This is a genomic window from Streptomyces sp. NPDC058576, from assembly GCF_042718715.1.
Lineage (GTDB): Bacteria > Actinomycetota > Actinomycetes > Streptomycetales > Streptomycetaceae > Streptomyces.
The window spans coordinates 1-57261 of the sequence record NZ_JBHXPF010000049.1; the positions used below are offsets into that span (position 1 = coordinate 1).

At 72.1% G+C, this 57261-nt stretch carries 50 protein-coding genes and 1 riboswitch; of the genes, 37 read left to right on the forward strand and 13 right to left on the reverse strand.

All coding sequences use genetic code 11. The features are described from left to right. Positions 1 to 67 precede the first annotated feature (67 nt). Complete coding sequence (gene bldD / locus ACFWRV_RS27590) at positions 68 to 568, reverse strand: transcriptional regulator BldD (protein WP_006123181.1); 501 nt, start codon at positions 566 to 568, stop codon at positions 68 to 70. 222 nt (positions 569 to 790) lie between these two features. Between bldD and pyrR the strand changes: the two genes are divergently transcribed. From pyrR to ACFWRV_RS27660, 14 genes are all read left to right on the forward strand, one after another. Further along, positions 791 to 1375 carry a bifunctional pyr operon transcriptional regulator/uracil phosphoribosyltransferase PyrR gene (gene pyrR / locus ACFWRV_RS27595; RefSeq protein WP_384338433.1) on the forward strand — a complete coding sequence of 195 codons (585 nt, stop codon included), beginning with the start codon at positions 791 to 793 and terminating at the stop codon, positions 1373 to 1375. Positions 1376 to 1469: 94 nt separating this feature from the next. Further along, positions 1470 to 2456, forward strand: coding sequence for an aspartate carbamoyltransferase catalytic subunit (locus ACFWRV_RS27600; RefSeq protein WP_384338434.1), 987 nt, complete (start codon positions 1470 to 1472; stop codon positions 2454 to 2456). A 2-nt stretch (positions 2457 to 2458) separates the two neighbouring features. Beyond that, positions 2459 to 3745, forward strand: coding sequence for a dihydroorotase (locus ACFWRV_RS27605; protein WP_384338435.1), 1287 nt, complete (start codon positions 2459 to 2461; stop codon positions 3743 to 3745). Then, positions 3742 to 4353, forward strand: a complete 612-nt coding sequence (locus ACFWRV_RS27610; RefSeq protein ID WP_384338436.1) for a hypothetical protein — start codon at positions 3742 to 3744, stop codon at positions 4351 to 4353. Before ACFWRV_RS27605 ends, ACFWRV_RS27610 begins: the two co-directional genes overlap by 4 nt. Continuing rightward, positions 4350 to 5489 (forward strand): glutamine-hydrolyzing carbamoyl-phosphate synthase small subunit, encoded by a 1140-nt coding sequence (gene carA, locus ACFWRV_RS27615; protein ID WP_384338437.1) that lies wholly within the window; start codon positions 4350 to 4352, stop codon positions 5487 to 5489. The genes ACFWRV_RS27610 and carA overlap by 4 nt, the downstream gene beginning before the upstream one ends. Beyond that, positions 5482 to 8790: a carbamoyl-phosphate synthase large subunit gene (carB, locus tag ACFWRV_RS27620; RefSeq protein WP_384338438.1), complete on the forward strand. Its 3309-nt coding sequence runs from the start codon at positions 5482 to 5484 to the stop codon at positions 8788 to 8790. The genes carA and carB overlap by 8 nt, the downstream gene beginning before the upstream one ends. An 84-nt stretch (positions 8791 to 8874) precedes the next feature. Beyond that, positions 8875 to 9987, forward strand: coding sequence for a quinone-dependent dihydroorotate dehydrogenase (locus ACFWRV_RS27625; RefSeq protein ID WP_384338439.1), 1113 nt, complete (start codon positions 8875 to 8877; stop codon positions 9985 to 9987). Continuing rightward, positions 9984 to 10823, forward strand: coding sequence for an orotidine-5'-phosphate decarboxylase (pyrF, locus tag ACFWRV_RS27630; RefSeq protein ID WP_384338440.1), 840 nt, complete (start codon positions 9984 to 9986; stop codon positions 10821 to 10823). Before ACFWRV_RS27625 ends, pyrF begins: the two co-directional genes overlap by 4 nt. A gap of 246 nt (positions 10824 to 11069) precedes the next feature. Next, a complete protein-coding gene (locus tag ACFWRV_RS27635; protein WP_003970367.1) occupies positions 11070 to 11393 on the forward strand; it encodes an integration host factor in 324 nt (107 codons plus the stop codon). Positions 11394 to 11431: 38 nt separating this feature from the next. Further along, positions 11432 to 12025, forward strand: coding sequence for a guanylate kinase (gmk, locus tag ACFWRV_RS27640; RefSeq protein WP_384338441.1), 594 nt, complete (start codon positions 11432 to 11434; stop codon positions 12023 to 12025). A gap of 60 nt (positions 12026 to 12085) precedes the next feature. Beyond that, positions 12086 to 12358 carry a DNA-directed RNA polymerase subunit omega gene (gene rpoZ / locus ACFWRV_RS27645; protein ID WP_003970369.1) on the forward strand — a complete coding sequence of 91 codons (273 nt, stop codon included), beginning with the start codon at positions 12086 to 12088 and terminating at the stop codon, positions 12356 to 12358. A gap of 149 nt (positions 12359 to 12507) precedes the next feature. After that, complete coding sequence (gene coaBC / locus ACFWRV_RS27650) at positions 12508 to 13752, forward strand: bifunctional phosphopantothenoylcysteine decarboxylase/phosphopantothenate--cysteine ligase CoaBC (protein ID WP_384338442.1); 1245 nt, start codon at positions 12508 to 12510, stop codon at positions 13750 to 13752. 199 nt (positions 13753 to 13951) lie between these two features. Continuing rightward, positions 13952 to 15160: a methionine adenosyltransferase gene (gene metK / locus ACFWRV_RS27655; protein ID WP_384338443.1), complete on the forward strand. Its 1209-nt coding sequence runs from the start codon at positions 13952 to 13954 to the stop codon at positions 15158 to 15160. 113 nt (positions 15161 to 15273) lie between these two features. Further along, positions 15274 to 17418 (forward strand): primosomal protein N', encoded by a 2145-nt coding sequence (locus ACFWRV_RS27660; RefSeq protein WP_384338444.1) that lies wholly within the window; start codon positions 15274 to 15276, stop codon positions 17416 to 17418. Between the two features lie 127 nt (positions 17419 to 17545). On the opposite strand, the gene ACFWRV_RS27665 is transcribed toward ACFWRV_RS27660, so the two are convergent. After that, positions 17546 to 18112: a hypothetical protein gene (locus ACFWRV_RS27665; protein ID WP_384338445.1), complete on the reverse strand. Its 567-nt coding sequence runs from the start codon at positions 18110 to 18112 to the stop codon at positions 17546 to 17548. A gap of 304 nt (positions 18113 to 18416) precedes the next feature. Between ACFWRV_RS27665 and fmt the strand changes: the two genes are divergently transcribed. The 4 genes from fmt to ACFWRV_RS27685 all read left to right on the forward strand — a co-directional run bounded on the left by fmt (position 18417) and on the right by ACFWRV_RS27685 (position 22909). Continuing rightward, positions 18417 to 19349, forward strand: a complete 933-nt coding sequence (gene fmt, locus ACFWRV_RS27670) for a methionyl-tRNA formyltransferase (RefSeq protein WP_384338446.1) — start codon at positions 18417 to 18419, stop codon at positions 19347 to 19349. Positions 19350 to 19514: 165 nt separating this feature from the next. Continuing rightward, the gene (locus tag ACFWRV_RS27675) at positions 19515 to 20948 is read left to right on the forward strand and encodes an RsmB/NOP family class I SAM-dependent RNA methyltransferase (RefSeq protein ID WP_384338447.1); all 1434 of its coding nucleotides are present in this window, start codon (positions 19515 to 19517) and stop codon (positions 20946 to 20948) included. A gap of 148 nt (positions 20949 to 21096) precedes the next feature. Next, positions 21097 to 21780, forward strand: a complete 684-nt coding sequence (gene rpe / locus ACFWRV_RS27680) for a ribulose-phosphate 3-epimerase (RefSeq protein WP_384338448.1) — start codon at positions 21097 to 21099, stop codon at positions 21778 to 21780. Between the two features lie 133 nt (positions 21781 to 21913). Further along, the gene (locus tag ACFWRV_RS27685; RefSeq protein ID WP_383594756.1) at positions 21914 to 22909 is read left to right on the forward strand and encodes a sugar-binding transcriptional regulator; all 996 of its coding nucleotides are present in this window, start codon (positions 21914 to 21916) and stop codon (positions 22907 to 22909) included. Between the two features lie 63 nt (positions 22910 to 22972). Here ACFWRV_RS27685 and ACFWRV_RS27690 read toward each other — a convergent pair whose 3' ends face one another. Beyond that, positions 22973 to 24049: a terpene cyclase gene (locus ACFWRV_RS27690; RefSeq protein ID WP_384338449.1), complete on the reverse strand. Its 1077-nt coding sequence runs from the start codon at positions 24047 to 24049 to the stop codon at positions 22973 to 22975. Between the two features lie 309 nt (positions 24050 to 24358). Here ACFWRV_RS27690 and ACFWRV_RS27695 point away from each other — a divergent pair, with 309 nt between their 5' ends. The 5 genes from ACFWRV_RS27695 to ACFWRV_RS27715 all read left to right on the forward strand — a co-directional run bounded on the left by ACFWRV_RS27695 (position 24359) and on the right by ACFWRV_RS27715 (position 30770). Further along, complete coding sequence (locus ACFWRV_RS27695; protein ID WP_384338450.1) at positions 24359 to 25825, forward strand: GuaB1 family IMP dehydrogenase-related protein; 1467 nt, start codon at positions 24359 to 24361, stop codon at positions 25823 to 25825. A gap of 166 nt (positions 25826 to 25991) precedes the next feature. Further along, entirely contained in the window at positions 25992 to 27449 is a 1458-nt protein-coding gene (locus tag ACFWRV_RS27700; RefSeq protein WP_384338451.1) for an aldehyde dehydrogenase family protein, read from the forward strand. A gap of 130 nt (positions 27450 to 27579) precedes the next feature. Beyond that, positions 27580 to 28038, forward strand: a complete 459-nt coding sequence (locus ACFWRV_RS27705) for an Lrp/AsnC family transcriptional regulator (protein WP_384338452.1) — start codon at positions 27580 to 27582, stop codon at positions 28036 to 28038. A gap of 194 nt (positions 28039 to 28232) precedes the next feature. After that, positions 28233 to 29030, forward strand: a complete 798-nt coding sequence (locus tag ACFWRV_RS27710) for a carbon-nitrogen hydrolase family protein (protein WP_384338453.1) — start codon at positions 28233 to 28235, stop codon at positions 29028 to 29030. Between the two features lie 45 nt (positions 29031 to 29075). Beyond that, the gene (locus ACFWRV_RS27715; RefSeq protein ID WP_384338454.1) at positions 29076 to 30770 is read left to right on the forward strand and encodes a flavin monoamine oxidase family protein; all 1695 of its coding nucleotides are present in this window, start codon (positions 29076 to 29078) and stop codon (positions 30768 to 30770) included. 36 nt (positions 30771 to 30806) lie between these two features. On the opposite strand, the gene ACFWRV_RS27720 is transcribed toward ACFWRV_RS27715, so the two are convergent. The 3 genes from ACFWRV_RS27720 to ACFWRV_RS27730 all read right to left on the reverse strand — a co-directional run bounded on the left by ACFWRV_RS27720 (position 30807) and on the right by ACFWRV_RS27730 (position 34429). Then, positions 30807 to 31517 (reverse strand): DUF5995 family protein, encoded by a 711-nt coding sequence (locus tag ACFWRV_RS27720; RefSeq protein ID WP_384338455.1) that lies wholly within the window; start codon positions 31515 to 31517, stop codon positions 30807 to 30809. Between the two features lie 89 nt (positions 31518 to 31606). Further along, positions 31607 to 32998 carry a uracil-xanthine permease family protein gene (locus ACFWRV_RS27725; protein WP_384338456.1) on the reverse strand — a complete coding sequence of 464 codons (1392 nt, stop codon included), beginning with the start codon at positions 32996 to 32998 and terminating at the stop codon, positions 31607 to 31609. A gap of 201 nt (positions 32999 to 33199) precedes the next feature. Further along, positions 33200 to 34429, reverse strand: a complete 1230-nt coding sequence (locus tag ACFWRV_RS27730; protein WP_384338457.1) for an MFS transporter — start codon at positions 34427 to 34429, stop codon at positions 33200 to 33202. Positions 34430 to 34587: 158 nt separating this feature from the next. Between ACFWRV_RS27730 and ACFWRV_RS27735 the strand changes: the two genes are divergently transcribed. Further along, positions 34588 to 35778, forward strand: coding sequence for an ROK family protein (locus tag ACFWRV_RS27735; RefSeq protein ID WP_384338458.1), 1191 nt, complete (start codon positions 34588 to 34590; stop codon positions 35776 to 35778). A gap of 79 nt (positions 35779 to 35857) precedes the next feature. Here ACFWRV_RS27735 and ACFWRV_RS27740 read toward each other — a convergent pair whose 3' ends face one another. Further along, positions 35858 to 36604 (reverse strand): SDR family oxidoreductase, encoded by a 747-nt coding sequence (locus tag ACFWRV_RS27740; RefSeq protein WP_384338459.1) that lies wholly within the window; start codon positions 36602 to 36604, stop codon positions 35858 to 35860. A 79-nt stretch (positions 36605 to 36683) separates the two neighbouring features. Next, positions 36684 to 39041 (reverse strand): chitinase C-terminal domain-containing protein, encoded by a 2358-nt coding sequence (locus ACFWRV_RS27745; protein WP_384338460.1) that lies wholly within the window; start codon positions 39039 to 39041, stop codon positions 36684 to 36686. 290 nt (positions 39042 to 39331) lie between these two features. Continuing rightward, positions 39332 to 39462: riboswitch (FMN riboswitch) on the forward strand. 173 nt (positions 39463 to 39635) lie between these two features. Between ACFWRV_RS27745 and ribD the strand changes: the two genes are divergently transcribed. From ribD to ACFWRV_RS27795, 10 genes are all read left to right on the forward strand, one after another. Continuing rightward, positions 39636 to 40745, forward strand: a complete 1110-nt coding sequence (gene ribD / locus ACFWRV_RS27750) for a bifunctional diaminohydroxyphosphoribosylaminopyrimidine deaminase/5-amino-6-(5-phosphoribosylamino)uracil reductase RibD (RefSeq protein WP_384338461.1) — start codon at positions 39636 to 39638, stop codon at positions 40743 to 40745. Continuing rightward, positions 40746 to 41354, forward strand: coding sequence for a riboflavin synthase (locus ACFWRV_RS27755; RefSeq protein WP_384338462.1), 609 nt, complete (start codon positions 40746 to 40748; stop codon positions 41352 to 41354). Continuing rightward, the gene (locus ACFWRV_RS27760) at positions 41351 to 41995 is read left to right on the forward strand and encodes a nicotinamide riboside transporter PnuC (RefSeq protein ID WP_384338463.1); all 645 of its coding nucleotides are present in this window, start codon (positions 41351 to 41353) and stop codon (positions 41993 to 41995) included. The genes ACFWRV_RS27755 and ACFWRV_RS27760 overlap by 4 nt, the downstream gene beginning before the upstream one ends. Further along, positions 41992 to 43290 (forward strand): bifunctional 3,4-dihydroxy-2-butanone-4-phosphate synthase/GTP cyclohydrolase II, encoded by a 1299-nt coding sequence (locus ACFWRV_RS27765; protein ID WP_384338464.1) that lies wholly within the window; start codon positions 41992 to 41994, stop codon positions 43288 to 43290. Before ACFWRV_RS27760 ends, ACFWRV_RS27765 begins: the two co-directional genes overlap by 4 nt. A 31-nt stretch (positions 43291 to 43321) precedes the next feature. After that, on the forward strand, positions 43322 to 43807 hold the full coding sequence (gene ribH / locus ACFWRV_RS27770) for a 6,7-dimethyl-8-ribityllumazine synthase (protein WP_007453188.1): 486 nt from the start codon (positions 43322 to 43324) through the stop codon (positions 43805 to 43807). 35 nt (positions 43808 to 43842) lie between these two features. Further along, positions 43843 to 44115 carry a phosphoribosyl-ATP diphosphatase gene (locus ACFWRV_RS27775; RefSeq protein ID WP_015607321.1) on the forward strand — a complete coding sequence of 91 codons (273 nt, stop codon included), beginning with the start codon at positions 43843 to 43845 and terminating at the stop codon, positions 44113 to 44115. Between the two features lie 50 nt (positions 44116 to 44165). After that, positions 44166 to 45014, forward strand: coding sequence for an ATP phosphoribosyltransferase (gene hisG, locus ACFWRV_RS27780; RefSeq protein ID WP_384338465.1), 849 nt, complete (start codon positions 44166 to 44168; stop codon positions 45012 to 45014). A 100-nt stretch (positions 45015 to 45114) separates the two neighbouring features. Continuing rightward, positions 45115 to 45585, forward strand: a complete 471-nt coding sequence (locus ACFWRV_RS27785) for a PH domain-containing protein (RefSeq protein ID WP_384338466.1) — start codon at positions 45115 to 45117, stop codon at positions 45583 to 45585. 191 nt (positions 45586 to 45776) lie between these two features. Further along, positions 45777 to 47135, forward strand: coding sequence for a hemolysin family protein (locus tag ACFWRV_RS27790; RefSeq protein WP_384338467.1), 1359 nt, complete (start codon positions 45777 to 45779; stop codon positions 47133 to 47135). Beyond that, positions 47132 to 48238, forward strand: coding sequence for a hemolysin family protein (locus ACFWRV_RS27795; RefSeq protein ID WP_384338468.1), 1107 nt, complete (start codon positions 47132 to 47134; stop codon positions 48236 to 48238). Before ACFWRV_RS27790 ends, ACFWRV_RS27795 begins: the two co-directional genes overlap by 4 nt. 40 nt (positions 48239 to 48278) lie before the next feature. On the opposite strand, the gene ACFWRV_RS27800 is transcribed toward ACFWRV_RS27795, so the two are convergent. After that, positions 48279 to 50183 carry an AAA family ATPase gene (locus ACFWRV_RS27800; protein WP_384338469.1) on the reverse strand — a complete coding sequence of 635 codons (1905 nt, stop codon included), beginning with the start codon at positions 50181 to 50183 and terminating at the stop codon, positions 48279 to 48281. A 359-nt stretch (positions 50184 to 50542) separates the two neighbouring features. Further along, on the reverse strand, positions 50543 to 51172 hold the full coding sequence (locus ACFWRV_RS27805) for a uridine kinase (RefSeq protein ID WP_384338470.1): 630 nt from the start codon (positions 51170 to 51172) through the stop codon (positions 50543 to 50545). Between the two features lie 199 nt (positions 51173 to 51371). On the opposite strand from ACFWRV_RS27805, the gene ACFWRV_RS27810 reads away from it, so the two are divergent. Together ACFWRV_RS27810 and ACFWRV_RS27815 are read left to right on the forward strand one after the other, a co-directional pair. After that, a complete protein-coding gene (locus ACFWRV_RS27810) occupies positions 51372 to 52754 on the forward strand; it encodes a peptidase C39 family protein (protein ID WP_384338471.1) in 1383 nt (460 codons plus the stop codon). Positions 52755 to 52913: 159 nt separating this feature from the next. Further along, entirely contained in the window at positions 52914 to 53696 is a 783-nt protein-coding gene (locus ACFWRV_RS27815) for an SAM-dependent methyltransferase (RefSeq protein ID WP_384338472.1), read from the forward strand. A 118-nt stretch (positions 53697 to 53814) separates the two neighbouring features. Here ACFWRV_RS27815 and ACFWRV_RS27820 read toward each other — a convergent pair whose 3' ends face one another. From ACFWRV_RS27820 to ACFWRV_RS27830, 3 genes are all read right to left on the reverse strand, one after another. Then, on the reverse strand, positions 53815 to 55257 hold the full coding sequence (locus tag ACFWRV_RS27820; RefSeq protein ID WP_384338473.1) for a PepSY-associated TM helix domain-containing protein: 1443 nt from the start codon (positions 55255 to 55257) through the stop codon (positions 53815 to 53817). Positions 55258 to 55365: 108 nt separating this feature from the next. After that, the gene (locus ACFWRV_RS27825) at positions 55366 to 55869 is read right to left on the reverse strand and encodes a hypothetical protein (protein ID WP_384338476.1); all 504 of its coding nucleotides are present in this window, start codon (positions 55867 to 55869) and stop codon (positions 55366 to 55368) included. Between the two features lie 329 nt (positions 55870 to 56198). After that, positions 56199 to 56798: a DinB family protein gene (locus tag ACFWRV_RS27830; RefSeq protein ID WP_384338474.1), complete on the reverse strand. Its 600-nt coding sequence runs from the start codon at positions 56796 to 56798 to the stop codon at positions 56199 to 56201. Between the two features lie 281 nt (positions 56799 to 57079). Here ACFWRV_RS27830 and ACFWRV_RS27835 point away from each other — a divergent pair, with 281 nt between their 5' ends. Next, a complete protein-coding gene (locus ACFWRV_RS27835; RefSeq protein ID WP_384338475.1) occupies positions 57080 to 57232 on the forward strand; it encodes an SCO1431 family membrane protein in 153 nt (50 codons plus the stop codon). Positions 57233 to 57261 lie beyond the last annotated feature (29 nt).

Here is a 57261-nt window from a genome sequence, read left to right on the forward strand (position 1 = left end):
GGCGGGGACCCGAAGGTTCCCGCCCGCCCGGCGGCACGTTTCTGCAGTGGGGCCCGGCCCCGCTCGCTCAGCTCTCGTCGTGGGAGACCGCACGGCGCGCGTCCGCGTCCAGCACGCCCCAGCTGATGAGCTGTTCCGTGAGCACGGACGGCGACTGGTCATAGATCACGGCGAGCGTGCGCAGGTCGTCCTGGCGGATCGAGAGCACCTTGCCGTTGTAGTCACCGCGCTGGCTCTGGATGGTCGCCGCGTAGCGCTGCAGCGGACCGGCCTTCTCCGGCGGGACGTGGGCGAGGCGCTCCAGGTCCAGGACGAGCTTCGGCGGCGGCTCGGCGGCTCCGCCGGGCGTCGTGCCGGGCAGCAGCTCCTGCACCGGGACCCCGTAGAAATCCGCCAGCTCGGCGAGGCGCTGCACGGTCACGGCGCGGTCGCCGCGCTCGTACGAACCGACCACGACGGCCTTCCAGCGACCCTGGGACTTCTCCTCCACGCCGTGGAGGGAAAGGCCCTGCTGGGTGCGGATGGCACGGAGTTTGGCCCCGAGCTGTTTTGCGTATTCGCTGGACATATGGCTCCCCGGACGCTGGAACAGTGTGCGGCTCCGCCGCGTGGCTGGTAACTCACTGTGAGGTTACGCAGCGTTACTTGGATGCGTCAAGCCGAATGGTCCGGACCGGCACCTCCCGGGGGCGGGGCCGGCGCCGAGCACAAGCCCTGGTAGCGTGGATGACGCAATTTCGACGTCCTTTAACGATCCGTCCCGTGAGGCGGAGAAGGAGGTCCGTTTCTTATGGACGCACAGCACGACGACACCGGCAACGCGGCGCGCCCCGTTCTCGAGGCCCCCGACATCGCCCGTGTTCTGACCCGTATCGCCCACGAGATCGTCGAACGCGCCAAGGGCGCCGACGACGTGGTGCTGCTCGGCATCCCGACCCGGGGCGTCTTCCTCGCCCGTCGGCTCGCCGACAAACTCGAACAGATCACCGGCCGGAAGACGCCGGTCGGATCGCTCGACATCACCATGTACCGCGACGACCTGCGGCTGCGCCCGGCGCGCGCCCTGGCCCGCACCGACATCCCCGGCGAGGGGATCGAGGGCAGCCTGGTCGTCCTGGTCGACGACGTGCTCTTCTCCGGCCGCACGATCCGCGCCGCCCTCGACGCGCTCGGCGACATCGGCCGCCCCCGCGCGGTGCAGCTCGCGGTCCTCGTCGACCGCGGCCACCGGGAACTCCCGATCCGCGCGGACTACGTCGGCAAGAACCTCCCCACGTCGCTGCGGGAGACGGTCAAGGTCCAGCTCGCCGAGGAGGACGGCCGCGACGCCGTGCTGCTGGGCGTCAAGCAGGCCGCCCCCGCGGACCCGCAGTAGCCCGATCCCTCCCGTACGTCCTCCCGGGGCCGTACGGCCGCTCCTGCGCGCCCGCACGCCTGAAACTCCCTCCAGCCACCCGGAGAACCCCCAGATGAAGCGTCACCTCATCTCGGCCGCCGACCTCACCCGCGACGACGCCGTCCTGATCCTCGACACCGCCGAGGAGATGGCCCGGGTCGCGGACCGGCCGATCAAGAAGCTCCCGACCCTCCGCGGCCGTACCGTCGTCAACCTCTTCTTCGAGGACTCGACCCGTACCCGCATCTCCTTCGAGGCGGCCGCCAAGCGGCTGTCCGCCGACGTCATCAACTTCTCCGCCAAGGGCTCCTCCGTCTCCAAGGGCGAGTCCCTGAAGGACACCGCGCTCACCCTGGAGGCGATGGGCGCCGACGCCGTCGTCATCCGGCACGGCGCCTCCGGTGCCCCCTACCGGCTCGCCACCTCCGGCTGGATCGACGGGGCCGTGGTCAACGCCGGCGACGGCACCCACGAGCACCCCACCCAGGCCCTGCTGGACGCCTTCACGATGCGCCGCCGGCTCGTCGGCCCGGACGCCGGGCTCGGCCGCGACCTGGACGGCCGCCGCATCACGATCGTCGGCGACATCCTGCACAGCCGCGTGGCCCGCTCCAACGTCCACCTGCTGACCACGCTCGGCGCGCACGTCACCCTGGTGGCCCCGCCCACCCTCGTCCCCGTGGGCGTCGAGAAGTGGCCCTGCGACGTCAGCTACAGCCTCGACGACGTGCTGGCGAAGTCCGATGCGGTGATGATGCTGCGTGTGCAGCGCGAACGGATGAACGCCGCCTACTTCCCGACCGAGCGTGAATACGCCCGCCGCTACGGCCTGGACGGCGAGCGGATGGCGAAGATGCCCGAACACGCCATCGTCATGCACCCCGGCCCGATGGTCCGCGGCATGGAGATCACCGCCGAGGTCGCCGACTCCGACCGCTGCACGGTCGTCGAGCAGGTCGCCAACGGCGTCTCCATCCGCATGGCCGTGCTCTACCTGCTGCTCGGCGGCTCCGACACCGCGCTGTCCGCCGCCCCCGCCCGTACCGAGGAGAACAAGTAACCATGAGCAAGATCATTGTCCGCGGTGCGCGGATCCTCGGCGGCGAGCCCGGGGACGTCCTGATCGACGGCGAGACCATCGCCGAGGTCGGCACCGGCATCGACGCCGCCGGCGCCACCGTGATCGAGGCCGAAGGCCAGATCCTGCTGCCCGGCCTGGTCGACCTGCACACCCATCTGCGCGAGCCCGGCCGCGAGGACTCCGAGACCGTCCTCACCGGCACCAAGGCCGCGGCCGTCGGCGGCTTCACCGCCGTCCACGCCATGGCCAACACCTTCCCCGTCGCCGACACCGCCGGCGTCGTCGAGCAGGTCTGGCGGCTCGGCAAGGAGTCCGGCTACTGCGACGTCCAGCCCGTCGGCGCCGTCACCGTCGGCCTGGCGGGCAAGCAGCTCGCCGAGCTCGGCGCGATGCACGACTCCGCCGCCGGGGTGAAGGTCTTCTCCGACGACGGCAAGTGCGTCGACGACGCGGTGATCATGCGCCGCGCCCTGGAGTACGTGAAGGCCTTCGACGGCGTCGTCGCCCAGCACGCCCAGGAGCCCCGCCTCACCGAGGGCGCCCAGATGAACGAGGGCATCGTCTCGGCCGAGCTGGGACTCGGCGGCTGGCCCGCCGTCGCCGAGGAGTCGATCATCGCGCGCGACGTGCTCCTCGCCGCCCACGTCGGCTCCCGCGTCCACATCTGCCACCTCTCCACCGCCGGCTCCGTGGAGATCGTCCGCTGGGCCAAGTCCAAGGGCTGGAACGTCACCGCCGAGGTCACCCCGCACCACCTCCTCCTCACCGACGAGCTGGTCCGCACCTACAACCCGGTCTACAAGGTGAACCCGCCGCTGCGCACCGAGGCCGACGTCCTGGCCCTGCGCGAGGCCCTCGCCGACGGCACGATCGACTGCGTCGCCACCGACCACGCCCCGCACCCGCACGAGGACAAGGACTGCGAGTGGGCCGCGGCCGCCATGGGGATGGTGGGCCTGGAGACCGCGCTCTCGGTCGTCCAGCAGACGATGGTGGACACCGGCCTGATGGACTGGGCGGGCGTCGCCGACCGCATGTCCTTCCGCCCGGCGGCCATCGGCCGGCTCGACGGACACGGCCGCCCCGTCTCGGCGGGTGAGCCCGCCAACCTCACTCTGGTCGATCCGGCATACCGTGGAGCCGTGGACCCCGCGGGCTTCGCGTCCCGCAGCCGCAACACCCCCTACGAGGGCCGTGAGCTGCCGGGCCGTGTCACCCACACCTTCCTGCGGGGCCGTGCCACGGTCGTCGACGGGAAGCTCGCGTGACAACTCTTACCCCCCTGTACCAGCTGGCCGCCGAACAGAAGTCGGCGGAAGTGACGGACTGGGCCGCCCGCATCGCCTGGGTGATCGGCCTCTTCGTCTTCGTCGCCCTCGTCTACTGGCTCATGCGCCAGGGCTGGAAGTGGCGCGCCAGCCTCCAGTCCGATCTGCCGGAGCTCCCCGCCACTCCCGAGGGCTTCGCCGACGACGAGACCCTGCTGACGCTCCAGGGGCGCTACCACGCCTCCACCACCGCCGGGCAGTGGCTCGACCGGATCGTCGCGCACGGCCTCGGCACCCGCAGCCGTACCGAGCTCACCCTCACCGCCCGCGGCCTGGACGTCGTACGCCCCGGAGCGGCCGACTTCTTCATCCCGGCCGACGCCCTGCGCGAGGCCCGTCTCGACCAGGCGCTCGCGGGCAAGGTCCTCCCCGAGGGCGGCCTGCTGATCATCACCTGGGAGCACGGCGAGACGATGATCGACTCCGGCTTCCGCTCCGACCGCGCCGCCGAGCACCAGGCCTGGGTCGAAGCCGTCAACCGGCTCGCCGGCGCCCCGGCCGCCGCGGAACTCACCAGCACCACCACTACGGAAGGCACCGCACGATGACCCTCTCCACCCGGGGGGCACAGACCCCCGCCGTACTCGTCCTGGAGGACGGTCGCGCCTTCCGCGGCCGTGCCTACGGGGCCGTGGGGGAGACCTTCGGCGAAGCGGTGTTCTCCACCGGCATGACCGGCTACCAGGAAACGCTGACCGACCCCTCGTACCACCGCCAGGTCGTCGTCATGACGGCCCCGCACGTCGGCAACACCGGCGTCAACGACGAGGACCCCGAGTCCGGCCGCATCTGGGTCTCCGGCTACGTCGTCCGCGACCCCGCCCGCAAGCCCTCCAACTGGCGCTCCCAGCGCTCGCTCGACGAGGAGCTGGCGGCCCAGGGCGTCGTCGGCATCAGCGGCGTCGACACCCGCGCCCTCACCCGCCATCTGCGCGAGCGCGGCGCGATGCGCGTCGGGATCTTCTCCGGCGAGGCCATCCCCGACGAGGGCACCCTCCTCGCCAAGGTCCGCCAGGCCCCCGAGATGACCGGCGCCGACCTCTCCACCGAGGTCGCCACCAAGGAGGCGTACGTCGTCCCCGCGATCGGCACGAAGAAGTTCACCGTCGCCGCGATCGACCTCGGCATCAAGGGCATGACCCCCCACCGGATGGCCGAACGCGGCATCGAGGTGCACGTCCTGCCCGCCACCGCCACCCTGGAGGAGGTGTACGCGGTGAAGCCCGACGGCGTCTTCTTCTCCAACGGCCCCGGGGACCCGTCCACCGCCGACCACCCGGTCGCCCTCATGCGCGGCGTACTGGAGCGCTCCACCCCGCTCTTCGGCATCTGCTTCGGCAACCAGATCCTCGGCCGCGCGCTCGGCTTCGGCACCTACAAGCTGAAGTACGGCCACCGCGGCATCAACCAGCCGGTGCAGGACCGCACCACCGGCAAGGTCGAGGTCACCGCGCACAACCACGGCTTCGCCGTCGACGCCCCGCTGGACCGGGTGTCGGACACGGAGTTCGGCCGCGCCGAGGTCTCCCACGTCTGCCTGAACGACCAGGTGGTCGAGGGCCTCCAGCTCCTGGACCGGCCCGCCTTCAGCGTCCAGTACCACCCCGAGGCGGCCGCGGGCCCGCACGACGCCGCGTACCTCTTCGACCGCTTCGTTTCCCTGATGGAGGGCCAGCGTGCCTAAGCGCTCCGATATCCAGTCCGTCCTGGTCATCGGCTCCGGTCCGATCGTCATCGGCCAGGCCGCCGAGTTCGACTACTCCGGCACCCAGGCCTGCCGCGTTCTCAAGGCCGAGGGCCTGCGCGTCATCCTGGTGAACTCCAACCCGGCGACGATCATGACCGACCCGGAGATCGCCGACGCCACCTACGTCGAGCCGATCACCCCCGAGTTCGTCGAGAAGATCATCGCCAAGGAGCGCCCCGACGCGCTCCTGCCCACCCTCGGCGGCCAGACCGCGCTGAACACCGCGATCTCCATGCACGACAACGGCGTGCTGGAGAAGTACGGCGTCGAGCTCATCGGCGCCAACGTCGAGGCGATCAACAAGGGCGAGGACCGCGACCTCTTCAAGGGCGTCGTCGAGGCCGTCAAGGAGAAGATCGGCTACGGCGAGTCCGCCCGCTCCGTCATCTGCCACACCATGGACGACGTCATCGCCGGCGTCGACACCCTCGGCGGCTACCCCGTCGTCGTGCGCCCCTCCTTCACCATGGGCGGCGCCGGCTCCGGCTTCGCCCACGACGAGGAGGAGCTGCGCCGCATCGCCGGACAGGGCCTCACGCTCTCCCCGACCACCGAGGTGCTCCTGGAGGAGTCCATCCTCGGCTGGAAGGAGTACGAGCTGGAGCTGATGCGCGACCGGAACGACAACGTCGTGGTCGTCTGCTCCATCGAGAACTTCGACCCGATGGGCGTCCACACCGGCGACTCGATCACCGTCGCCCCGGCCATGACGCTCACCGACCGCGAGTACCAGCGGCTGCGCGACGTCGGCATCGCGATCATCCGCGAGGTCGGCGTCGACACCGGCGGCTGCAACATCCAGTTCGCCATCGACCCGGCCGACGGCCGCGTCATCGTCATCGAGATGAACCCGCGCGTCTCCCGCTCCTCGGCGCTCGCCTCCAAGGCCACCGGCTTCCCGATCGCCAAGATCGCGGCCAAGCTGGCCGTCGGCTACACCCTGGACGAGATCCCCAACGACATCACCGAGAAGACGCCGGCCTCCTTCGAGCCGACCCTCGACTACGTCGTCGTCAAGGCCCCGCGCTTCGCCTTCGAGAAGTTCCCCTCCGCCGACTCCACCCTCACCACCACCATGAAGTCGGTGGGCGAGGCCATGGCGATCGGCCGGAACTTCACCGAGGCCCTCCAGAAGGCCCTGCGCTCGCTGGAGAAGAAGGGCTCGCAGTTCGCCTTCACCGGCCCGGTCGGCGACAAGGCCGAGCTGCTCGCGGAAGCGGTCCGCCCCACCGACGGCCGGATCAACACCGTCATGCAGGCCATCCGCGCCGGAGCCACCCAGGAAGAGGTCTTCGACGCCACGAAGATCGACCCGTGGTTCGTCGACCAGCTCTTCCTGATCAAGGAGATCGCGGACGAGCTGGCCTCCGCCGAGCGCCTGGACGCCGACCTGATCGCCGAGGCCAAGCGGCACGGCTTCTCCGACGCCCAGATCGGCGAGATCCGCGGGCTGCGCGAGGACGTCGTCCGCGAGGTCCGGCACGCGCTGGGCATCCGCCCGGTCTACAAGACCGTTGACACGTGTGCCGCCGAGTTCGCCGCGAAGACGCCGTACTTCTACTCCTCTTACGACGAGGAGAGCGAGGTCGCGGCCCGCACCAAGCCGGCCGTGATCATCCTCGGCTCGGGCCCCAACCGCATCGGCCAGGGCATCGAGTTCGACTACTCCTGTGTGCACGCCTCCTTCGCCCTGAGCGACGCGGGCTACGAGACCGTCATGGTCAACTGCAACCCGGAGACCGTCTCCACCGACTACGACACCTCCGACCGGCTCTACTTCGAGCCGCTCACCCTGGAGGACGTCCTGGAGATCGTGCACGCCGAATCGCTGGCGGGCCCGATCGCCGGCGTCATCGTGCAGCTCGGCGGCCAGACCCCGCTCGGCCTCTCCCAGGCGCTCAAGGACAACGGCGTGCCGGTCGTCGGCACCTCCCCGGAGGCCATCCACGCCGCCGAGGACCGCGGCGCCTTCGGCCGGGTCCTCGCCGAGGCCGGACTGCCCGCGCCCAAGCACGGCACCGCCACCACCTTCGGCGAGGCCAAGGCCATCGCCGACGAGATCGGCTACCCCGTCCTGGTCCGGCCGAGTTACGTCCTCGGCGGCCGCGGCATGGAAATCGTGTACGACGAGACGCGCCTCGCCTCGTACATCTCCGAGTCCACCGAGATCAGCCCCACCCGGCCGGTCCTGGTCGACCGCTTCCTCGACGACGCCATCGAGATCGACGTGGACGCCCTCTACGACGGCCACGAGCTCTACCTCGGCGGCGTCATGGAGCACATCGAGGAGGCCGGCATCCACTCCGGCGACTCGGCCTGCGCCCTGCCCCCGATCACCCTCGGCGGCTTCGACATCAAGCGGCTGCGCGCCTCCACCGAGGGCATCGCCAAGGGTGTCGGCGTGCTCGGACTGATCAACATCCAGTTCGCGCTCTCCGGCGACATCCTCTACGTCCTCGAAGCCAACCCGCGCGCCTCCCGCACGGTCCCCTTCACCTCGAAGGCCACCGCCGTCCCGCTCGCCAAGGCCGCCGCCCGCATCTCGCTGGGCGCGACCATCGCCGAGCTGCGCGAGGAGGGCCTGCTGCCGAAGACCGGCGACGGCGGCACCCTGCCGCTGGACGCGCCGATCTCCGTCAAGGAGGCCGTGATGCCGTGGTCGCGCTTCCGCGACATCCACGGCCGGGGCGTCGACACGGTCCTCGGCCCGGAGATGCGCTCCACCGGCGAGGTCATGGGCATCGACTCGGTCTTCGGCACGGCGTACGCCAAGTCGCAGGCCGGGGCGTACGGCCCGCTGCCCACCAAGGGCCGCGCGTTCATCTCGGTCGCCAACCGGGACAAGCGCTCGATGATCTTCCCGGCCCGCGAGCTGGTCGCCCACGGCTTCGAGCTGATGGCCACCTCCGGCACCGCCGAGGTCCTCAAGCGCAACGGCATCAACGCCACCGTCGTGCGCAAGCAGTCCGAGGGCCCCGGCCCGGGCGGCGAGAAGACCATCGTCCAGCACATCCACGACGGCGAGGTCGACCTCATCGTCAACACGCCGTACGGCACCGGCGGCCGGCTCGACGGCTACGACATCCGCACCGCGGCCGTCGCCCGCTCCGTACCGTGCCTGACCACGGTCCAGGCGCTCGCCGCCGCCGTCCAGGGCATCGACGCCCTCAACCACGGCGACGTCGGCGTCCGTTCCCTTCAGGAACACGCGGAACACTTGACCGCGGCCCGCGACTAGCCGCCCGGAGAGGGGGACACCGGAAACGGTGTCCCCCTCTTTGCGAGCCCCGTCGAGCACCCCGAGCACCGAGGACATCTCTCCATGTACAAGCTCTTCTTCCGGCTGGTCTTCACGCGGATGGACCCCGAGCGGGCCCACTACGCCGCCTTCCGCTGGATCCGCCTCGCCGCCCGGATCCCCGTCCTGCGCACCTTCGTCGCCGCCGCCCTCGCCCCGCGCTTCAAGGAGCTGCGCACCGAGGCCCTCGGCCTGCGGATGCACGGCCCCTTCGGCCTCGCCGCCGGCTTCGACAAGAACGCCGTGGCGATCGACGGCATGGCGATGCTCGGCTTCGACCACATCGAGATCGGCACCGTCACCGGCGAACCGCAGCCCGGCAACCCCAAGAAGCGCCTCTTCCGGCTCGTCGCGGACCGTGCGCTGATCAACCGCATGGGCTTCAACAACGAGGGCTCCGCCGCCGTCGCCGCCCGCCTCGCCGCCCGTAACCCGGTCTTCCGCACCACGGTCGGCGTCAACATCGGCAAGACCAAGGTCGTGCCCGAGGCCGAGGCCGCCGCCGACTACGTGAAGTCCACCGAGGCGCTGGCCGCCCACGCCGACTACCTGGTCGTCAACGTCTCCTCGCCCAACACCCCCGGCCTGCGCAACCTCCAGGCCACCGAGTCGCTGCGCCCGCTGCTCACCGCCGTCCGCGAGGCCGCCGACCGCACCGTCACCACCCGGCGCGTCCCGCTGCTCGTCAAGATCGCGCCGGACCTCGCGGACGAGGACGTCGACGCCGTCGCCGACCTCGCCGTGGAGCTGGGCCTGGACGGCATCATCGCCACCAACACCACCATCGCCCGCGAGGGCCTGGGCCTGAAGTCCGGCCCGGAGCTGCTGGGGGAGACCGGCGGACTCTCCGGCGCGCCTCTCAAGGAGCGCTCGCTGGAGGTCCTGAGCCGCCTGTACGCCCGCGTGGGGGACCGGATCACCCTGGCGGGCGTCGGGGGCGTCGAGAACGCCGAGGACGCCTGGCAGCGCATCCTCGCCGGCGCCACCCTCGTCCAGGGCTACAGCGCCTTCGTCTACGAAGGTCCTTTCTACGCCCGCGCGATCCACAAGGGTCTCGCCGCCCGGCTCGCCACCTCCCCGTACGCCACCCTCGCCGAGGCCGTCGGCGCCGAGACCCGGAAGAAGGCCGCCCTGTGACGCTCGAACCCTTCGGCGCCCGTCTGCGCCACGCCATGGACACCCGCGGGCCGCTCTGCGTCGGCATCGACCCGCACACCTCGCTGCTCACCTCCTGGGGGCTGAACGACGACATCGCCGGCCTGGAGCGCTTCACCCGGACCGTCGTGGAGGCGCTGGCCGACCGGGTCGCCGTCCTCAAGCCGCAGTCGGCGTTCTTCGAGCGCTTCGGCTCGCGCGGCGTCGCCGTCCTGGAGAAGGCCGTCGAGGAGGCCCGGGCGGCCGGTGCGCTCGTCCTGATGGACGCCAAGCGCGGCGACATCGGCTCCACCATGGCCGCCTACGCCGCGACCTACCTGGACAAGGACTCGCCGCTCTTCTCGGACGCGGTGACGGTCTCCCCGTACCTGGGCTTCGGCTCGCTGCGCCCGGCGCTGGACGCCGCCGCCGTCTCCGGCGCGGGGGTCTTCGTCCTCGCCCTCACCTCCAACCCGGAGGGCGCCGAGGTCCAGCGGGCCACGGCCGCCGACGGGCGCTCGCTCGCCCAGCTGATGCTCGACCACATGGCGGCGGAGAACGAGGGAGCGACTCCGCTCGGCTCCGTCGGCGCGGTGGTCGGCGCGACGCTCGGCGACGCGGGGGCGGACCTGGCGATCAACGGGCCGCTCCTCGCGCCCGGCATCGGCGCCCAGGGGGCCACTCCGGCGGATCTTCCGGGAGTCTTCGGCGAGGCGGTCGGCAACGTGGTGCCCAGCGTCAGCCGGGGCGTGCTGCGCCACGGTCCGGACGCGTCCGGGCTGCGCGAAGCCGCCGAGCGGTTCGCGGACGAGGTCCGCGGGGCCGTATCCGGCAGCTGACCCTGACACGTTTACAGCGTGTTGACGAATTACTGACGAGAAACCTGGTCGATATGTCGGGAAAATCCTGGTCGGCCACAGCTGACCAGGACTTTTCGTCTGTTCTCGCTGACTACAGCGGCCCTTGCCGCTAGTCTCCGTCGAAGAGCGGCCGAGCACAGTGTGTTCGTCGCTCACCTGGTGGGGTGGCGTCCAGCTTCCCCGCCGGTCCGTATCCGACAGATCGACATCCGAGGTGACGTAGGCGTGGCTCTTCCGCCCCTTACCCCTGAACAGCGCGCAGCCGCGCTCGAAAAGGCCGCCGCGGCTCGCCGGGAGCGGGCCGAGGTCAAGAATCGACTCAAGCACTCCGGCGCCTCCCTCCACGAGGTCATCAAGCAGGGCCAGGAGAACGACGTCATCGGGAAGATGAAGGTCTCCGCACTGCTGGAATCCCTGCCGGGCGTCGGCAAGGTCCGCGCCAAGCAGATCATGGAGCGTCTCGGCATCTCCGAGAGCCGCCGGGTCAGGGGTCTTGGCTCCAACCAGATCGCATCCCTGGAGCGTGAGTTCGGCGGCAGCCCCGCCTGACGTTCTCAGGCACTCCTGAGAGCGGGGATAATCGCCCCATGGCTGCAACATCCCGGGGGACGTCCCCCGTACCCCCGGACGTACGTCCGCGGCTGACCGTGCTCTCCGGCCCCTCGGGGGTCGGCAAGAGCACGGTCGTCGCTCATATGCGCTCCGTGCACCCCGAGGTCTGGCTCTCCGTGTCGGCGACGACGCGCAAGCCGCGCCCCGGGGAGCGCAACGGTGTGCACTACTTCTTCGTGGACGACGAGGAGTTCGACAAGCTCGTCGCCAACGGCGAACTGCTGGAGTGGGCCGAGTTCGCGGGCAACCGCTACGGCACGCCCCGGCGCGCCGTGCTGGACCGCCTGGAGACGGGTGAGCCGGTCCTGCTGGAGATCGACCTCCAGGGCGCCCGGCTGGTCCGCCAGTCGATGGACGACGCGCGCCTGGTCTTCCTGGCCCCGCCGAGCTGGGAGGAGCTGGTGCGCCGGCTCACCGGCCGGGGCACCGAGGCCCCCGAGGTCATCGAGCGCCGGCTCGCCGCCGCCAAGGTCGAACTGGCCGCCGAGGCGGAGTTCGATACGACGCTCGTCAACACCTCCGTCGAGGACGTGGCACGCGAGCTGCTAGCCTTGATGCTTCAGGCTTAGATCTCCGTGATCGTTCAGATCCCCTGATCTTTGATCTACACCCCCTTCGGAAGGCAGAGAGTGTCCTCTTCCATCACCACGCCCGAGGGCATCATCAACCCGCCGATTGATGAGCTCCTCGAGGCCACCGACTCGAAGTACAGCCTGGTGATCTACGCGGCCAAGCGCGCCCGTCAGATCAACGCGTACTACTCGCAGCTCGGTGAAGGCCTCCTCGAGTACGTCGGTCCGCTCGTCGACACCCACGTGCACGAGAAGCCGCTGTCGATCGCGCTCCGCGAGATCAACGCCGGCCTGCTGACCTCCGAGGCCATCGAGGGCCCCGCGCAGTAACGCAGCGGCACCAAGGCACCTTCACTCCAGGCCCGGCGGCCCGTCCGCCGGGCCTGAGGTGTGTCCGGGGCCGGGTGAACGCGTTCCACGCGGTGAGGCAGCATGGGACCCACACGTTGCCGTGAGGTTGCCGAGTGCGGGGAGACGCAGTGGACAAGCCGAAGGTGGTCCTGGGGGTCAGCGGGGGCATCGCCGCCTACAAGGCGTGCGAGCTGCTGCGCCGGCTGACCGAGTCCGGCCACGACGTACGGGTCGTCCCGACCGCCGCGTCGCTGCATTTCGTGGGAGCGGCCACCTGGTCGGCGCTCTCCGGCCACCCGGTGTCCGACGAGGTCTGGCAGGACGTCCACGAGGTCCCGCACGTGCGGATCGGGCAGGGCGCCGACCTGGTCGTGGTCGCCCCGGCCACCGCGGACATGCTGGCCAAGGCCGCCCACGGGCTCGCCGACGACCTGCTCACCAACACGCTCCTGACCGCCCGCTGTCCGGTGGTCTTCGCCCCCGCCATGCACACCGAGATGTGGGAGCACCCCGCCACCCAGGAGAACGTCGCCACCCTGCGCCGCCGGGGCGCCGTCGTCATCGAGCCCGCCGTCGGGCGGCTCACCGGCGTCGACACGGGCAAGGGCCGGCTGCCCGATCCGGGCGAGATCTTCGAGGTCTGCCGCCGGGTGCTGGCGCGCGGGGTCACCGCACCCGACCTCGCGGGCCGCCACGTGGTGATCAGCGCCGGCGGCACGCGCGAGCCGCTCGACCCGGTGCGCTTCCTGGGCAACCGTTCCTCCGGCAAGCAGGGCTACGCGCTGGCGCGTACCGCGGTGGCCCGGGGGGCCCGGGTCACCCTGATCGAGGCCAACACCGGGCTGCCCGACCCGGCCGGGGCCGACGTCCTGCGGGTCGGCACGGCCGTCCAGCTGCGCGAGGCCGTGCTGAAGGCCGCCCCCGACGCGGACGTCGTGGTGATGGCGGCCGCGGTGGCCGACTTCCGCCCCGCCGAGTACGCCACCGGCAAGATCAAGAAGAAGGACGGCGAGGAGGCGCCCACGGTCGCCCTGGTCCGTAACCCCGACATCCTCGCCGAGGTCTCCGCCGAGCGGGTACGGCCGGACCAGATCGTCGTCGGATTCGCCGCCGAGACCGACGACGTGCTGGCCAACGGCCGCGCGAAGCTCCGCCGCAAGGGCTGCGACCTTCTCGTGGTCAACGAGGTGGGGGAGCGCAGGACCTTCGGCTCGGAGCAGAACGAAGCGGTCGTCCTCGCCGCCGACGGCCAGGAGACGCCGGTGCCGTACGGCCCCAAGGAATCGCTTGCCGACACGGTCTGGGATCTGGTTTCTGTCAGGTTCCAGCCGAATTCATCATCCACCCTCCGGGCGAACCAAATCACCCCATAAGCCCTGAAATGGCGGCCGAGAAGGGTGGATTGTCCTACTGGTGCCCTGTGTGGCGCACATCACGAACCTCCCAAAGGGCGAGACACCTGGCCCGGCCGCCGGATGTGACCGATAAACTGGCCGACGGTACGCACCGAGCGCAGCTCTCGGACGTACCACCCATGATCAGCCAGCAGCCGCTGCAACCCCAGGGAGCGATGTGTCCCGCCGTCTCTTCACCTCGGAATCCGTCACCGAGGGTCACCCCGACAAGATCGCTGACCAGATCAGCGACACGATTCTCGACGCGCTCCTGCGCGAGGACCCCTCCTCGCGCGTCGCCGTCGAGACCTTGATCACCACCGGTCTGGTGCATGTCGCGGGCGAGGTCACCACCAAGGCCTACGCCGACATCCCCAACCTCGTGCGCAACAAGGTTCTGGAGATCGGTTACGACTCCTCCAAAAAGGGCTTCGACGGTGCTTCCTGTGGCGTCTCGGTGTCGATCGGCGCCCAGTCGCCGGACATCGCCCAGGGCGTCGACACCGCTTATGAGAAGCGGGTCGAGGGCGATGAGGACGAGCTCGACAAGCAGGGCGCGGGCGACCAGGGCCTGATGTTCGGCTACGCCTGCGACGAGACCCCGGAGCTCATGCCGCTCCCGATCCACATCGCGCACCGCCTCTCCCGGCGGCTGTCCGAGGTGCGCAAGAACGGGACCATCCCCTACCTGCGTCCCGACGGCAAGACCCAGGTCACCATCGAGTACGACGGTGACAAGGCGGTCCGGCTGGACACGGTGGTCGTCTCCTCGCAGCACGCCTCCGACATCGACCTGGACTCGCTGCTCGCGCCCGACATCCGCGAGTTCGTCGTCGAGCACGTGCTCACGCAGCTCGTCGAGGACGGCATCAAGCTGGACACCGAGGGCTACCGCCTCCTGGTGAACCCGACCGGGCGCTTCGAGATCGGCGGCCCGATGGGCGACGCCGGCCTCACCGGCCGCAAGATCATCATCGACACCTACGGCGGCATGGCCCGCCACGGTGGCGGCGCCTTCTCGGGCAAGGACCCGTCCAAGGTCGACCGCTCCGCCGCGTACGCGATGCGCTGGGTCGCGAAGAACGTGGTCGCCGCCGGTCTTGCCGCGCGCTGCGAGGTGCAGGTCGCGTACGCGATCGGCAAGGCCGAGCCCGTCGGACTCTTCGTCGAGACCTTCGGCACCGCCGCGGTCGACACCGAGAAGATCGAGAACGCGATCGCCGAGGTCTTCGACCTCCGCCCGGCCGCGATCATCCGGGACCTCGACCTGCTCCGCCCGATCTACGCCCAGACCGCTGCCTACGGCCACTTCGGCCGTGAGCTGCCGGACTTCACCTGGGAGCGCACGGACCGCGTGGACGCGCTGCGCGCGGCCGCGGGTCTGTGAGGGCCGTAAGGCATCAGCGGTAAGCGACAGCGGGGCCCGGACACCGAGCGCGGTGGCCGGGCCCCGCTGCCGTGCTCCCGCGACTGTCCGTGCTCTCTGGTAGGAATTCAGCTGTGAGCAGCGAGAACGAGCAGTCCGCCGAACCCGGTGCCGGGGCGCCGGAGCAGCTTGCGCTGATCCGGGAGACCGTGCGCCGGGCGAAGGTGCCGCGCGCCAAGCCGCGGACCTGGCGCGGCGCGGCCCTCGCCGGGGAACTGCCCGTCGCCCGCGTCCTGGTCAACAAGGGGGTCCTCCACCTCGACCAGTATTTCGACTACGCGGTGCCTCAGGAGCTGGACGCCGACGCCCAGCCGGGCGTCCGGGTGCGGGTCCGGTTCGGGGCCGGCGGGCGCAACGTCCAGGGCGGGCGGCGCGAGGGCGGCGGCTTGATCGACGGCTTCATCGTCGAGCGCCGCGCCGACTCCGACTACCGGGGAGCGCTGGCCGCCCTCGCCTCCGTGGTCTCCCCGGAGCCGGTCCTCGGGCCCGAGCTGCTCGCGCTCTGCCGCGCTGTCGCCGACCGGTACGCCGGGAGCCTCGCCGACGTCCTCCAGCTGGCCGTCCCGCCGCGCAACGGCCGCGCGGAGTCCAAGCCCTCCCCGGACCCGCTGCCCCCGCCCCGGCCGCCGGACCCGGGCACCTGGGAGCGGTACGGCCAGGGCCCGGCCTTCCTGCGCGCACTGGCCGAGGGCGGTGCGCCGCGCGCCGTGTGGACCGCCCTGCCCGGACCGCACTGGCCCGCCGAGATCGCCGGGGCCGTCGCGGCGACGCTCTCCTCCGGGCGCGGCGCACTCGTCGTCGTCCCGGACGGGCGGGCCGCCGGACGGGTCGACGCGGCCCTGACCGAAGCGCTCGGCACGGGCCGGCACGCCCTGCTGACCGCCGACTCCGGCCCCGAGAAGCGCTACCGCCAGTGGCTCGCGGTACGCCGGGGTTCGGTGCGGGCGGTCGTGGGCACCCGGGCCGCCATGTTCGCCCCCGTCCAGGACCTCGGGCTCGTCGTCGTCTGGGACGACGGCGACTCCAGCCACAGCGACGACAACGCCCCCTTCCCACATGTCCGCGAGGTCCTGGAGCTGCGGGCGGCACAGGGCCGGTGCGGCTTCCTGCTCGGCGGGATCAGCTGCACGGTCGAGGCCGCCCAGCTCGTGGAGAGCGGCTGGGCGCTGCCGCTCCTCGCGGACCGCGAGCGGCTGCGCCGGGCCGCGCCCCTCATCCGCACCGTCGGGGACGGCGAGCTGGCCCGGGACGGCGCCGCCCGCTCCGCCCGGCTGCCCAGCCTCGCCTGGGGGGCCGTGCGCGACGGCCTGCGCACCGGCCCGGTGCTGATCCAGGTGCCCCGCAGGGGGTACGCCCCCCGCCTCGCCTGCGAACGCTGCCGCGCGCCCGCCCGCTGCCGGCACTGCGCGGGGCCCCTCGAAGCCCCGGACCAGCAGGATCTGAACTGCGCCTGGTGCGGGCGGGCCGAGCGGGCCTGGCAGTGCGCGGAGTGCGCCTCCACCCGGCTGCGGGCCCGGATCGTCGGCGCCCGCCGCACCGCGGAGGAGCTGGGCCGGGCCTTTCCCGCCGTGCCCGTCCGCACCTCGGGGCGCGACCACATCCTCGACGCGGTGCCCGATGCCCCGGCCCTGGTCGTCTCCACGCCCGGCGCGGAGCCCGTCGCCGAGGGCGGGTATGCGGCGGCCCTGCTCCTGGACGGCTGGGCCATGCTCGGGCGGCCCGATCTGCGCGCGGGGGAGGAGGCGCTGCGCCGGTGGCTGGCGGTGGGCTCGCTGGTGCGGGGCCAGGAGGAGGGCGGCACGGTCGTGATCGTGGCGGAGCCCACGGAGCGTGCGGTGCAGGCGCTGGTCCGCTGGGATCCGGCGGGCTTCGCCCGGCGGGAGCTGGCGGAGCGGGCCGAGCTGGGCTTTCCGCCGGTCTCCCGGATGGCCTCGGCGACCGGCCCGCCCGAGGCTCTGGCCGCGTTCCTGCGGACCGCCGGGCTGCCGCCGGAGGCGGAGATCCTGGGGCCGGTGCCGGCCCCTTCGGCCGCACCCGGGAGAGCCCGCAGGCCGGGGGACGCGCCGCCGGGCGAGACCTGGGAGCGCGCCCTGATCCGGGTGGTCCCGGGGCGTGGGGCGGCGCTCGCCCGGGCCCTGAAGACGGCCCTCGCGACCCGTACGGCCAAGGGCGCGAACGAGCCGATACGCATCAGGATCGACCCGCCCGACATCGGCTGAGCCGGCGGGTCGGCCACCCGTCGGGCCGACGGGCCCGGCATCGGCGGAGCCTCTCCGGGCCGTGGGCCCGGACAGGAGACTGCCCCGCCGTGCGACCGGCACGGTGGGGCAGAGGGGCGGCGTACGGTCAGCCGTTGCGGGGGCCCGGGAAGGCGCTGGGGCGCAGCTCCTCGCGGGCCGGCTGCTGGACCGCCGACGCCTGCGGCGGCATCGAGCGGGCCGCCGGGACCGAGGGCACCGGGGAGCCGGACCCTCCGGCGGAGGCCGCGGCGAGGCCGGTGCCGACGGACACCGGGCGTGACACGGGTGTGGCCTCGCCGCCCGTCTCGGCGGCGGGCTGCGGGGCGGCGCGGCGTGTTCCGTAGCGACGGTGCACGGCCTGCTTGGTGACCCCGAGGGCGGAGCCCACCGCGTCCCAGGAGAAGCCCAGCGAGCGGTCGAAGTCCACCGCGGCCGTGACCAGGGTCTCGACGCTGTCCCGCAGTTCCTGCGCGAGGCGGACGGTGGGGGCCGGGGCCCTGCCGTAGACGACGAAGCCCGCGGAAGGGCCGGAGCGGCGCGGACGGTAGACGTTGCCCAGCTGGGCGGTGAGGGTGCGCAGCGCGTCCACCTGCCGCCTGACCCGCTCGATGTCCCGCACCAGAAGATGCAGACTGGCCCGCGCTTGGGCGTCGTGCGTTGCGTGGTCGGCCATGAAGAAGCCTCTCGAACCGGCGTTGAAAGGGATCGGGCCGCGTGGGGGCGGCCCGCTTCGGTCAATCTCCTTTGACCAACGCCCGAGCCGGGTATGTGGTCACGCTATCGGGGCGTATGTGCATATGCACGGGGCGTGCGCGGCGCGCGTACGCCCCCTGGTCGCCGCCCCCGTACAAGGGAGCGGCCGGACCCTGATCGGCCGGGCACCCCGGGGACTGTCCGGCTCTGACCCGCCGGACACACCCTAGACTGGTGTGCTGCTCGTCACCGTACGTCTTGGCCCGAGAGGCAGTCAGCCACCCATGAAGCTCGTCTTCGCCGGCACCCCCGAAGTCGCCGTCCCCGCCCTGGACGCCCTGATCGCCTCCGACCGCCATGAGGTGGCCGCCGTCGTGACCCGTCCCGACGCCCCCGCCGGGCGGGGCCGCCGACTCGTCGCGAGCCCGGTGGCCGAGCGGGCGGAGGAGGCCGGGATCGAGGTGCTCAAGCCCGCCAGGCCCCGGGACGAGGAGTTCCTGGCCCGGCTGCGCGAGATCGCCCCGGACTGCTGCCCGGTCGTCGCCTACGGAGCCCTGCTGCCCAAGGTCGCCCTCGACGTGCCCGCCCGGGGCTGGGTGAACCTGCACTTCTCGCTGCTGCCCGCCTGGCGGGGCGCTGCCCCCGTGCAGCACTCCCTGATGGCCGGGGACGAGGTGACCGGCGCGTCGACCTTCCTGATCGAGGAGGGCCTGGACTCCGGCCCGGTCTACGGCGTCCTCACCGAGGAGATCCGCCCCACCGACACCAGCGGCGACCTGCTCACCCGGCTCGCCTTCGCCGGGGCCGGGCTGCTCGCCGCCACGATGGACGGCATCGAGGACGGCACGCTGCACGCCGTGCCCCAGCCCCACGACGGCATCACCCTGGCCCCGAAGATCACCGTCGAGGACGCCCAGGTCCAGTGGTCCGCGCCCGCGCTGCGGGTCGACCGGGTGGTGCGCGGCTGCACCCCGGCCCCCGGCGCCTGGACCCTGTTCCGCGGCGAGCGGCTCAAGCTGATCCAGGCCGCGCCGGTCCTGGACCGCACGGACCTGGCCCCCGCCGAGCTGTCGGCCGCCAAGAACAACGTGTACGTGGGCACCGGTTCGCACGCGGTGGAGCTGCTCTGGGTCCAGCCGCAGGGCAAGAAGCCGATGCGGGCCGCCGACTGGGCGCGCGGCGTCCGGATCGCCCACGGCGAGCTGCTGGGCCTGTAGAGCGGGCTGCTGGGTCCGCAGCGGGGCGCGCGAGGCCCCGGGACGCGGCGTTCCAGGGGCCCGGGACCGCGACAACAGGGCCCCGGGCCGCCGTTCGGGCGCGCGGGGAGAGCGACGTACGCTGGGAGGGTTCGCCCCTCTCACCATCAGCGGAGCACCTTTCACGTGAACGACCAGCCGCGTCGCCGTCCCGCCAGGCCCCACCGCCGTCCGCAGAAGGACCCGGTCCGTTTCCTCGCCTTCGAGGCGCTGAGGGCCGTCGACGAGCGTGACGCGTACGCCAACCTCGTGCTGCCGCCGCTGCTGAAGAAGGCCCGCGCCAAGGGCGACTTCGACGGCCGGGACGCGGCGCTGGCGACCGAGCTGGTCTACGGGACGCTGCGCCGCCAGGGCACGTACGACGCGATCGTGGCGGCCTGCATCGACCGGCCGCTGCGCGAGGTCGACCCGCCGGTCCTCGACGTCCTGAACATGGGCGTCCACCAGCTGCTCGGCACCCGTATCCCCACCCACGCGGCCGTCTCCGCCAGTGTGGAGCTGGCCCGTGTGGTGCTGGGGGAGGGGCGTGCGAAGTTCGTCAACGCGGTGCTGCGCAAGGTCACCGCGCACGACCTCGACGGCTGGGTGGAGAAGGTCGCCCCGCCGTACGACGAGGACGCCGAGGACCACCTCGCCGTCGTCCACTCCCACCCCCGCTGGATCGTCACCGCCCTCTGGGACGCGCTGGGCGGCGGCCGGGCGGGCATCGAGGACCTCCTCGAAGCCGACAACGAGCGGCCCGAGGTGACCCTGGTCGCCCGCCCCGGCCGCTCCACCACCGACGAGCTGGTCAAGGCCCTCGGCGAGGACAACTCCCTGCCCGGCCGCTGGTCCCCGTACGCCGTCCGGATGGCCGAGGGCGGCGAGCCCGGCGCGCTGGAAGCCGTCCAGGAGAGCCGGGCGGGCGTCCAGGACGAGGGCAGTCAGCTCGTCGCCGCCGCCCTGGCCGCCGCACCCGTCGAGGGCAGCGACGCCCGCTGGCTGGACGGCTGCGCGGGCCCGGGCGGCAAGGCCGCCCTGCTCGCGGCGCTCGCCGCCGAGCGCGGCGCGACCCTGCTCGCCGCCGAGAAGCAGCCGCACCGCGCCCGGCTGGTCGAGCGCGCGCTCGCCGGCAACCCCGGCCCGTACCAGGTGATCACCGCCGACGGCACCCGCCCGCCATGGCTGCCCGGCACGTTCGACCGCATCCTGATGGACGTGCCGTGCTCGGGCCTGGGCGCGCTGCGCCGCCGCCCGGAGTCCCGCTGGCGCCGCCGCGCCGAGGACCTGGAGGCCTTCGCCCCGCTCCAACGCGGCCTGCTGCGCGAGGCGTTGAAGGCCGTGCGGGTCGGCGGCGTGGTCGGCTACGCCACCTGCTCGCCGCATCTCGCGGAGACCCGGGTGGTCGTCGAGGACGTGCTGAAGGGCCGGGGCGGCGAGCCGGTGGAGGCGGAGTGGATCGACGCCCGTCCGCTGATGCCCGGGGTGCCCGCCCTGGGCGACGGCCCCGACGTCCAGCTCTGGCCGCATCTGCACGGCACCGACGCGATGTATCTGGCTCTGCTGCGCCGGACCGGCTGAATATCGCCGCGTCAGTGGGCCTGCCCGTACGGCAAAAGAAAAGTAAAGCGCTGGCAAAATGCGCAGAATGTGCGGACTGTGATGGCCGTGTGAGGCTTCGAAGGGCATCGAGGCGGGGAACCGGCCTCGGACGTGGCAGGCTTGGGTCATGGCGCAGATCAACCCCAGCATCCTGTCCGCCGATTTCGCGCGTCTCGCCGAGGAGGCGAAGGCCGTCGAGGGCGCGGACTGGCTCCACGTCGATGTCATGGACAACCACTTCGTGCCCAACCTGACCCTCGGCGTGCCGATCGTCGAGGCGCTCAGCAAGGCCACGGACACCCCGCTGGACTGCCACCTCATGATCGAGGACGCGGACCGCTGGGCCCCGAGTTACGTGGAAGCGGGGGCCGGTTCCGTCACCTTCCACGCGGAGGCCGCGGCGGCTCCGGTGCGCCTGGCGCGGGAGATCCGGGCGAAGGGGGCGCGCGCCTCGATGGCGCTGAAGCCCGCGACGCCCATCGAGCCGTACGAGGACCTGCTCCCCGAGCTGGACATGCTGCTGATCATGACGGTCGAGCCGGGCTTCGGCGGTCAGGCCTTCCTGGACATCATGCTGCCGAAGATCCGCCGGACCCGGGAGCTGATCAGCAAGCACGGTCTCGAACTGTGGCTCCAGGTCGACGGCGGGGTCTCGGCCACCACCATCGAGCGGTGCGCCGAGGCCGGCGCCGACGTCTTCGTGGCCGGATCCGCGGTCTACGGAGCGGCGGACCCGGCGGCGGCCGTCCGCGCGCTGCGGGCGCAGGCGGACGCGGTCACGGCCGTCGCCCCCTGGGCATGCGGCCACTGAACCAAGGGCAGATGAACGCGGCCCGACAGGGCCGATCAAGGATCGCCGGATCTGACAGGATGAACGGCGTATCGGGCGTGTGAACAGCAGTGAGGAGATCGCGGTGTCTGGCATCTCGGCGGGTCGGTCAGCCATGCGGATGGGACCCGCGGAGCTGGTGCAGGCGGCGGCCATGGCCCGCCGGTTCTACCTGGAGGGCAAGTCCAAGATCCAGATCGCCGAGGAGTTCGGCGTGAGCCGCTTCAAGGTGGCCCGGGTCCTGGAGACCGCCCTCGAACGCGATCTCGTACGCATCGAGATCCGGGTCCCGGCCGAGCTGGACGCCGAACGCTCCGACGCCCTGCGCGCCCGTTACGGGCTGCGGCACGCGGTGGTCGTCGAATCCCCGGCCGAGGAACAGGACGACGCCCCTGACCCGGAGAACCTGGGCGAGGTCGCGGCCGACCTGCTCGGCGAGCTGGTGGCCGAGGGCGATGTGCTCGGCCTGGCCTGGGGCCGCTCCACCATCCACATGGCGGCCGCTCTCGACCGGCTCCCGCCCTGCACGGTCGTCCAGCTCACCGGGGTGTACGACGCGGGCACCGCCGAGCGCGGCTCGGTCGAGGCGGTCCGCCGGGCGGCCCAGGTATCCGGCGGCGAGGCGCACCCCATCTACGCTCCGATGCTGCTGCCCGACCCCGCGACGGCCGCCGCGCTGCGCGACCAGACGGGCATCGCCCGCGCCTTCGAGTACTTCGACAAGGTGACGGTCGCCGCCGTCTCCATCGGCTCCTGGGAGCCGGGCATCTCCACGGTCCACGACATGCTCTCGGATGCGGAGCGCGCCCATTACGCCTCGCTCGGCGTCGCCGCCGAGATGTCCGCGCACCTCTTCGACTCCGACGGCCGCCGGGTCGGCCGCGACCTCGGGGAGCGCTGCATCACCGTGGAGGCGGACCGGCTGCGCCGGATCCCCGAGGTGGTCGCGATCGCGGGCGGCCAGCGCAAGGCGGCGGCGATCGGCGCGGTGCTGCGCTCCGGCCTGGTCACCAGCCTGGTCACGGACACCGCCGCGGCCGACTACCTGCTCACCGAGTCCGCCGCGGGCGTCCGCCCGGCACTGGAGCGTGCGGACCCCGACGGGGAGTGACGCCGCCGGGAACGAGCAGAGGGCCGGACGCCGCACGCGGTGCCCGGCCCTCTGCGCGTTCGTTCAGCCCGCCGGAGGGGCCTTCGCCGCGCACGGGGCGGGGGTGACCGTCTCGGTGCGCGCGGGCGGTACGCCCAGCACCGTCTCCTCCAGATACTCCTCGGGCTCCTCGTACTGCCCCACGTCGGCGGGGTTGTAGCGCGGGGTCTGGCGCGACCAGTCCAGGTTGCCGCGCATCCAGCTCCGCATCCCGTCGAGGTAGGGCACCAGCAGCCCGGACAGCTCCGGATACAGCTCCAGCAGCTCGTCCTCGGCGGTCAGGAACCGCTCGGTCTCCGTCGCGAGGCGCTCCGCGACGTGGTCCAGCGCCTGCTGCTCCCCGAGGCCCCGGTGGTTGCGGACGAGGTGCACGAGGTTGTGGATCTCGCCGAGCACCTGCTCCTTCTCGAAGGAGTACACGTCGTTGGCCCAGCACACGTGGTTGCACGCGGCTTCCAGGGCGGTGATGAAGCGGGGGTCGTTGTGGAGCGACTCCGGGGCCTCGATGCCCGCCACGATCTCTATGAGGTCCATGCAGACATGGATGGCCCCGGTGTGCCGCCGCTTGGCGATGTACGTCTCCTCCGAGGGCACCACGTCCTCGGCGCGGTTGCCCGCTTCCCAGGTGGTGGCCGTCGTGAGGTAGGTGACCAGATGCCAGGCGAACCGCGTCCGCCAGTGCGGAGCGGCGTTCGGCGTCGTACGTTTCCACAGGTCGGCCAGGGCGGTCACGGCGGCCGGCACCTCTTCCCCCGGCAGCGGCTCGGGGGCGGAACCGTCGACCACCGCGCGCATCCGGTCGACGACGTCCCTCACCCGGTCGGGTGAACGGCCGAGGTGGCCGTCGTCGAGCTGGTCGTCGACCAGGAAGAGCCAGACGAACCAGTCGGCCACCAGATCGAGGTGTTCCTCATCGGCCGTCGGGTAGACCATGCCGACGAACGACCCGAAATCGGCTTGTTCGAATCGGTTCCTCGCGGACTCGCGGTGGACCAGCCCCGTCCGTCTGGTCCAGGCGTCCAGATGCCCCCGGGTGTGTCCCACGTGCGGATTGGTCCGCTGCGGGAACGGGCAGTAGATGTCCGGCAGTTCGCTGTCCACAGGCGGATCGGGATCCTCTCCGGTCATACGGTGTGCCCAGGGTTGCCGACGAGCCGGATCGACGCTTCCGACACCCCCGAGACCTGCGGGTTTGAAGCTACCTGACCCCTTGTCACCCGGTCCAGGGATGGTGATCACGAATGATTCGAATCCCGTTCGGGTAGGGTCCGTGGGTAAGGCAGGTTCCACTTGCCCGGGGCCCCCGGCCGCCTCCCAGGAATACTCTTGGAGGAACGGACGAACGAGGGGGTCTTTTGCTGTGTCTTCGTGGAAACGACCTGCACCGTTTCGTATGAAAAAATGAGTGTTATGCGTTTTCTTGAGCCGGGCACCGGTCGCTACACAGAGTCCCCCGCGGTCCCGTACGACCTCACCTACGACGACGTCTTCATGGTCCCGGGCCGCTCCGCGGTCGGCTCCCGCCAGGGCGTGGACCTCTCGTCGCCCGACGGGTCCGGCACCACCATTCCGCTCGTGGTCGCCAACATGACCGCCATCGCGGGCCGCCGGATGGCCGAAACCATCGCCCGCCGCGGCGGGCTCGTCGTCATCCCCCAGGACATCCCGATCGAGGTCGTCACCGACGTCATCTCCTGGGTCAAGACGCGCCACCTCGTCCTCGACACCCCGATCGAGCTGGCCCCCGGCCAGACCGTCGCCGACGCGCTGTCGCTGCTGCCCAAGCGCGCCCACGGCGCGGGCGTCGTCGTCGACGCCGACCGCCGCCCCGTCGGCGTCGTCACCGAGCACGACCTCACCGGCGTCGACCGCTTCACCCAGCTCTCCGAGGTCATGACCAAGGACCTCGTGCTGCTCGACGCGGACATCGACCCCCGCGACGCCTTCAACAAGCTCGACGGCGCCAACCGCAAGCTCGCCCCCGCGGTCGACGCCGAGGGCCGCCTCGTCGGCATCCTCACGCGCAAGGCCGCCCTGCGCGCCACGCTCTACACCCCCGCCACCGACGCCCGGGGCAAGCTGCGCATCGCGGCCGCCGTCGGCATCAACGGCGACGTGGCCGGCAAGGCCAAGCAGCTCCTGGACGCGGGCGCCGACGTCTTGGTCGTGGACACCGCCCACGGCCACCAGGAATCCATGATCAGTGCGGTGAAGGCCGTGCGGGCCCTCGACCCGCAGGTGCCGATCGTCGCGGGCAACATCGTCGCCGCCGAGGGAGTGCGCGACCTCATCGAGGCGGGCGCGGACATCATCAAGGTCGGCGTCGGCCCCGGCGCCATGTGCACCACCCGGATGATGACCGGCGTCGGCCGTCCGCAGTTCTCCGCCGTCCTGGAGTGCGCAGCCGAGGCGAGGAAGCACGGCAAGCACGTCTGGGCGGACGGCGGCGTCCGCCACCCGCGCGACGTCGCCATGGCGCTCGCCGCCGGTGCGTCCAACGTGATGATCGGCTCCTGGTTCGCGGGCACGTACGAGTCGCCCGGTGACCTCCAGCAGTCCGCCGACGGCCGCTTCTACAAGGAGTCCTTCGGGATGGCCTCGGCCCGCGCCGTCAAGAACCGCACCTCGGACGAGTCCGCCTACGACCGCGCCCGCAAGGCGCTCTTCGAGGAGGGCATCTCCACCTCGCGGATGTTCCTCGACCCGACCCGGCCGGGCGTCGAGGACCTGATCGACTCGATCATCGCGGGCGTCCGCTCCTCCTGCACCTACGCCGGCGCCGCCTCCCTGGCGGAGTTCGCCGAGAAGGCGGTCGTCGGGGTCCAGAGCGCCGCCGGTTACGCCGAGGGCAAGCCGCTGCACGCCAGCTGGAGTTGATCCCGCGTTCACCGCAACGACCCCGCCCTCTCCGGTGCTTCGCGCCGGAGAGGGCGGGGTCGTTTCCGGGGCTCCCGGAGGTGGCCGGGAGTGCGCTTCAACTCCCGCGAGATATAAGTAATATGAAGCGCACTCAGCTGCCTGCCTCTCTGCGGTAAGGGATCTCATGTCCTTCTTCACTGACCTGGCCCACCAGTACATCGACGGCGAGTGGAGGCCGGGGAAGGGGTCCTGGGACATCATCGACTTCAACCCGTTCGACGGGGAGAAGCTCGCCTCGATCCCGGTCGCCACCGCCGACGAGGTCGACCAGGCCTACCGCGCCGCCGAGCGGGCCCAGCAGGCGTGGGCGGACACCAACCCGTACAGCAGGCGGGCCGTCCTGGAGAAGGCGCTGCGCCTCGTCGAGGAGCGCGAGCCGGAGATCGGCGAAGCGATCGTCGCCGAACTCGGCGGCACCCGGCTGAAGGCCGCCTTCGAACTGCACCTGGCCAAGGAGTTCCTCCGCGAGGCGATCCAGCTGGCCCTGCGCCCCGCCGGACAGATCCTCCCCTCGCCGACCGAGGGCAAGGAGAACCGCGTCTACCGCGTGCCCGTCGGGGTCGTCGGCGTGATCAGCCCGTTCAACTTCCCCTTCCTGCTCTCCCTCAAGTCCGTCGCGCCCGCGCTGGCCCTCGGCAACGCCGTCGTCCTCAAGCCGCATCAGAACACCCCGATCTGCGGCGGCACCCTGCTCGCCAGGATCTTCGAGGACGCCGGACTGCCCGCCGGGCTGCTGAACGTCGTGATCACCGACATCGCGGAGATCGGCGACACCCTGCTGGAGCACCCGGTGCCGCAGGTCATCTCCTTCACCGGCTCGGACAAGGTCGGCCGTCACGTCGCCACCGTCTGCGCCCAGAACCTCAAGCAGGCCGTCCTCGAACTCGGCGGCAACAGCGCCCTGATCGTGCTCGACGACGCGGACGTCGACTACGCCGTCGACGCGGCGGTCTTCAGCCGGTACGTCCACCAGGGCCAGGTCTGCATGGCCGCCAACCGCATCCTGGTCGACCGCGCCGTCGAGGCGGAGTTCACCGAGAAGTTCGTCGCCAAGGTCGCCTCGCTCACCGTCGGCGACCCCGCCGACCCGGCCACCCAGATCGGCCCGCTGATCAACTCCTCGCAGGCCGAGTCCGTCTCCAAGCTCGTCGACCAGACCGTGGCAGCCGGGGCGACGGCTCTCCTGCACGGCCGCGCCGACGGCAACCTCGTCAGCCCCTCCGTGCTGACCGGCCTCGCCGCCGACTCGCCGGTCCTGCGGCAGGAGATCTTCGGGCCCGTCGCCCTGCTGATCCCCTTCGACGGCGAGGACGAGGCCGTCCGCATCGCCAACGACACCCCGTACGGCCTCAGCGGCGCCGTCCACACCGGCAACATCGAGCGCGGCGTGCGGATCGGGCAGCGCATCCACACCGGCATGATCCACATCAACGACGGCACCGTCCACGACGAGCCGATCGTCCCCTTCGGCGGCGAGAAGAGCTCGGGCCTCGGCCGGCTGAACGGCGACTCGATGATCGAGGCCTTCACCACCCAGAAGTGGATCTCCATCCAGCACGGCCGCTCGCAGTTCCCCTTCTGACCGGCCACCTCCACTGCGCCGAGCACGCCCGCGACGGCGGCTCATGGTCTACTGCGACTACCGCGGGAGGCGGCACCGTCCGCCTCCCGCCCCCGCAGCCGACCCACCGCAGAGAAGTGAACCGCCCGACGTGCGCCTGAACGACCTCGACGAACGCATCGTCCACGCCCTCGCCGAAGACGCCCGGCGCTCCTACGCCGACATCGGCGCGATCGTCGGCCTCTCCGCCCCCGCCGTGAAACGCCGGGTCGACCGGCTGCGCGCCGAGGGTGCGATCACCGGCTTCACCGTGCGGGTCGACCCGGCGGCGCTCGGCTGGGAGACCGAGGGGTTCATCGAGATCTACTGCAGCCGCAACACCTCCCCGGACGCCATCAAGCAGGGCCTCGCCCGCTACCCGGAGGTCGCCTCGGCCTCCACGGTGACCGGGGAGGCGGACGCCGTCGTACAGGTCTTCGCCGCCGACATGCGCCACTTCGAACAGGTCCTGGAACGGATCGCGGGGGAGCCGTACGTCGAGCGGACCAAGTCCGTCCTGGTGCTCTCGCCGCTGCTGCGTCGCTACTCGGCGGAGGCGCCGCCCGCCTGAGAGCCGCCCCGGCCAGTGGCGCACATCACCCCGCTGACCTGCGATGATGCTCCACGCAACGATTCGCCGCGGCAAGCCCCACCCGCGCAACGAATCGACGGTCGACGCGCAACACTCGCGCCTTGTCCGGGCCGATCCGGGCCACGTACCTTCGATACGTCTCCCCACCCCGCCCGCACCGCCCGAGGTCAGCCATGCCGTCGTTGCGCACCGCCCTGCTCCAGAGCTCCGGACGGCCCGGCGCCGTCGCCGAGAACCTGAAGGCGCTCGACGAGGCCGCCGCCCGGGCCGCCGACGCGGGAGCCCGGCTGCTGGTGACGCCCGAGCTGTTCCTCACCGGATACGCCATCGGCGACGCCGTGCCCGTACTGGCCGAGACCGCCGAAGGGCCCGGGGCGAAGGCCGTCGCCGAGATCGCCGTCCGCCACGGCCTCGCCGTCCTCTACGGCTACCCGGAGCGCGACGGGGAGCGGATCTTCAACGCCTCCCAGCTCATCGGCCCCGACGGCGCACGGCTCGCGAACTACCGCAAGACCCATCTGTTCGGCTGCTTCGAGCAGGAGTGGTTCACCCCCGGCGAGCGGACCGTCGTCCAGGCCGACCTGGACGGCATCCGCGTCGGCCTGCTGATCTGCTACGACGTCGAGTTCCCGGAGAACGTACGGGCGCACGCCCTGGCCGGCACCGATCTGCTGCTGGTGCCCACCGCGCAGATGCACCCTTTCCAGTTCGTCGCCGAATCCGTCGTCCCCGTACGGGCCTTCGAGAGCCAGATGTACGTGGCCTACGTCAACCGCACCGGCCCGGAGGGTGAGTTCGAGTTCGTCGGGCTCAGCTGCCTGGCCGGCCCCGACGGCACCGTCCGCACCCGCGCCGGACGCGGCGAGGAACTCGTGATCGGCGAGGTGGACCCGGAGTTCCTGGCCGCCTCGCGCGCCGCCAACCCGTATCTGAACGACCGCCGCCCCGGCCTCTACGGCTCCCTCGCCTGAGCCCGCCTCCCCGAACTTCCGTACCGCGCAAGGAGTCCGTACCCCATGACGTCCACGGTGCCCAACGCCGTCCAGCACACCGACGCGGCCGCCCCGCCGATCACCATGTTCGGGCCGGACTTCCCCTACGCGTACGACGACTTCCTCGCCCACCCCGCGGGCCTCGGGCAGATACCGGCGACCGAGCACGGCCAGGAGGTCGCCGTCATCGGCGGCGGTCTCTCGGGCATCATCGCCGCGTACGAGCTGATGAAGATGGGCCTCAAGCCCGTCGTCTACGAGGCCGACCGGATCGGCGGCCGGCTGCGCACCGTTGGTTTCGACGGCTGCGACCCCGCGCTCACCGCCGAGATGGGCGCGATGCGCTTCCCGCCGTCCTCCACGGCGCTCCAGCACTACATCGACCTGGTGGGCCTGGAGACGCAGCCCTTCCCCAACCCGCTCTCCCCGGCCACGCCCTCGACCGTCGTGGACCTCAAGGGCGAGTCGCACTACGCCGAGACCATCGACGACCTGCCGCAGGTCTACCGCGACGTCGCCGAGGCCTGGAGCGCCTGCCTGGAGGAGGGGGCCGACTTCTCCGACATGAACCGGGCGCTGCGCGAGCGCGACGTCCCGCGCATCCGGGAGATCTGGTCCCAGCTCGTCGAGCGGCTCGACAACCAGACCTTCTACGGGTTCCTCTGCGAGTCCGAGGCCTTCAAGTCCTTCCGGCACCGCGAGATCTTCGGCCAGGTCGGCTTCGGCACCGGCGGCTGGGACACCGACTTCCCCAACTCCATCCTGGAGATCCTGCGCGTCGTCTACACCGAGGCCGATGACCACCACCGCGGCATCGTCGGCGGCAGCCAGCAGCTCCCGCTGCGCCTGTGGGACCGCGAGCCGCAGAAGATCGTCCACTGGCCGCTCGGCACCTCGCTCGCCTCCCTGCACGAGGGCGAGCCGCGCGGAGCCGTGACCCGGCTGACCCGTACCGCGGGCAACCGCATCACGGTCACCGACGCCACCGGCGACATCCGCACCTTCAGGGCCGCGGTCTTCACCGGCCAGTCCTGGCTGCTGCTCTCCAAGATCGACTGCGATGACGCGCTCTTCCCGATCGACCACTGGACGGCGATGGAGCGCACCCACTACATGGAGTCGTCCAAGCTGTTCGTGCCGGTCGACCGCCCGTTCTGGCTGGACAAGGACGAGACCACCGGCCGCGACACGATGTCGATGACGCTCACCGACCGGATGACCCGGGGCACGTACCTCCTGGACGACGGGCCGGACAAGCCCGCCGTCATCTGCCTCTCCTACACCTGGTGCGACGACAGTCTGAAGTGGCTGCCGCTCTCCCCGAAGGAGCGCATGGAGGTCATGCTCAAGTCGCTCGGGGAGATCTACCCGAATGTCGACGTCCGCAGCCACATCATCGGCAACCCGGTCACCGTCTCCTGGGAGAACGAGCCCTGGTTCATGGGCGCGTTCAAGGCCAACCTGCCCGGCCACTACCGCTACCAGCGAAGGCTGTTCACCCACTTCATGCAGGACCGGCTGCCCGAGGACAAGCGGGGCATCTTCCTCGCCGGGGACGACATCTCCTGGACGGCCGGCTGGGCCGAGGGCGCCGTGCAGACCGCGCTGAACGCCGTGTGGGGTGTCATGCACCAGTTCGGCGGGGCGACGGACGGCACCAACCCCGGCCCCGGCGACGTCTTCGACGAGATCGCGCCGGTCGAGCTTCCGGAGGACTGAGCCGGAGGGTCCGGGCGCACGAGCCCGGCGCGGGTATCAGCGGCAAGGGGTGAGCAGAAGCCGCCCCACCAGGCCCGCGCCCGCGTCGGTCTGCTGCCTGAACTCCTCGGCCAGCGAAGGGAATCCGCGCAGCCGCCAGAGCACCAGGGCCGCCGACCAGGCCGCCTCACGGGCCCGCTCCAGGCTCCAGGAGCTGACCAGATGGGTCAGCGGATCCGCGATCCGCAGGAGGTCGGGGCCCGGCATCAGATCCTCGTGGATCCGCTCCTCCAGCAACGCGAGGAGATCGCCCACGCGCTCGAACTCCCCTTCCAGGTCCGGCGGAGCGCAGCCGAGCGTACGACAGGTGTCCACCACCGCCAGGACCAGATCGTGGCCGACATGCGCCTGCAGACCGCTCAGCGCGAACTGCAGCGGACGTACGCCGGGATGGCGGCGGCAGGGGAGCAACGGACGCCAGCACTCCGGCGGCAGCCCGCCCGCCGTGGCCGTCTCGGCGGCCGACAGATAGCGCTCGGCGCAGCGCACGCCCAGCAGGGCCGCGGCCTCCCGGTCGTCGAAGCCGCCCCTGCCGAGGTCCGGGTCGACCCGCTCGACGACCTCCAGATAGGCCGCGTTGAACACCGCCACCCCGTCCCCGTACGGCCACCGGGAACGCAATTGCCGCATACGTTCGATCACCGGGGGGTTGCCCGTCGGCGGGTCGCCGACGCCGGCCGGGAGTGCGGACTGCTCGATCTGCGTCATGCGCGGAGCGTCCCAGCCAGGGGCTCGCCGCGGCGCCGACCGGCCCGAGTTTCATCGGAACGGGCGAACAACGGTGCCGGGACGGGCACTCAGCTCTTCTCGGGGCCCGGCTTCTCGTCGTACGCCGAGGTGCCCGAGTCCAGCAGCGGTTCCTGGGTCTTGAGGTGGGCCGGGGCGAAGGCCCGCAGGACGTGGTAGCCGGTGATCACGACGATGGTGCCGAGCGCGATGCCGCCCAGCTCGAAGTTGTCGGTGATCTTCAGGCTGACCCCGCCCACGCCGATGATGATGCCCGCGGCGGCCGGCACGAGGTTGAGCGGATTGCGCAGGTCCACGCGGCCGTTGAGCCAGATCTGCGCGCCGAGCAGGCCGATCATCCCGTACAGGATCACGGTGATCCCGCCGAGCACCCCGCCCGGGATCGCGGCGACGACCGCGCCGAACTTCGGGCACAGGCCGAAGAGCAGCGCGAAGCAGGCCGCCGCCCAGTACGCCGCGGTGGAGTAGACCCGGGTCGCGGCCATCACGCCGATGTTCTCGGAGTACGTGGTGTTGGGCGGCCCGCCCACGGCGGTGGAGAGCATCGACGCCGCGCCGTCCGCGGCGATGGCGGTGCCGAGCTTGTCGTCCAGCGAGTCGCCGGTCATCTCGCCGACGGCCTTCACATGCCCGGCGTTCTCCGCGACCAGCGCGATCACCACGGGCAGCGCCACCAGGATCGCGGACCACTCGAAGGCCGGTGCGTGGAAGGTCGGCAGCCCGATCCAGTCGGCCTTTCCGACGGCGGACAGGTCCAGACGCCAGTGGTCGGTGGCCGCGCCGCCGCCCAGCGGGGAGTGGATCTTGCCGAAGGCGAGGTCCAGGACCCAGGACAGCGCGTACCCGAAGACCAGCCCCAGGAAGATCGCGATCCGGGAGAGGAACCCGCGCAGGCACACCACGGCGAGGCCGGTGAACAGCATCACCGCCAGCGCCGTCCACTGGTCCTGCGGCCAGTACGTCGACGCGGTCACCGGCGCCAGGTTGAAGCCGATCAGCATCACGACCGCGCCCGTCACCACCGGCGGCATCGCCGCGTGGATGATCCGCGCGCCGAAGCGCTGTACGGCGAGCCCCACCAGGAACAGGGCCACCGCGACCACGAACACCGCGCCCGTGATGGTGGCGACATCGCCGCCGCTCGCCCGGATCGTGGCCGCGACGCCGACGAAGGAGAGCGAACAGCCCAGATAGCTGGGCACCCGGCCCTTGGTCGCCAGCAGGAAGATCGCCGTCGCGACGCCGGACATCATGATCGCGAGGTTCGGGTCCAGACCCATCAGGACCGGGGCGACGAACGACGCCCCGAACATCGCCACCACGTGCTGGGCACCGAGTCCGAACGTACGGGGCCAGGAGAGCCGCTCGTCGGGGCGCACCACCGCCCCGGGCGCGGGTGTCTTCCCGTCGCCGTGCAAGGTCCAGCGCACGCCGAGGCTCATTGGTTGCTCCCTGAAGGTCTGCTCGGTGCGCCGGCCGGTCTGCGACCCGGTGTTCGGTGTTCACCTGCGGAAAAGATCAGCGCCATGGTAATGGTGGGGCGCGCCACGGCCGCGCGGAGGTCACCCGTCGCGCGCCGCCACCCCGGCCGTACGCCGATGCCCCACCTCACGCGCGCCCGCCGTCCTCTCCCGGCGCCCCCGTCAGCTCCCGGCGGCGCTCTTCGTCGTCGCGCTGCTGGTGACCGCCGAGCCGGTGACCTTGCGGTCGGCCGAGCGCAGCACCCCGGCGCCCAGCACCAGGCCGAAGGCCAGCACCGTCACCACGCCGAACGACACCACCAGCGAGGTCGCCTCGGCCAGTGAGCCGATCGCGGAGGGGGCGATCAGGCTGGACGTGTACGTGATGGTGGCGACGCCCGCGATGGCCTGACTCGGGTTCGGCCCGCTGCGCCCCGCCGCGGCGAAGGCCAGCGGGACCACGACCGCCACACCGAGGCCCAGCAGCCCGAAGCCGCACATCGCGGCCGCCGGGGAGGGCGCGAACACCACCAGCAGCCCGCCCGCGGTCGCCATCAGTCCACCGGTCCGCACCGTGCGGACCGCGCCGAACCGGTCGACGATCCGGTCCCCGGCGATCCGGGCCAACGCCATCGTCAGGGTGAACGCCGTTGTGGACGCGGCGGCCAGTCCGTCCGAGCTGTCCAGGACATCCCGCAGATAGACCGCCGACCAGTCCAGGCTCGCGCCCTCCGCGAACACCGCGCAGAACCCGATGGCCCCGATGATCAGGGCCGACTTCGGCGGCAGGGTGAAACGCGGCGGCGGCTCCTCCTCCGGGCTGCTCTGGAGGTCGAGGACGTCCCGGCAGGCGATCAGTCCCAGGACCGTGAGCGCCAGGGCGGCGATCGTGTGGTGCAGGCGGGCGTCGGTCGCGGTGTGCGCGGCGACGGTGCCCGCCGCCGAACCGATCAGCGCGCCCACGCTCCACATGCCGTGCAGGCCCGACATGATCGACTTGTCGAGACGGTTCTCCACCTCGATGCCCAGGGCGTTCATCGCCACGTCGGACATCCCCGCCGTCGCCCCGTAGACGAACAGTGCGGCGCAGAGGGTGAGCAGGTTCGGCGCGAGCGCGGGCAGGATCAGCGCCAGCGTCCACTGCGCCAGCAGCCCCCGCAGCGCCGTACGCGCCCCGAACCGATGGCTGATCCGGCCGGCCAGCGGCATCGCGATCGACGCGCCGATCGCCGGGAAGGCCAGCGCCAGGCCGAGCTGCCCCGCGCTCACCCCGGCGTGGTCCTGGATCCACGGCACCCGGGTCGCGAAGCTGCCGGTCACCGCCCCGTGGACGGTGAAGACCGCGGCGACGGCGATCCGCGCCCGCCTGACCTGCTGTGTGCTGTAGACCGTGACGGTCGAGTCGTTCGTCATGCCGTCGTGTCCCTCCCCTGGGAATCCTCGGATGCCGGCCGTCCCGGCGCTCCCGCGCGACGATGCGTGGCGTAAACTATCAGGAACCCTGCCTGATAAATAGTGGATACTGCGCGGCCCCGGAAAGCGGCGGGGCGACGATCTGGAAGGATCCCGGTATGCCCGCATCCCCGAGCACGGCCCGGGCCATCAACGACCGGCTCGCCCTGCGACTGCTCCAGCAGGACGGCCCCCTGACGGCCACCCAGCTCAAAACGCTGACCGGACTCTCCCGGCCCACCGTCGCCGACCTCGTCGAACGGCTCCGGAGCGCCGGCCTGATCCGGGTCGTCGGCGAGTCCGGAGCCGTCCGTCGCGGGCCCAACGCCAAGCTGTACGGGATCGTCGCCGACCGGGCCCATCTCGCCGCCCTCGACGTGCGCCTCGGCAGCGTCAGCGTGGTCGTCACCGACCTGCTGGGGGCCACGCTCACCGAGGACACGCTGCCCATCGGCAGCGACACCCGCACCGAACCCGCCGTCGAGCGGGCCGCCGCGCTCCTGGAGCGCGCCGCCCGCGCCGCCGGGTCGGTACCCCTGCACAGCGTCGGGGTGGGAGCGCCGGGGCTGATCGACCCCGTCACCGGCGAACTGCGCGACAGCTCCGGCCTGCCCGCCTGGCACCGGGGCCTGGTCCGGGAGCTCCAGCGGCGGCTTCCCGCCACCGTCCTGGTGGAGAACGAGACCAACCTCGCGGCCGTCGCGGAACACCGGGACGGCGCCGCCCGCGACCGGGAGACCTTCGTCCTCCTCTGGCTCGGCCAGGGGATCGGGGCCGCCGTGATGCTGGACGGCCAGCTGCGTCAGGGGGCGTCCGGCGGCGCGGGAGAGATCGGCTTCCTGCCCGTCCCCGGGGTGAGCGGGCTGCCCTCGGCGGTCAACTGCGAGGGCGGTTTCCACTCCCTGGCCGGCTCGGTCGCGCTGTGCGAACTCGCCGCCGCGCACGGACTCGTGGACCTCGGCGCGGTGGCGGAGGGCGGCGAGGAGGCGGCCGCCGTGGACGCGGTGCGGGCCGCTCTGGAGGCGGGGGAGGCGGGTGAGCCCTTCCTGAAGGAGGTGGCCGACCGTCTCGCCCTCGGCGCCGCCGCCGTCGTCTCGGTGCTCGACCCCGGCTGCGTCCTGCTCGCGGGGGCCGTCGGCCATGCGGGCGGGGCCGCGCTCGCCGCCCGGGTCGAGGAACGGCTGGCCACGATGTCGCCCCTGCGCACGGAGGTCCGCGCCGGTTCGCTGGGCGACGGGGCCGTGCTGCGCGGTGCGCTGATCACCGCCCGGGACGCGGCGCAGGACGCGCTGTTCGCCCCGGAGGGCTGACCCGCCGGACCGGACGTCCGCGGACGTCCGGCGGACGGCCTCGGCGCGGGCCCGGCGGCGCACGCCGGACGGCGTCGGCTCAGGCCGGGTGCCGGTGGCGGCGGTCGAGGAACTCCTCGAACGTCACCGTCCCCACGGCGTGTTCGGGGGCCAGATGGTCGCCGCGCCGGTAGCCCGCGTACGCCTTGCCGGCCAGCCGGACCGGCACCACCCGCCGCCTGCGGCCGGTGGCCCGCAGGAACGCCCCGGCCAGGTCGGTCAGCTCCCGGACCTCGGGTCCGCCCAGGTCGGGCACCCGGCCCGCCGGTCCGCCGAGCGCCAGGGCGGCCAGTCGGCCGGCGACCTCGCCGCTGTCGACGGGCTGGAGCGACACACCGGCGGGCACCGGCAGCACGGGCAGCTTGGCCGCCCCGGACAGGATGCGCAGCGCCAGGTCGTGGAACTGCGTGGCCCGCAGGATCGTCGAGCCGAGTCCGGAGTCCTCGATCATCCGCTCGACCCGGTGCTTGACCGTGTAGTAGCCCAGCGGCAGCCGGTCCACGCCCACGATCGAGATGTACAGAAGATGCGGCGTCCCGGCCCGCTTCGCCGCGTTGATGAGGAACCCCGCCGCCCGGTCGTCGCCGCCGCGCGGGGTGCTGGCGCAGTGGACGATCACGTCCGCCCCCTCGACCGCCGCGCCGAGGCCCTTGCCGTCGCGCAGATCGACGGCGTACGAGGGGGAGCGGCGGCTGAGACCGCGCACATCGGCCCCTTCGGTGCGCAGCCGCTCCGCGACCTGCCGGCCGAGCGTCCCGGTGGCGCCGGTGACCAGAATCGTCGTCATGGGGCCAGCCTGCCAGAGCGCGTCCGGCCCGGCATGAGCGGGCAGAACCGCTCACGCCGGGCCGACGGCACACGAGGGATCAGCAGGCGCCGAGGTCCTTCCAGACACCCCACTCACCGGTGGTGCCGGGCTTCTCGCCCTTCGTCCACCAGGAGGCCTTCCACTGACGGCCGTCCTGGCTGACGGTGGAGCCGCCGCCGTACTCGGTGGCCGCGTTCCACGCCGGGGCCGGGCAGCTGCCGCCCGGCTGGGTCGGGGACGGGGTGGGCGTGGGCCCGGTCGGCGTCGGGGTCGGCGTGGGGCCGGTCCCGGTGCCGGGCTCGACGACGGTGGTGCCGCGGGCCAGGTCACCGGCGAGGGAGTAGGACTTCCCGCCGAAGGTCACCGTCCAGTTCGACGGGGTGGAGGTGGGCAGGTAGTAGACGAAGTCCAGTTCCACCGAGGCGCCGGGGGCCAGGCTCTGCCAGGCCGGGAGCTTCAGCGAGACGCGGTTGTGGTCGCCCTTGAGGCCGCCGATGTTGTTGGCCGCCGTGTGGTCGCTGCGGATGATCGTCGTACCGAAGCCGGACTGGTCCTTGGCGTTGGCCGGGGCGGAGGTGGAGTAGTCGAACTGGAACTCCGTACCGCCGGGCAGCGTGGCCTGGGTCCGGTTGGTGATCTTCAGCTTGGGGCTGATCGGGTAGTTGGAGTCGCCCAGCGGGAACTGCCCGAAGGAGACGTCGATGGAGAGCGCCTCGGTCGGCAGGGCGGTCGTGGCGCGCTTCGCGCCGTACGGGGTGGCCGACTTGAACGCGTCGTACATCGCGGTGGTCAGCGTCGAGCCGGTCTCGTACTGGCCCTTCGCGGCGTTCCACCCGTAGTCGCCCGCCAGCTCCCAGATCATGGTGCCGCCGATGCCCTTCTCCACGACGTAGTCGGCCTTGGCCTTCACCGACTGCTCGTCCTCGGTGGACAGGAAAACCTTCTTCTGGGCGTTCCACAGCCAGGGGGCGACCAGCGTGGAGTCGTACTTGCGGGCGTACGTGCCGGTCAGCTGGGTGTTCGCGGGGAAGCCGTAGTCGGTGACGTAGTCCCCGACGATGCCCTTCTCCAGGTTCTTCGCGTGCCACATCGGGTTGGAACCGGCGGGCGATTCCTTGCCGCCCGTGTCCTTGTCGTGCCACAGGTTGTCGATCCCGACCGCGCCGTCACCGCACTTGGTCAGTCCGGCGCCCGCCGGGCAGTCGGTGGTGGCCGCCTTGCCCCACAGTCCGTCGGTGCCGCCCTGCACGTTCTTGAAGCCGCGGGTGTAGTACGGCAGGCCGATGTTGATCCGGCCGGCCGGCATCGAACCGCGGAAGTAGTGGTAGGCCCAGTCGGTGTTGAGGTAGCCGAGGCCGCCGTACTGCGAGGTGGTGTAGACGCCCGCCTGCGCCAGCTCGTTGTCCTTGCCGTCGTCGAACAGCGAGGCGTTGGGCCCGACGTACTCGTTCCAGGCGCCGTGCAGGTCGTAGGACATGATGTTGACGTAGTCCAGGTACTTCTGCATCTGGTACGTCTCCATGCCCCGCAGCAGGTAGCCGGAGGAGGGGGCGGCGACGGTCAGCAGGTAGTGCTTGCCGTCGGCCTCGCCCGCGCGGTCGAGCTTCTCGCGCAGCGTCTTCATCAGGGCGTCGTAGCCCTTGACCAGGCCCGCGCGGCGGCCGTTGGCCAGCGTGTGGTCCAGCGGGTTGCCCGCGTCCTTCATCGTGGTCGCGTACTCGTAGTCGATGTCGACGCCGTTGAAGCCGTACTTCTTGATGAAGGCGACGGCCGAGTCGGCGAAGGTGTTGATGCCGCTCTGGTTGACCGACCCGTCGGCGTTGGTCGCCATCGAGTAGAAGCCGCCCGAGTCGACGCGCTTGCCGTCGGGGCCGAAGTACCCGCCCGTCTCGGCCCAACCGCCCACGGAGACCAGGGTCTTCACGTTCGGGTGCTGCTTCTTGTACTTCGTCAGCAGGTTGAAGTGCCCCTGGTAGGGGAGCGCCGGATCCATCTCCGCGCCTGCGACACCGGGCCAGGTCATCCCGGTGGAGGCGTTGTCGGCGTTGTCCGGGCCGACCGAGAGCTTGCTGGAGCCATCCACGTGCGCGAAGGCGTAGTTGAGGTGCGTGACCTTGTCCCACGGGATGTCCGGGACCAGGTAGGCGTCCTTGCCGTCCTTGCCGGTACGCCAGTTGGTGAAGTAGCCGATCACGCGCCGCTGATGGTCGGCGCCCATCTTCTCGCGTCCGTCGGCGTCGTAGACGGTGCAGTAGGGGGTGGTGACACCGGGGGTCTTGTACAGCCCGTCCGGGCGACAGGACTCGTGGTCGGTGGCGGCCGCCGAAGGGGTGGCGGCGAGGGAGCTCAGCAGCAGTCCGGCGACGGCGGCGCCGGCGGCGAGGAGCGTGGCTCTCGCTCGGGTGGGGGACAGCATGTGGTCGTTCCTCCTGGGGAGGTCGGCAGAACACAACTGGCTGAAAAGGGGTGAGTCTGTCGGGGTCCCGGTGTGCGCCCACCGTGGGACCGAACCTCGGAGGTGACGCAGAGATTAAGAGGACTAGACCAGTGCGTCAATAGGTATGGACCTTTAAGCCTCGACTTCGTGAATGACTACGTTGTCGCGTTCGTCCGGGCGGAAATGCGCCACGTTCCCTGTGACCCAGCCCACAGTGCTCACCCGCATGGCCGAGAGGCGTCCGTGGCAGACTGGTCCCGTACCAGTAGCAGCGCACTCCGGGGTCGGTGCAATTCCGAACCGGCGGTTACAGTCCGCGACCCGTCCGCAGCCAGCGGCCGGTTGACCAGGTGAAATTCCTGGACCGACGGTGAAAGTCCGGATGGGAGGCAGTGCGCGGCGGGTTGTCATCGGTACGCCGCCGTCGGCGGACGCATGGCCGGGAATCTCCCGGACACCGTGCGTTCCTGGCGTTTCCCGTTCTCGGGTTCCCGGCGTTTCCGCAGGTGATCCGCTCTATCTGTCGTCATCGACAGGCCCCGGAGTCCGTGCCCGAAGAGGCAGGAGGACCCGGTGGACACCGCAGCCGACACCACCGCCATGCGCCGAGCGATCACGCTCGCCGCGCGCGGTCTCGGCTCCACCAGCCCCAATCCGGTCGTCGGCTGTGTCATCACCGACGCCGCCGGAGCCGTGGCCGGTGAAGGCTTCCATCAGCGCGCCGGAGGGCCGCACGCCGAGGTCCACGCGCTGCGCGCGGCCGGCGACCGGGCCCGCGGCGGCACCGCCTACGTCACCCTCGAACCCTGTAACCACACCGGCCGCACCGGCCCCTGCGCCCAGGCCCTCCTGGCCGCCGGGATCAGCCGTGTCGTGTACGCGGTCGGCGACCCGAACCCGCAGGCCACCGGCGGCGGCGCCACCCTGCGCGCGGCCGGGGTCCAGGTGGAGCAGGGCCTCCTCGCCGACGAGGCCGAGGCGGGCAACGCCGCCTGGCTGACCTCGGTGCGCCAGGCGCGCCCGTACGTCCTGTGGAAGTACGCCGCCACCCTCGACGGCCGGATCGCCGCCGCCGACGCCACCAGCCGGTGGATCACCTCGCCCGAGGCCCGCGCCGACGTCCACCGGCTGCGCGCCGAGGCCGACGCCGTGCTCGTCGGCTCCGGCACCGCCCGCATCGACGACCCCCAGCTGGGCGTACGCGGCGTCGACGGCGCCACCCAGCCGCTGCGGGTCGTCGTCGACACGAACGCCACCGCCGTCAAGCCCGGCGCCCGGGTCCTGGACGCCGGCGCGCCCACCCTGATCGCCGTCGCCGACGACGCCCCGGCCGACCACCTCCCCGAGGCCGCCGTCCTGCGGCTGCCCCGCGCCGCCGCGGGCCCCGGCCTCGACCTCGACGCCCTCCTCGACGCCCTGCACACCCGAGGCGTCCGCTCCGTGCTCCTCGAAGGCGGGCCCACGCTCGCCGGCGCGTTCGTCGCCGCCGGGAAGGTCGACAAGGTCGTCGGCTATCTCGCCCCGGTCCTGCTCGGAGCCGGCCCCGCCGCCCTCGCGGACGCCGGAATCTCCACGATCTCCGAGGCGTTGCGCCTCGATGTGACCGAGGCCGTGCCGATCGGCCCCGATCTGCGCGTCACCGCCGTCCCCGCCGCCCCCGCCCCTGCTCGGAAGGGAAACTGAGTGTTCACCGGAATTGTCGAAGAACTGGGTGAGGTCACCGCCGTCGAGCAGCTCGCCGAGGCCTCCCGCTTCCGGCTGCGCGGCCCCGTCGTCACCGAGGGCGCCAAGCACGGCGACTCCATCGCGGTCAACGGGGTCTGCCTCACCGTCGTGGACACCGGCGACGGGGAATTCACCGCCGACGTGATGGCCGAGACGCTGAAGCGCTCCAGCCTCGGCGCGCTCGCCGCCGGCTCCCGGGTCAACCTGGAGCGCCCGATGGCGCTCGGCGGCCGGCTCGGCGGACACCTCGTCCAGGGCCATGTGGACGGCACCGGCACCATCGTCGAGCGCACCCCCTCCGAGCACTGGGAGATCGTCAAGGTCTCCCTGCCGCCCGAGCTGACCCGGTACGTCGTGGAGAAGGGCTCCATCACCGTCGACGGCGTCAGCCTCACCGTCGTCGAGGCGGCGGCCGACTACTTCACCATCAGCCTCATCCCCACCACCCTCGCCCTGACCACGCTCGGCCACAAGCAGCCCGGCGACCCGGTCAACCTGGAAGTGGACGTCATCGCCAAGTACGTCGAGCGGATGCTCGGCGAGCGGGCCGGACAGGAACCGCGATGAACGCCGCCTCCTGGCTCAACTCCGAGGCCTTCACCGTGTTCGGCCAGCACATCAAGTGGTCGGACATGATCGGCAACATCATCGGCCTGATCGCCCTGGCCCTCGGCTGGCGGCGCTCCATCTGGACCTGGCCCGCCCAGCTCCTCTCCGGTGTGATCCTGCTCGTCGCCTTCGCCTCCGCGCACCTCTCCGGCAGCGCGGGCAAGCAGCTGGTCGTCATCGTCGTCGCCCTGTGGGGCTGGTGGTCCTGGAACCGCGGCAGGCAGCAGGCGCAGGACGGCTCCATCGCCGTCCGCTTCGCCACCTGGCGCGAGCGCGGCCTGCTGATCGGCGCCGCCGCGCTCGGCACCCTCGCCGTCGGCGGCCTCTTCACCGCCTTCCCCTCGCTGTCCTGGGACCCGTGGCCGGACGCGTACATCTTCGTCGGCACCGTCGTCGCGATGTACGCCCAGGCCCGCGGCATGGTCGAGTTCTGGTTCGCCTGGCTGCTCGTCGACCTGGTCGGCGTCCCGCTGAACTTCGCCAACGGATTCGCCTTCTCCGGCTTCGTCTACGTCATTTACGGCGCCCTCGTCCTGTGGGGGATGCGCGACTGGTGGCTGCGTACGCGGACACCCGCTCTGGAAGGAGCCACGGCATGACTGCCCAGCCCACCTGGCTGCACCCCGATCACGACCCGCTCCCCGAGAACCTCTCCCTGGACCCGGTCGAGCAGGCGATCCGTGACATCGCCGCCGGCCGGCCCGTCGTCGTCGTGGACGACGAGGACCGCGAGAACGAGGGCGACCTCGTCATCGCCGCCGAGAAGGCCACCCCCGAGATCGTCGCCTTCATGATGAGCGAGTGCCGCGGCCTGATCTGCGCCCCCATGGAGAGCGACGAGCTGGAACGCCTCGAACTCCCGCAGATGGTCGAGGACAACACCGAGTCGATGCAGACCGCCTTCACGGTCTCCGTCGACGCCTCCGCCGCGCACGGCGTCACCACCGGCATCTCCGCCGCCGACCGCGCCACCACCCTGCGGATGCTCGCGGGCGGCGTCGCGGGCCCCGGCGACTTCGTCCGGCCCGGCCACATCTTCCCGCTGCGCGCCCGCTCCGGCGGCGTCCTCGTCCGCAACGGCCACACCGAGGCCGCCGTCGACCTGGCCCGGCTCGCCGGACTGCGGCCCGCCGGGGCCATCGTCGAGATCGCGGGCGAGGACGGCGTGATGCTCCGGCTGCCCGAGCTGGTCCCGTTCGCCCGCAAGCACGGCCTGACGATCATCTCCATCGAGGACCTGATCGCCTACCGCCGCAGCAACGAGCCGACCGTCCGCCGCGAGGCCGAGACCCGGCTGCCCACCGCGTTCGGCGACTTCACCGCGTACGGCTACCGCTCCATCGCCGACGGCGTCGAGCACGTCGCCCTGGTCCACGGTGACATCGGTGACGGCGAGGACGTCCTCGTCCGGATCCACTCCGAGTGCCTGACCGGCGACATCTTCCAGTCCCAGCGCTGCGACTGCGGCCCCCAGCTGCACGCCTCCATGCGGCGCATCACCGAAGCGGGCCGGGGCGTCGTCGTCTACCTCCGCGGCCACGAGGGGCGCGGCATCGGCCTGCTCTCCAAGCTGCGCGCGTACGAACTCCAGGAGCGGGGCGTCGACACCCTCGACGCCAACCTGGAGCTCGGCCTGCCCGCCGACGCCCGCGACTACGCGGCGGGCGCGCGGATCCTCAAGGACCTCGGCGTCACCAGCCTGCGGCTGATGACCAACAACCCCGACAAGACCGCGGCCGTCGTCCGCCACGGACTCGCCGTCACCGGCCGCGAGCCCATGCCCGTCCAGGCGGGCGAGCACAATCTGCGCTACCTGCGCACCAAGCGCGACCGTATGGGCCACGATCTGCCGTGGCTCGACGGAACCCCGGCGTCGACCTGCGCCAACCAGTAACGAACACCTCGTCACCAGCAACAGGAGAAACATGAGCGGCAAGGGTGCACCCGAACTGTCCGTACGCAACTGCGGCGACCTGCGCGTGGCCGTGATCGCGGCCCAGTGGCACGAGAAGGTCATGGACGGACTCGTCGACGGCGCGCTCCGCGCCCTGCGCGAGCTGGGCATCGACGAGCCCACCCTGCTCCGGGTCCCCGGCTCCTTCGAGCTGCCCGTCGTCGCCAAGGTGCTCGCCGGACGCGGCTACGACGCGATCGTCGCCCTCGGCGTGGTCATCCGGGGCGGCACCCCCCACTTCGAGTACGTGTCCCAGGGCGTCACCCTCGGCCTCACCCAGGTCACCGTCGACACCGGTGTTCCCGTCGGCTTCGGCGTACTGACCTGCGACACCGAGGAGCAGGCGCTCGACCGGGCCGGCCTCGAAGGATCCAACGAGGACAAGGGGCACGAAGCGGTCACCGCCGCGGTCGCCACCGCGGCCACGCTGCGGACCGTCAGCGAACCCTGGCGCTGAGTGCGCCCCGGCGACCCCGTATTCTGAGGACCATCATGGCCAACAAAACCTTCGAAGAGCTCTTCACCGAGCTCCAGCTCAAGGCCGCCGAGGGCGACCCCGCGACCTCCCGCACCGCCGAACTGGTGGGCAAGGGCGTCCATGCCATCGGCAAGAAGGTCGTCGAGGAGGCCGCCGAGGTCTGGATGGCCGCCGAGTACGAGGGCAAGGAAGCCGCCGCCGAGGAGATCTCCCAGCTGCTGTACCACGTCCAGGTGATGATGGTCGCCCGGGGGATCTCGCTCGACGACGTCTACGCCCACCTCTGAGCACACCCCGCCCGTCCCACAACCCCTTCGCACAAAGGAAACCTGACCTCATGCTGCGCATCGCCGTCCCCAACAAGGGTGCAATCTCCGGGCCTGCGATGGCGATGCTCCATGAGGCGGGCTACCGGCAGCGCAAGGAGTCGAAGGAACTGGTCCTCGTCGACCCGACGAACGAGGTCGAGTTCTTCTACCTGAGGCCGCGCGACATCGCGATCTACGTCAGTTCGGGCCGCCTCGACATCGGCATCACCGGACGCGACCTGCTGCTGGACTCGGGGGCCGATGCCGAGGAGATCCTCCAGCTCGGATTCGCGCGTTCCACCTTCCGCTACGCCACGAAGCCCGGCACGGCCACCGGCCCCAAGGACTTCGCCGGCATGACGATCGCCACGTCCTACGAGGGCATCGTGGCGAAGCACCTGGCCGACGAGGGCGTCGACGCCTCCGTCGTGCACCTCGACGGCGCCGTCGAGACCGCCATCGAACTCGGCGTCGCCCAGGTCATCGCCGACGTCGTCGAGACCGGCACCAGCATGCGCAACGCGGGCCTCGAAATCATCGGCGAGCCGATCATGAAGTCGGAAGCCGTGGTGATCCGCCGCACGGGCGCCCCCGCCGACGACCCCAAGGTGCAGCAGTTCCTCCGCCGCCTCCAGGGCGTCCTGGTCGCCCGGTCCTACGTGATGATGGACTACGACTGCCGCGTCGAGCACCTGGAGCGCGCCGTCGCCCTCACTCCGGGCCTGGAGTCGCCGACCATCTCCCCGCTGCACCACGAGGGCTGGGTCGCCGTCCGCTCCATGGTCGCCGCCAAGGAGGCGCAGCGGATCATGGACGACCTGTACGAGCTCGGCGCCCGCGCCATCCTCACCACGGCCATCCACGCCTGCCGCCTCTAGGGGGTGTCTTGCCGATCAGGCCGGGCTCGCGGGGTCCGGCCTGATCGACAAGACACCTCCTGGCGTCCCGGCCACCCGCACCTCCCGAGAGAAGACCCCGATGTCCGTGCCCAGGCCCGAACTCCCCACCCTGCCGGTCACCTTCCGGCCCACCCTCACCCGGGTGGTCCTGCTGAGCGTGGGCGCGGCGATGTTCCTCGTCATCACCGTCATCGCGCTGATGCTGGAGCGGCTCAACGCGGGGGAGCGGGCCAGCTTCGTCTTCGTCGCGGCGCTCTTCCTCGGGGTCCTGGCCCTGCTCAGCAGGCCCAGGGTCACCGCCGACGACACCGGGGTCACCGTCGTCAACATCACCCGGACCCGCAGGCTGGCCTGGGAGGAGATCCTCCGCGTCAACCTGCGGTCCGGCGACCCCTGGGTCTTCCTCGACCTCAGCGACGGCACCAGCATGCCCGCCCTCGGCATCCAGCCCGGCATGGCCAAGCAGCAGGCCATCCGCGACGCCCGCTCCCTGCGCTCCCTCGCCGAGACGCGCGGCGCCGGCGGCGACGACACCCCCGGCAGCCGCTGAGCCCCTGCCCGGCGCGGGGCCTTCTTGTCTACTCTGGTGGGCGGCGGCGCCCCGTGCGCCCCACCCCGCCCGTACCACGGCCCCACCCGGGCCCGCGGGGACTTCCTGCGACCCAAGGAGTGACTCCCTCCAGCAATGGACGGATCGTCCGGTAGTACCTGCGCCGCCCCTTCCCCGGAGGCGGCGGCCTCATGACCACCCCCCTGCTGCTCCTCGCGGCGGCCTTCCTCCTCATCCTCGCCAACGGATTCTTCGTGGCAGCCGAATTCGGGCTCGTCACCGTGGAGCGACCCGACGCCGAACGAGCCGCCGCCGAGGGCGACCGACGGGCCGATACCGTCGTCCGCGCCCTGCGCGAACTCTCCTTCCAGCTCTCCGGCACCCAGCTCGGCATCACCCTCACCTCCCTGGTGGTGGGCATGCTCGCCGAACCGGCCCTCGCCCAGCTGCTCGCCGGACCCCTCACCGCCACCGGACTGCCCGCGGGGGCCGTGTCCGGCCTCGCCGTCGTCATCGGCATGCTGCTGGCCTCCGCCGTCCAGATGATCGTCGGCGAACTCGTGCCCAAGAACTGGGCGGTCTCCCGGCCGCTCCAGGTGGCCCGCTTCGTCGCCGGACCGCAGGCCCGCTTCGCGGCCCTCCTGCGGCCGGTGATCACCCTCCTCAACGCGCTGGCCAACCGGCTGGTGCGGCTCCTGGGCGTCGAGCCCACCGACGAACTGGCCTCCGCCCGCACCCCGGGCGAACTGGTCTCCCTGGCCCGGCACTCCGCCGAGGCCGGAGCCCTCGAACAGGACACCGCCGACCTCTTCGTCCGGACCCTCTCGCTGGCCGGTCTCACCGCCCAGCACGTCATGACCCCCCGGGTGAAGGTCAGCGCCCTGCACGCCTCCGCGACCGCCGAGGACGTCCTCAACCTCACCCGCGCCACCGGCCTCTCCCGCTTCCCGGTCTACCGGGACCGCATCGACGAGGTCATCGGCATGGTCCACCTCAAGGACGCGCTCGCCGTCCCCGCCGCCGAGCGCCTGCGCACCCCGGCCGGACGGATCGCCGTCGCCCCGCTCCTGGTGCCCGGCACCCTGCCGGTGGAGCACCTGCTGCGGCGGCTGCGCCACGAACAGCCGATAGCCGTCGTCGTCGACGAGTACAGCGGCACCGCCGGAGTCGTCACGCTGGAGGACATCATCGAGGAGCTCGTCGGCGAGGTCCGCGACGAGCACGACGCCGAGGGGGCCGGCCGCCCCGAGCTGACCGCCGCCACCGGCGAGGACGGCCGCCCCGCGTGGGACGCCGAGGGCAGCTGCCGGGTCCACACCCTGCGCCGCAGCGGCCTGGACGTCCCCGACGGGCCGTACGAGACCGTCGCCGGGCTCGTCGCCGGACTCCTGGGCCGCATCCCCGCCCCCGGCGACGCGGCCGAACTCCCCGGCTGGCGGATCTCCGTCCGCCAGGTCGGCCACAACCGCGCCGAACGGGTCCGGTTCACCCGGGCCCCCGACCCGCGGCCGGACCCGGCCGCACCGGCACTGCTGGGAGCCGCGCGATGAGCCTGCTCCAACTCCTCCTCGCCGTCCTCCTCGTGCTGGCCAACGGCTTCTTCGTCGGCGCGGAGTTCGCCCTCGTCTCGGTCCGCCGCAGCCAGATCGAACCGCTGGCCGCCCAGGGGTCGGGCCGGGCCCGCACAGTCCTGCACGGCCTGGAGAACCTGCCGCAGATGATGGCCGCCGCCCAGTTCGGCATCACCGTCTGCTCCCTCACCCTCGGGGCCGTCGCCGAGCCGACCGTCGCCCACCTCCTGGAGCCGGTCTTCCACGCGGCGCACCTCCCCGACGGGCTCGTCCACCCGCTCGGCTTCGCCCTCGCGCTCATGACCGTCGTCGTCCTGCACCTCGTCATCGGCGAGATGGTCCCGAAGAACCTCGCGATGGCCGCGCCCGAGCGGACCGCGCTCTGGCTGAGCCCCGGCCTGGTCGCCTTCGCCCGGCTCTGCCGCCCGGTCACCACCGCGCTGGGCGCCTGCGCCGGTCTGGTGCTGCGGCTGTTCGGCGTGGAGCCGAAGGACGAGGTGGAGGCCGTCTTCACCAGCGAGCAGCTCAACCGGCTCGTGGAGGACTCCGGACAGGCCGGCCTCCTCGGACCTGAGGCGGCGACACGCCTGGAGGACGCCCTCGGACTGGGCAGCAGGCCCGTGGCCGACGTCCTGCTGGAGCGGGCGTCCCTGGTCACCGTCGACCCGTCGGTGACCCCGCGCCGGATCGAGGAGCTGACGGTACGCACCGGCTTCTCCCGCTTCCCGGTCTGCGCGGAGGGCGGCGGCCCCTTCATGGGCTACCTGCACGTCAAGGACGTCCTGGAGCTGGAGGACGCCGAGCGCGCGGTCCCGCAGCAGATCTGGCGTCCGATGGCGACCGTACGGGCCGAACTCCCGCTGGACGACGCCCTGACCGTGATGCGCCGCGCCGCGACGCACCTGGCGCAGGTCGCCGACGCCTCGGGCCGGGTCCTCGGCCTGGTCGCCATGGAGGACGTCCTGGAGACGCTGGTGGGGGAGGTGCGCGACCCGGCCCACCGGGTGGTGTCGGTGCCCCGCCGCACGGTGGACGTGCCGAGAACGCCGGAGCTGCCGGCCCCCGGGGCCCTCGTGCACTGACGTGACGCCGCGCCGGGAGCCGACGCCCCCGGCGCGGCGGTCACACCGCGCCGGGCTCCTGCTTGCCCCGGCCCACCGGCCCGCGCCCCGACAGCACCTCGCCGTACGCCTGCATCAGGTCCGCCAGTCGCAGTGTCGACAGATCCTCCCGGGTCAGCTCGCCCGGATATCCGGAGAGCCGCAGATCGCGGTAGGCGCAGCTCTTCTCGTACAGGGTCCGCAGGAAGCGGCCGTTGCCCAGCTCGTCGATCCACCCCTGGTCCACCACATGGCCGCTGATCGAGCGCAGCTCGTCCACCGCCTCCTCGTCCCACACGTCGTCGTTCTCGGCGGCCAGCACGCTCCCGATCGCCGTGAGTTCGAGCGGCCGGTAGCTCGGGAAGTCGACCCGGCTGGTGAAGCGCGAGGAGAGCCCCGGATTGGTGGCCAGCAGCCGGTCCATGCCCTCCGGGTAACCCGCGAGGATGACGACGAGATGGTCCCGGTTGTCCTCGGCCCGCTTGAGGAGCACCTGGAGCGCCTCGTCGCCGTACGCGTCGCCCTTGCTGTAACCGGAGTTGGCCAGGCTGTACGCCTCGTCGACGAACAGCACCCCGCCGAGCGCCGAGTCGATCAGCTCGTTCGCCTTGACGGCGGTCTGGCCCAGGAACTCCCCGACCAGGTCGGACCGTTGCGCCTCGACCAGATGATCGCCGCCGAGCAGCCCGAGGGCGTAGAAGACCCGGCCCAGGATGCGGGCCACCGTGGTCTTGCCGGTGCCGGAGGGGCCGGAGAAGACGAAGTGGCGCTTCGGCGGCTGCACGGGGAGGCCCTGCTCGGCCCGCAGCCGGGCCATGTTCAACTGCGCCGAGAGCGCCTTGACCTGCCGCTTGACCGGTTCGAGGCCGACCATCCGCTCCAGCTGCGCCAGCGCCTCGGCCAGCAGCGCGGGATCGCTGGGCCCGGCCGGGAAGGACGGCGGCTTGCGGGTCCTGGTGCGGCGGGCGCCCTCGACCGGGACGGGCGGACCGGGGGCCGGATCGTCGCCGAGCAGCCCCGCCTCGCCCACCGGCCAGGACTCGCGCCCGTCCACCAGATCGGTGCCGAGCAGCCCGTCGGCCTCCGGCTGCGCCTCCGGCCCCGTCCCCCCCGAACCGATACCGGTGAGCGTCACGGCGGCCAGATCCGCCGACTCGTCGTACCCGTCGCCCTCCACGAGCGCGGCGAGCCGGGCGGAGGTGTCCATGAAGGCCGGGTCGACCCGGTGAACCGCCCGGTACAGCGGCAGGGCGGCCGCGCTGCGCCCGGTGCCCTCGTGGGCCCGCGCCAGCCAGTAGCGCAGCTCCTTGCGCTGGGGCTGCTCGCTGCGGCAGCGCATCAGCGCGGCCGACAGCAGCGGCTCCGCCTGCCCGAACATCTCCAGCCGCACCCGGGCCATCCCGCCGAACAGGCCCGCCTCGATGCCCAGCATCGGATCGTCGACGAGCTGCTCGGTGCAGCGCACCAACTGCTCCCAGTCCTTGACCAGATACGAGCGGCAGGCGTGCAGGAACCGCACCTGCGGGTCCGCGTCCACCGGCGGCAGTCCGGCCAACGCCCGGTCCAGCTCCGGCACATGGCGTCCGTCCAGCCAGTGCGAGGTGTGCGCCAGCAGCAGATCGCGCTGACTCTCCAGCACCGGTTGAACCCACCAGCCCAGCCAGTACCAGGAGTTGAGCGTACGTCGGTGGCGCGCGCGCTGTTCGCCGAAGCGGTCACGGTGCCGGTACATGCGTAACAGGGCCGTGGTGGTGTCGATCCGCAGGGCGTGGAGGCCGAGCCAGCCGTCCGCCATGCCGGGATCGAACCGCACCGCGGCTCTGAACTCCTCCTCGGCCTGCGGGTAGGCGCCCATCGTGTAGGCGTCCATGCCACGCAGCCAGGCGAGGTCGGCAGGGGCCCCAGCGCCCTGTGTGCCGATGTCCATCAGGTCCCCCACAAACCGTGCCCCCAGGATGTCCCGCCCGCACAGCATGCCCACCGGAGCGTGCTGAATCACGGCGCGGAGGAAGGGAATTGACCACACCGAGGTGCATCGTACCTGCGCACGGGGGGAGAGGCCGCTCGACGGCCGACCCTCAAGGGTGGTCACCGAGGGTGAGTGAATCGCTCTGCGTGGTCGCCAAAGGGGCGCCGGGAGCACAGGGCGAAGCCCCCGATCACGGGGGAACAACCGGGGGCTTCGCGTCTGCGGGGGCTCCGAAAAGCCGCACAATGAGAACGTAAGACCAGTAAGGCCCCCCGGTCAAGCAGAGTTGAAGCACTTCCGGGCCGATTTCCGACTGCTCAGTATGGCGGGGCGTCCTGGCTACCGTGTGTGACGTTTCGGTTCGCTCCCGCTGTCGCGTGAGGCCCCGGCAGCCACGCGTACCCCTCGGGCAACTGGCGTACCAGCGCGTCGGCGTGGGGCCGTGAAGGATCCTCGGCGAAATGCCGCGCCTCGGCGAGCGTCCACCCGTCCCAGAACCCGGTGAGCCCGGCTCCGTCCCGGCGCCGGCCCCGCTCCCAGGACGTCTCCCGGTCCAGCTCCATCCAGCACAGCGCCGCCAGCCACGGCCGCACCTCCCGGCGTCCCGCGCCGACCCCCTCCACCAGCACCACCGGGGCCGGCTCCAGGGGCCGTGCCGGGCCGAAGCGGCGCTCCGTCCAGTCGTACGGGGCATAGCGGGCGCGCTCGCCGCGCGCGAGCGGCAGGAGCACCTGCTCCCGCAGCCGCCCCGTCCAGCCGAACAGCTCCTCGTGCGTGGCGAGATCATCCAGACGCAGGACCGGCGCGCCGCCCAGCGCCGCCGCGAGGCGGGCGGCGAAGGTGCTCTTGCCCGAACCGGCGTGCCCGTCGACCGCGACGAGCCGGACCGGCCCGCAGGAGGGGGGCAGTGCGGCGAGGTCATCGGCGTGGCGGGCCAGGTCGTCCATGGCTCCAGGGTACGTTCCGGCACGGGGCCGCCCTCGGGCAGTGGCTCGTGCCACCGCAGGTCACGCCAGTGGTCCAGACCCATATTGGTCCGGCGGCGGCTGCCGAACCGCTGGCCCGATCCGCCCCGGAACCGGGATAGTTGGCGCACCGAACGGCATCCGCAAGACCACCTTCCGCATCCGACCGGGGGTCACGACCATGACCAGTCCGACTTCGCGCAGAACCGTTCTGACCGCCGCGATCGCCGCGGCGGCAGGCGCCGGCTCGGTGGCCTCCGCCGCGACCGCGACGGCCGCCGCGCCCTCGTCCACCGCCCCGTCCTCGCCCGCCGGCTCGGCCGCCGCCCCGAAGGCCCTCGTGGACAACCGCTTCTGGCACACCTACACCGACTGGCGCTGCGGCACGGGCGACGGCACCCGGGTGCTCCCCGGCGCCCGCCCCGGCCTGGTGATCGCCACCCCGGCCGGCCGAACCGACTACACCGACCCGCACACCGGCAGGGCGGCCGCCTGGGACTACGCCACCTGGACCTCGCCCGTCCACCGCTCCACCGTCCCCGCCACCGAGGTGATCGCCTCGTGGAACGCCCGTACGCCGGCCGGCACCTGGGTCCAGATCGAGCTGAGCGGCGGGTACGCCGACGGCACCGCGACCCCCTGGTTCGTGATGGGCCGCTGGGCGGCGGGCGACGGCGACATCCGCCGTACCTCCGTGGACGACCAGGGAGACCCGCACACCTCCGTGTGGACGGACACCCTCTCGGTGGACGACCCCGCGAGCGGCGTGCGCCTGGTCTCCTACCGGCTGCGGCTCACCCTCCACCGCACCCCGGGCAGCCGTCTCACCCCGACCGTGTGGCGGGTCGGCGCGATGGCCTCCGACGTGCCCGACCGCTTCACCGTGCCCGCGACCGTCCCCGGGCCCGCCCGCGAACTGCCCGTGCCGCGCTACTCGCAGAACATCCACATCGGGCAGTACCCCGAGTACGACAACGGCGGCGAGGCGTGGTGCAGCCCCACCTCCTCGCAGATGATCATCGAGTACTGGGGCCGCCGCCCCACCGCGGAGGACCTCGCGTGGGTCAAACCCGGGCTGCCCGACCCCCAGGTCTGCCACGCCGCCCGCAGCACCTACGACTACCAGTACGCGGGCTGCGGCAACTGGCCGTTCAACGCCGCCTACGCCGCCACGTACCGCGACATGAACGCCGTCGTCACCCGGCTCGGCTCGCTCACCGACGTGGAGCGGCTGATCCGCGCCGGCATCCCCGTCATCACCTCCCAGTCCTTCCTGAAGGAGGAGCTGACCGGCGCCGGATACGGCACGGCGGGCCACCTGATGACGGTCATCGGCTTCACCCCCGGGGGCGATGTCATCGCGAACGACCCCGCGTCCCCCGACAACGACGCGGTACGCCGGGTCTACCGTCGGCGCGAATGGGAGAACATCTGGCTCCGGACCAAGCGCTACGACGCGAACGGCCAGGTCAGAAGCGGGTCGGGCGGGGTCTGTTACGTCTACTGGCCGGCCCGGCCGGCGCCCTCCCAGCAGCGGGTCCTGCGGTCGCTCGGCCTGGTGTAGAGGGGCGAGCCCGGGGCCGCCGGGTGGCTCACCGGTGGCCCCGGCCGGGGACCGACCGCCGCCGCCCGGCTTCGGCGGTCCCTGTCCCGGGCGGCCTGGTCGCGGGCAAGGCGCCCCCGGCGTAACGGAGTTGCCGGTAGGCCGCGTTATGTTGAGCGCGTGAATGACATCGCATCGCGCATCGACACCACCCGGCCGCACACCGCCCGGATATGGAACTACTGGACCGGCGGCAAGGACAACTACCCGGTCGACCGGGCGGCGGGTGACGAGATCCGGGAGCTGCACCCCGGGATCGGCGCCTACGCGAAGGCGGACCGGCTGTTCCTGGGACGGGCGGTGCGGCACCTGGCCGAGCAGGAGGGCATCACCCAGTTCCTGGACATCGGAACGGGCCTGCCCAGCGCCGACAACACCCACGAGGTCGCCCAGCGCGTGGCCCCCGAGGCCCGCGTCGTGTACGTGGACAACGACCCGCTCGTGCTGGCGCACGCCCAGGCGCTGCTGGTCGGGACGGCCGAGGGCCGCATCGACTACCTGGACGCCGATCTGCGGGACGTCGACGGCATCCTGGCCGCGGCGGCGAAGACGCTCGACTTCTCGCAGCCGGTGGCGCTGATGCTGCTCGGGGTCGTCATCTTCATCGAGGACGACGAGCAGTCGTACGCGATCGTGCGCCGGCTCATGGACGCGCTCGCCCCCGGCAGCCATCTCGTCCTGTCCCACACGGTCACGCACCCCGACATGCCGGACGTCGACGAGGCGGTGGCGTTCTGGAACGAGCACGGCACTCCGAAGCTCACGCAGCGGACCCCGGACGCCGTCGCACGCTACTTCGACGGCCTGGAGCTGCTGGAGCCCGGCGTGGTGTCGTGCTCCGCGTGGCGGGCCGCAACGCCGACGCCGGACGTCGCGATGTACGCGGGCGTCGGCCGCAAGTGAGGGACGGGCCCCGGTGGCCCACGGGCTACCGGGCACCGGGTCCGGGTGCGGCCGGTGAGGATCCCCTCCCGGGACCGGCGCTCTCGCCACCGCCCCCGGGAGCCTCACCCCGCCGCTGTCAGGCGGTACGTCGCCGGCGTACCGTCCCCACCACCGCGTCGGCCACCAGGAACCCGGCCAGGGTCACCCCGAGGACCGGCAGCGCCCAGCCCAGGGCGGCCACGGCCGGAACGCCGAGGACGAGAGCCGGCAGCGGAATCCGCCGCCACGCCCCGCGCTCCGGAGCCCTGCCTACCAGTGCGGACCGGTCGCCCCGGGTGGGCCGCCGCTGCCACCACATGCGGTAGCCCCAGAAGATCACCCCGGTCAGGCCGAGCGCCAGGAGCGCCAGCGCGATCTGGTTGACGACCCCGAACAGCACGCCCATGTGGCCCTGCACCCCCAGCTTGCTGAGCTTGTTCAGGGCCGGGTGGTCGGCCCAGCGGGTGCGCGAGGTGATCTCGCCGCTCGCGGTGTCCACGGCCACCCGGTCGTAATGCACCGGCCAGGTGTTGTCGGTCTGCGCCACGACCCACGCGCTCGCCGCGTCCGCCGGAGGCGTCACCTCCACGATGCCGCCGAGGCCCGCGCCCCGGGCCGCCGCGAGAGCCGCTGCGAAGTCCGCCGGGTCGGCGTCGGCCGCCGCGCCCCCGGAACCGCCGTGGCCCGCGTGCTCCGCGTGGTCCTCGGCGGGGGCCCCGGCGCCCGGAAGCGCCGTGTCCAGGGCCGGGGCGTTGCCATTGGCCGCGTCCAGCAGCCGCCCGAACCGCTCGCCGCCGTAGTTCGACCAGGTGAGGCCGGTGGCGCTCAGGAACAGCAGGCCCAGCGCCAGCCACACCCCGGTCGCCGCGTGCCAACTGCGCGTCCGCCGCACCCCTCCGGCCGTACGGTCCGGCAGCAGCACGCCCCGGGCCGACTTCGCGCGCCGGCCCCGGGCGCGCCCGAGCCACAGGACGAGGCCGCCCGCGACGGCCACCCACAGCCAGCTCGCGGCGACCTCGGAGTACAGGCGGCCGGTCTCGCCCAGGTGCAGATTGCGGTGCAGGTCGTCGAGCCAGGTGGTGAGCGGCGTCGACCCGAACCAGGTGGTCAACTCGCCCCGCACCTCGGCGGTGTACGGGTCGACGAACACCGTGCGCTGGTTCTCGCCCAGCTCCGGCACCGCGAGCACCACCCGGGTGGTGTCCTCGGGGCCCGGCGGGGTGATCACCGACGCCAGGGTGCCCTCGGGGTACGCGGCCCGCGCCGCGGCGATCTGCTCGGAGAGCGGGCGCACCTCGTCGCCGACCCGCTCGACCCGGAGCTGGTCGCCGTAGACGAGCCGGTCGAGCTGCGGCGTCAGCGTGTAGGCCAGCCCGGTCAGCGCGGCCACCAGCAGGAACGGGGCCACGAGCACCCCGGCATAGAAGTGCAGCCGGACCAGGAGATGCCGGACCTCCGCCCAGGAGCGGGCCGGTCTCCTGGCCGGGGTGTCGGTCGGATCGTGGTCGTGTTGCGCTATTTCTTCGGTTCTGTAGGTCATGGGTGCTCCTCGGAGGGCAGACGGTGGCGGACGCGCGCCCGACGGCTCCCGCACGCATGCCTGATGGACGCCGGTCGCTTCCGGCGTCGTGGGCAGGGTGAGGAGAGGTCAGGCCGGGGCCGCCGCAGGCGGCCCGCGCCGGGACCGGGACCGGGCGAGGAGCGCCCCGATCCGGATCCGTGCCACCGCCGGCGGCACGACGCGCGGCCGGTGCGGGCAGCGGAGCGCGGGGGCGGGCCGGAGCGCGGCGAGGGGGGTGAGCAGCTCGCCGAGGCGTCGCAGCACCCGCTCCCCGTACAGCACGCAGAGGGCCGATCCGAGCGTGGCCGCCGCGTGGGCCAGGACCATCGCGGCGTCCATGGCATGTCCGGCGCCCGCGTCCGCACCGGGTCCGACGGGCGGCCCGGCCGGGTGATGCGCGTGCCCGGCCATGTGCGCGGGGTGCGGACTCCCGCCGGGGGCCGGGAGGAAGTGGAACGCGTTGTGCAGGGCGAACTGCGTCCCGCCGAGCATCAGCACCACGACGTCGAAGCGCCGCCGCCCGCCGGACAGTCGGCCGCCGAACAGCAGGGCGCCCTGCACGGTCAGGGCGAGGAACAGGAGCGCGAGCACCCCCGCGCCGGGCAGTCGTCCACCGGCCGCGACATGGCTCGCGGCGCCGAGGAACAGGCATGCCGAGCCGCAGAGCAGGCCCCTGGCCGCTCGCCTCGGCAGGCCGCCCGGTGCACGCATGGACACAAGGTAGCCAGCCCCTTCGCGAGGCCCGGCGGGGGGCCCGCCCCGGGAGACGGTGCCGCGGTCTCTTCCCATGGGGCAGTAGTCGGCCAGGTGGCCGAAAAAGTTCCCGTACGTTTCCGGATCCGGACGAGTGGCCGACACCGACGTGTCGATGCCGAAGGACTCACCCCCGCGCCCGAGAGGTCGGCCTCGTGCCGGAGAGCTCAGCCCTCGTGCGTCTCCCCGGCGTCCAGGGCGGCCCGCTCCAGCCGTTCCCGGTGGCCTTCCCAGTACGCCGCGTCGCCCGGCGGCATGCTGGTGTTGCCCAGGTTCATCCCGACGGCGCCGTCGATGAGCTCGCGCAGGATGTCCGCGTGTCCGGCGTGCCGATGCGTATCGCCGATCACGCGTACGACGGCGTGGTGCAGCGTCACATCGTCGCGGCCGGCCGGCCACCACGGCACCCTGCCGACCGTGTCCAGAGCCAGCGCGTCGAGCGTCGCGTCCGCGTGCGCCCACGCTCGGCGGTAGAGGCCCACGATCTGCTCGCGGGACTCGCTGGCGGTGGCCCACATGTCCGCGTTCGCCTCGGCGCCCTGCGCGACCCAGGGCAGCGACTCGCCGGACGGCCGTCCGAAGGTGTCGCCCAGGTAGCCCAGTTCGATGCTCGCCACATGCTTGACCAGGCCCAGCAGATTGGTTCCGGTGGGTGTGAGGGGGCGGCGGATGTCGTACTCCGAGAGCCCTTCAAGCTTCCACAGGAGGGCGTCCCGGGCGTTCTGCACGTAGAAGCGGAGGACATCCTTGGGATCCGATAGGTTCATGGGCCCAGTCTGTCGCTCGCCTCCGCGGTGATCACCGGCTTTTTCGCGCATGGACCTCCTCCCCTGATTCCCGGCCAGGTGTGGCGTCGCCCACAGGGTGCTCCGGACCGAGCCGTCTGCCCCGGCCCGATTCCCGTGCCGTACCGGGGGAGCGATGCGCCCCTGGCCGCTCGGGCGGCACCGGGCCGTGACCGGGATCTCGTTCTGTACGGCCCGGGGCGCTGGCACTCTGGTCGGGTCACGGGGGACCCCAGCCGTAGCCGTACGAAGAGCGAGACGCCATGACCGCGACTACCGCCGCAGGAAACGCCCACCACGCCCGCCGTGCGCGCACCGGGGGCCCCGAGGGCGGCTCGAAGCTGATGGAGCACATCGCCGGCTGGGCCTTCGTGGTCGTGTTCGCGATGCTGGTCACCCAGCTCGGCCTGCTGTAGCGGCCCGGAACGGCTGTGGGGGGCGGGCC

Coding starts and splice junctions, on each gene's coding strand:
- bldD (WP_006123181.1), bottom strand. CDS start 568: ATGTCCAGCGAATACGCAAAACAGCTCGGGGCCAAACTCCGTGCCATC.
- pyrR (WP_384338433.1), top strand. CDS start 791: ATGGACGCACAGCACGACGACACCGGCAACGCGGCGCGCCCCGTTCTC.
- ACFWRV_RS27600 (WP_384338434.1), top strand. CDS start 1,470: ATGAAGCGTCACCTCATCTCGGCCGCCGACCTCACCCGCGACGACGCC.
- ACFWRV_RS27605 (WP_384338435.1), top strand. CDS start 2,459: ATGAGCAAGATCATTGTCCGCGGTGCGCGGATCCTCGGCGGCGAGCCC.
- carA (WP_384338437.1), top strand. CDS start 4,350: ATGACCCTCTCCACCCGGGGGGCACAGACCCCCGCCGTACTCGTCCTG.
- ACFWRV_RS27625 (WP_384338439.1), top strand. CDS start 8,875: ATGTACAAGCTCTTCTTCCGGCTGGTCTTCACGCGGATGGACCCCGAG.
- gmk (WP_384338441.1), top strand. CDS start 11,432: ATGGCTGCAACATCCCGGGGGACGTCCCCCGTACCCCCGGACGTACGT.
- ACFWRV_RS27665 (WP_384338445.1), bottom strand. CDS start 18,112: ATGGCCGACCACGCAACGCACGACGCCCAAGCGCGGGCCAGTCTGCAT.
- fmt (WP_384338446.1), top strand. CDS start 18,417: ATGAAGCTCGTCTTCGCCGGCACCCCCGAAGTCGCCGTCCCCGCCCTG.
- rpe (WP_384338448.1), top strand. CDS start 21,097: ATGGCGCAGATCAACCCCAGCATCCTGTCCGCCGATTTCGCGCGTCTC.
- ACFWRV_RS27685 (WP_383594756.1), top strand. CDS start 21,914: ATGCGGATGGGACCCGCGGAGCTGGTGCAGGCGGCGGCCATGGCCCGC.
- ACFWRV_RS27695 (WP_384338450.1), top strand. CDS start 24,359: ATGCGTTTTCTTGAGCCGGGCACCGGTCGCTACACAGAGTCCCCCGCG.
- ACFWRV_RS27700 (WP_384338451.1), top strand. CDS start 25,992: ATGTCCTTCTTCACTGACCTGGCCCACCAGTACATCGACGGCGAGTGG.
- ACFWRV_RS27710 (WP_384338453.1), top strand. CDS start 28,233: ATGCCGTCGTTGCGCACCGCCCTGCTCCAGAGCTCCGGACGGCCCGGC.
- ACFWRV_RS27715 (WP_384338454.1), top strand. CDS start 29,076: ATGACGTCCACGGTGCCCAACGCCGTCCAGCACACCGACGCGGCCGCC.
- ACFWRV_RS27720 (WP_384338455.1), bottom strand. CDS start 31,517: ATGACGCAGATCGAGCAGTCCGCACTCCCGGCCGGCGTCGGCGACCCG.
- ACFWRV_RS27725 (WP_384338456.1), bottom strand. CDS start 32,998: ATGAGCCTCGGCGTGCGCTGGACCTTGCACGGCGACGGGAAGACACCC.
- ACFWRV_RS27730 (WP_384338457.1), bottom strand. CDS start 34,429: ATGACGAACGACTCGACCGTCACGGTCTACAGCACACAGCAGGTCAGG.
- ACFWRV_RS27735 (WP_384338458.1), top strand. CDS start 34,588: ATGCCCGCATCCCCGAGCACGGCCCGGGCCATCAACGACCGGCTCGCC.
- ACFWRV_RS27740 (WP_384338459.1), bottom strand. CDS start 36,604: ATGACGACGATTCTGGTCACCGGCGCCACCGGGACGCTCGGCCGGCAG.
- ACFWRV_RS27745 (WP_384338460.1), bottom strand. CDS start 39,041: ATGCTGTCCCCCACCCGAGCGAGAGCCACGCTCCTCGCCGCCGGCGCC.
- ACFWRV_RS27760 (WP_384338463.1), top strand. CDS start 41,351: ATGAACGCCGCCTCCTGGCTCAACTCCGAGGCCTTCACCGTGTTCGGC.
- ACFWRV_RS27765 (WP_384338464.1), top strand. CDS start 41,992: ATGACTGCCCAGCCCACCTGGCTGCACCCCGATCACGACCCGCTCCCC.
- ribH (WP_007453188.1), top strand. CDS start 43,322: ATGAGCGGCAAGGGTGCACCCGAACTGTCCGTACGCAACTGCGGCGAC.
- ACFWRV_RS27775 (WP_015607321.1), top strand. CDS start 43,843: ATGGCCAACAAAACCTTCGAAGAGCTCTTCACCGAGCTCCAGCTCAAG.
- hisG (WP_384338465.1), top strand. CDS start 44,166: ATGCTGCGCATCGCCGTCCCCAACAAGGGTGCAATCTCCGGGCCTGCG.
- ACFWRV_RS27785 (WP_384338466.1), top strand. CDS start 45,115: ATGTCCGTGCCCAGGCCCGAACTCCCCACCCTGCCGGTCACCTTCCGG.
- ACFWRV_RS27790 (WP_384338467.1), top strand. CDS start 45,777: ATGACCACCCCCCTGCTGCTCCTCGCGGCGGCCTTCCTCCTCATCCTC.
- ACFWRV_RS27795 (WP_384338468.1), top strand. CDS start 47,132: ATGAGCCTGCTCCAACTCCTCCTCGCCGTCCTCCTCGTGCTGGCCAAC.
- ACFWRV_RS27800 (WP_384338469.1), bottom strand. CDS start 50,183: ATGGACATCGGCACACAGGGCGCTGGGGCCCCTGCCGACCTCGCCTGG.
- ACFWRV_RS27805 (WP_384338470.1), bottom strand. CDS start 51,172: ATGGACGACCTGGCCCGCCACGCCGATGACCTCGCCGCACTGCCCCCC.
- ACFWRV_RS27810 (WP_384338471.1), top strand. CDS start 51,372: ATGACCAGTCCGACTTCGCGCAGAACCGTTCTGACCGCCGCGATCGCC.
- ACFWRV_RS27820 (WP_384338473.1), bottom strand. CDS start 55,257: ATGACCTACAGAACCGAAGAAATAGCGCAACACGACCACGATCCGACC.
- ACFWRV_RS27830 (WP_384338474.1), bottom strand. CDS start 56,798: ATGAACCTATCGGATCCCAAGGATGTCCTCCGCTTCTACGTGCAGAAC.
- ACFWRV_RS27835 (WP_384338475.1), top strand. CDS start 57,080: ATGACCGCGACTACCGCCGCAGGAAACGCCCACCACGCCCGCCGTGCG.